The following is a 55,953-nucleotide window of genomic DNA, read 5'->3' as shown; positions in this document are numbered from 1 at the left end:
CGCATTTCTTCAGCGCGGCGCCGGCCTGGGAGCCGATGGCCATGCCGGCGCGTACGCTGCCGGTGAGGGTGACGGCGGCGATGCGCGGGTCGGCGATGGCGGTGGAGACGCCGTCCTGGGTCACGTTGATCACTTCGAACAGGCCTTCGGCGAAACCGGCTTTCTGCAACGCCGCTTTCATCAGGTAGGCGCTGCCCATCACGTTCGGCGCGTGTTTGAGCACGTAGGTATTGCCGGCGAGCAGGGTCGGCACGGCGCCGCGCAGCACTTGCCACACCGGGAAGTTCCACGGCATCACGGCGAGGATCGGGCCCAGCGGGCGGTATTCGATGTGGGCGCTGCCGTTGTCCACCAGGGTGGGTTCCGGGGCCAGCATGGCCGGGCCGTGGGCGGCATACCACTCGCTGAGCTGGGCGCATTTTTCGATTTCGGCGCGGGCCTGGGTGATGGGCTTGCCCATTTCCAGGGTGATCATCTGCGCCATTTCTTCGGCTTGATCGCGCAGGGCGCCGGCCAGGGCCAGCAGCAGTTCGGCACGCTGGCTGACTGGCTGGCGGCGCCAGGTGCGGAAGGCTGCGGTGGCGCGGTCGAGGGCTGCGTCCAGTTGCGCGGCGTTTTCGTAGGGATAGCTGCCGACGGTTTCGCCGGTGGCGGGGTTGATCGACAGGGCGTGGGTCTGGTGGGAAATAGCGTTCATGGCACCGTCCGGCTGAAAGAGTGGAATGGGTTCAGCCTACGGGGATGCATGTTTTCTGGAAACTGAATAATATTAAGCAATACATTCACGATTGGAGAATGACTTGGACCTGGTGCAGCTGGAAATCTTCAAGGCCGTTGCCGAGCAAGGCAGCATCAGCGCCGCCGCACAGTTGATTCATCGGGTGCCGTCGAACCTGACCACGCGCATCAAGCAACTGGAGCAGGATCTGGGCGTGGAATTGTTTATCCGCGAGAAGAGTCGCCTGCGCCTGTCGCCCGCCGGATGGAATTTCCTCGGTTATGCGCGGCGTATTCTCGACCTGGTGCAGGAAGCCCGCGCGACGGTGGCGGGGGAGGAGCCCCAGGGCGCATTTGCCCTGGGCTCCCTGGAAAGCACGGCGGCGGTGCGCATCCCGGCGCTGCTCGCGGCCTACAACCAGAAGCACACCAAGGTCGAGCTGGACCTGAGCACCGGGCCTTCAGGCACGATGATCGAGGGCGTATTGTCGGGACGGCTGGCGGCGGCGTTCGTCGATGGGCCGGTATTGCATGCCACCCTGGAAGGCGTGGCGGTGTTCGAGGAGGAGATGGTGGTGATTGCGCCGCTGCACCACGCGCCGATCACGCGAGGGCAGGATGTGAACGGGGAGAGCATCTACACCTTCCGCTCCAACTGTTCCTACCGGCACCATTTCGAGCGCTGGTTCGCACAGGACGGCGCGGTGCCGGGGAGGATCTTCGAGATGGAGTCCTACCACGGCATGCTCGCCTGTGTCAGCGCCGGGGCCGGCCTGGCGCTGATGCCACGCAGCATGCTGGAAAGCATGCCGGGGTTTACCACGGTGAGCGTGTGGCCGCTGACGGACAGTTTTCGCACCCTGCATACCTGGCTGATCTGGCGCCGGGGCACGGTGTCGCAGAGTTTGAACAGTTTTGTGAAGTTGCTGGAAGAGCAGGGTGTGGCGTCGGCCTAGCCGCCGAACTGGAAGGTGCCCATGGCCAGCTTGGCCATGATTGCCGTCGCGCCCAATTGCACCAGCCACAACGCCAAACCGCCCAGGAACACCCCCAGCGCCACCTGCAACACCAGGCTTTTCTGGCGCTTGGCTTGGGGCGCGCGCGGGGTGTAGTCGTGCAATTCGTCGCGGTCGGCGCGCAGGTCCAGATCGTCGTTTCTCATAGGGCTCTCACAGCAAAGGGGCAATCAGGGTTCAGTCTAGTGGGTTCGCCAATAAAAAGGGGGAAGCCATCGGCTTCCCCCTTCGTATGACGCCGTCAGGCTTATAGAACCTGAACAATCGCCTTTGTTACCGCAGCAATGTTCGACTGGTTCAACGCCGCCACGCAGATACGCCCGGTATCCAGCGCGTAGATACCAAACTCGCTGCGCAGGCGGGTGACTTGCTCAACGGTCAGGCCGGAGTAGGAGAACATCCCGCGCTGGCGACCGACGAAGCTGAAGTCGTGGCCCGGCGCAGCCTTGGCCAGCTCGGCAACCATCTGCTCACGCATGCCACGGATGCGCAGGCGCATCTCGGCCAGTTCGGCTTCCCACTGGGCGCGCAGCTCAGGGTTGTTGAGCACCGCGGCAACAATCGCTGCGCCATGGGTTGGCGGGTTGGAGTAGTTGGTGCGGATCACGCGCTTGACCTGGGACAGGATGCGCGCGCTTTCTTCCTTGGAGTCGCCGACGATGGACAGCGCGCCCACACGCTCGCCGTACAGGGAGAACGACTTGGAGAACGAGCTGGAGACAAAGAAGGTCAGGCCCGACTCGGCGAACAGGCGCACGGCGGCGGCGTCTTCGTGGATGCCGTCGCCAAAGCCCTGGTAGGCCATGTCGAGGAACGGCACCAGGTTCCGGGCCTTGACCACGTCCAGCACGTTCTGCCAGTCGGCCGGGCTCAGGTCGACGCCGGTCGGGTTATGGCAGCAGGCGTGCAGCACCACGATGGACTGGGGCGGCAGGGCGTTGAGGTCTTCGAGCAGGCCGGCACGGTTCACGTCGTGGGTGGCGGCGTCGTAGTAGCGGTAGTTCTGCACCGGGAAGCCGGCGGTTTCGAACAGGGCGCGGTGGTTTTCCCAGCTCGGGTCGCTGATGGCAACGACGGCGCCTGGCAGCAATTGCTTGAGGAAGTCTGCACCCAGCTTCAGGGCGCCGGTGCCGCCTACCGCTTGCACGGTGGTGACGCGGCCAGCGTTCAGCAGTGGCGATTCAGCGCCGAACAGCAGGGTCTGCACGGCCTTGTCGTAGGCGGCGATGCCGTCGATCGGCAAGTAGCCACGGGCGGCGTGTTGCGCCACGCGAATGGCTTCCGCTTCGGCAACGGCACGCAAGAGTGGAATCTTCCCCTCCTCGTTGCAGTAAACGCCCACGCCAAGGTTGACCTTGGTGGTTCGTGTATCGGCGTTGAATGCTTCGTTGAGGCCCAGGATTGGATCGCGTGGTGCCATTTCGACAGCGGAGAACAGGCTCATTTTGCGGCAGCTCTATGGGGGAAGGGAGGGACGTGTCGCGCTCCAGCCGAATGCACTAGAGCGGTGCACAAACGGGGAGCTAGTATAGAGGCCATCACCGCTGAGGGCGACAACCGAAACGGCTTTTCGGCCAAGTTTTTCGGTTTATTTGCCGACCGTTAGTCTTATTGCAACATTGATCAACCACGGCAGACAGGACGACTGCCTTGAAACCCGTCACATTCGCCACCACTTCTACAGCTATCATGGTTTTTTCCTACGACCTGCTCTGAAACTTCGCGGGTTGTGGTCTTTTTCGTCCCCGACGGGTTTACAGTCTGGGGTGACTTCAAGAGGTACGTTATGTCGGATTTCCAACTAGTCACCCGCTTTGAACCTGCCGGCGACCAGCCCGAGGCCATTCGCCAGATGGTCGAAGGCATCGAGGCCGGCCTGGCGCACCAGACGCTGCTCGGGGTGACCGGTTCGGGCAAGACCTTCAGCATCGCCAACGTGATTGCGCAGATCAACCGCCCCACGCTGGTGTTGGCTCCGAACAAGACCTTGGCCGCGCAGTTGTACGGCGAGTTCAAGGCGTTCTTCCCGAACAACGCGGTGGAATACTTCGTTTCCTACTACGACTACTACCAGCCCGAAGCGTATGTACCGTCCTCCGATACCTTTATCGAGAAGGATGCGTCGATCAACGACCATATCGAGCAGATGCGGCTGTCGGCGACCAAGGCGCTGCTGGAGCGCAAGGATGCGATCATCGTCACCACGGTGTCGTGCATCTATGGCCTGGGCAGCCCGGAAACCTATTTGAAGATGGTGCTGCACGTGGACCGCGGCGACAAGCTCGACCAGCGCGAGCTGCTGCGCCGCCTGACCAGCCTGCAGTACACCCGCAACGACATGGATTTTGCCCGCGCCACCTTCCGCGTGCGTGGCGATGTGATCGACATCTACCCGGCCGAATCCGACCTGGAGGCGATTCGCATCGAGCTGTTTGACGATGAGGTCGAGAGCCTGTCTGCCTTCGATCCGTTGACCGGCGAGGTGATCCGCAAGCTGCCGCGCTTCACTTTCTATCCGAAAAGCCACTACGTGACCCCGCGCGAAACCCTGATGGGCGCCATCGAGGGCATCAAGGTCGAGCTGGCCGAGCGCCTGGAGTACCTGCGCGCCAACAACAAGTTGGTGGAAGCCCAGCGTTTGGAGCAGCGCACGCGCTTTGACCTGGAGATGATCCTCGAGCTGGGCTACTGCAACGGCATCGAAAACTACTCGCGCTACCTCTCGGGCCGTGAGTCCGGCGCGCCGCCGCCGACCCTTTACGACTACCTGCCCGACGACGCACTGCTGGTGATCGACGAATCCCACGTTAGCGTGCCGCAAGTGGGCGCCATGTATAAGGGCGACCGTTCGCGCAAGGAAACCCTGGTGGAGTACGGCTTCCGTCTGCCGTCGGCACTGGATAACCGGCCGATGCGCTTTGACGAGTGGGAAGCCATCAGCCCGCAGACCATCTTTGTGTCGGCCACGCCGGGCAACTACGAGGCCGAGCATGCCGGCCGTGTGATCGAGCAACTGGTGCGTCCCACCGGCCTGGTCGACCCGGAGATCGAAATCCGCCCGGCGCTGACCCAGGTCGACGACTTGCTCTCGGAAATCACCAAGCGCGTGGCGCTGGAGGAGCGTGTGCTGGTCACCACGCTGACCAAGCGCATGTCCGAAGACTTGACCGACTACCTCGCCGACCACGGTGTGCGCGTGCGCTACCTGCACTCGGACATCGATACCGTGGAGCGCGTGGAAATCATCCGCGACCTGCGCCTGGGCACCTTTGATGTGCTGGTGGGCATCAACCTGCTGCGCGAAGGCCTGGACATGCCGGAAGTGTCGCTGGTGGCGATCCTCGATGCAGACAAGGAGGGCTTCCTGCGCTCCGAACGCTCGCTGATCCAGACCATCGGTCGCGCGGCGCGTAACCTCAATGGCCGGGCGATTCTCTACGCGGACCGCATCACCGGTTCCATGGAGCGGGCGATTGGCGAGACCCAACGCCGTCGCGACAAGCAAATAGCCTTCAACCTGGAAAACGGCATTACGCCCAAGGGCGTGTTCAAGGACGTTGCCGACATCATGGAAGGCGCCACCGTGCCGGGCTCGCGCAGCAAGAAGCGCAAGGGCATGGCCAAGGCCGCCGAGGAAAGCGCCAAGTACGAAAACGAACTGCGCTCGCCGAGTGAGATCACCAAGCGGATTCGCCAGTTGGAAGAGAAAATGTACCAGTTGGCGCGCGACCTGGAGTTCGAGGCCGCGGCGCAGACCCGCGATGAAATTGGCAAGTTGCGCGAGCGCCTGCTGGCGGTTTGATTGGTGGTGACTTGACCGGCCTCATCGGGGGCTTGCCCCCGATGGCTGCGCCTCGGTTTTCCAGAAATCACCCAGGCTGTTACCATTCGCCCCTTGTTTCAATTTCAGTTATATCGCCCATTCGAGACCTGCCATGACCACCGTCCGCACGCGCATCGCGCCATCGCCTACTGGGGATCCCCACGTCGGCACTGCCTACATCGCCTTGTTCAACTACTGCTTTGCCAAGCAGCACGGCGGTGAATTCATCCTGCGGATCGAAGACACCGACCAACTGCGCTCCACCCGCGAGTCGGAACAGCAGATTTTCGATGCCCTGCGCTGGTTGGGCATTACCTGGGCCGAAGGCCCGGACGTCGGCGGCCCGCACGGTCCGTATCGCCAGAGCGAGCGCAGCGACATCTACAAGCAGTACACCCAGCAATTGGTGGACATGGGTCATGCGTTCCCATGTTTCTGCACCGCTGAAGAACTCGACCAGATGCGCGCCGAGCAACAGGCCCGTGGCGAAACCCCGCGCTACGATGGCCGCGCATTGCTGCTGTCGAAAGAGGAAGTGGCTGCCCGCCTGGCCGCCGGTGAACCTCACGTTATCCGCATGAAGGTGCCGAGCGAAGGCGTGTGCGTGGTGCCGGACATGCTGCGCGGTGACGTCGAGATCCCGTGGGACCGCATGGACATGCAGGTGTTGATGAAGACCGACGGCCTGCCGACGTACTTCCTGGCCAACGTGGTCGACGACCACCTGATGGGCATCACCCACGTACTTCGCGGTGAAGAATGGCTGCCATCGGCGCCGAAGCTGATCCTGCTTTACGAATACTTCGGCTGGGAACAGCCGCAGTTGTGCTACATGCCGCTGCTGCGTAACCCGGACAAGAGCAAGCTGTCCAAGCGCAAGAACCCGACCTCGGTGACGTTCTACGAGCGCATGGGCTTCATGCCCGAAGCGATGCTCAACTACCTGGGGCGCATGGGCTGGTCGATGCCGGACGAGCGCGAGAAGTTCTCCCTGCAGGAAATGGTCGATAACTTCGACCTGTCCCGCGTGTCCCTGGGCGGGCCGATCTTCGATATCGAGAAACTCTCGTGGCTCAATGGCCAGTGGCTGCGTGATCTGCCGGTGGAAGAATTCGCCAGCCGCGTGCAGCAATGGGCGCTGAACCCTGAATACATGATGAAGATCGCGCCGCTGGTGCAGGGCAGGGTGGAGACGTTCAGCCAGGTCGCACCGTTGGCCAGCTTCTTCTTTGCCGGTGGCGTTAACCCGGATGCCAAGTTGTTCGAATCGAAGAAACTCTCTGGTGACCAGGTTCGCCAGTTGATGCAACTGATCCTGTGGAAGCTGGAAAGCCTGCGCCAGTGGGAGAAGGACGCGATCACTGCGACGATCCAGGCGGTGGTGGAATCCCTGGAGTTGAAATTGCGCGATGCCATGCCGCTGATGTTTGCCGCGATCACCGGGCAGGCCAGTTCGGTGTCGGTGCTGGATGCGATGGAAATTCTCGGCCCGGACCTGACCCGTTTCCGCCTGCGCCAAGCCCTTGATTTGCTTGGTGGTGTATCGAAGAAAGAAAACAAAGAGTGGGAAAAGCTGTTGGGCGCTATCGCTTAAGCAGTCCGTTGCAGCGACGAAACCCAGGTTTTCCGGGGTTTCGTCGGTAAGTGATTGTTATCCCGGCAAAAAATTTTGGAAAATGTTGAAAATAAATTTGACACCTTTCCAAACCGCCATTAAGATTCGCCCCGTCCTCACCGATGAGGGGCTATAGCTCAGCTGGGAGAGCGCTTGCATGGCATGCAAGAGGTCAACGGTTCGATCCCGTTTAGCTCCACCAATCTACAGGTTCAAGGTCTGGCCACACCGTCCTTGAATCGATCAGCTCTCAGCGCTGGTCAGCTGTACAGAAGGTTTTGTCCCCTTCGTCTAGTGGCCTAGGACACCGCCCTTTCACGGCGGTAACAGGGGTTCGAGTCCCCTAGGGGACGCCAGTTTCAACAAGCAGTTCGAAAGGTCTGCTGCGCCGCGAGGCGAAAAATCCGGGGCTATAGCTCAGCTGGGAGAGCGCTTGCATGGCATGCAAGAGGTCAACGGTTCGATCCCGTTTAGCTCCACCAATTTACAGGTTCAAGGTTTTGGCCACTCCATCCTTGAATCGACCAGTCTCAGCCTGGTCAGTTGTATAGAAGGTTTGTGTCCCCTTCGTCTAGTGGCCTAGGACACCGCCCTTTCACGGCGGTAACAGGGGTTCGAGTCCCCTAGGGGACGCCACGATTACCCGCTCTGCGGGATTTTTAAGGGTCATTCAATTATTGAATGGCCCTTTTGTTTGTCTGGCGTTTGGCCAATTCTCTCTCCCCATTCCCTTTGCTCTGCTGACCAGTGGTCATGCTTGTCGCTTGCTAAATATTATTATGGTAATAATATTCAACCCATGAAAGTCGGAGGCAACGATGAGCGATAAAAAAGCGCAAACCCGCGAACGTATTCTGCAAGCCGCCAGCGCTGCATTGACCCAGCGTGGTCCGGCCGAGCCTAGCGTGGGCGAAGTCATGGGCGCGGCGGGGCTGACCGTCGGTGGTTTCTACGCGCACTTCGAAAGCAAGGACGCCTTGATGCTGGAGGCGTTCACCCAGTTGTTGGCGCGGCGGCGTGCATCTATCGACGATATGGACGCACAGCTGACGGGAGAAGAGCGCAGGGGCCTGGTGGCGGCGTTTTATCTGTCACGCAAGCACCGCGATTCTACAGTCCAGGCATGCCCGATCCCGGCCACCGTGGGCGAGATGGCGCGGCTGCCGGACGCCTTCCGCGAGGCGCTGAGCGAGCATGTGGAACTGATGGCGGCCCAGCTTGCCGCGAGTCCCGAAGACACTGACAAAGCCTTGGCTGATATGGCGTTGATGATCGGCGGGCTGGCCTTGGCGCGTGCCCTGGGGCCGGGCGAGTTGTCGGACCGAGTGTTACGCGCGGCCAAGTCGGCTGTGCGCTAGAAGAGGGTGCGAGGATGGGCGCGTTAACCTGGATTCGTCGCTTCAACGGCACCGTTGGACACCTGGCACCGCAAACCGTGGCCAACAAGATGCGGCGTGCCTTCATGACGCCACGCGACCTGCCGCCACGTGACTGGGAGCTGCCGCTGCTGGCGCAATCGGAGCGCATCACCTTGCGTTTCGGCCTGTCGGCCCTGCGCTGGGGCCAAGGCCCTGCGGTGTTGTTGATGCACGGCTGGGAAGGCCGGCCAACCCAGTTCGCCAGCTTGATCACCGCGTTGGTAGGCAACGGTTACTCGGTGATTGCCCTGGACGGTCCGGCCCATGGTCGTTCGCCGGGACGGGAAGCTCACGTGCTGCTGTTCGCCCGAGCCATGCTGGAGGCGGCTGCCGAACTGCCGCCGCTGCACGCCGTGATCGGCCATTCCATGGGCGGCGCCAGTGCGATGCTGGCAGTGCAGTTGGGGCTGCGTACCGAGGCGTTGGTGAGCATCGCCGCACCGTCGCGCTTCCTGGATGTGCTGCGCGGCTTTACCACCATGGTCGGTCTGCCGGCGCGGGCACGCTCGGCGTTTATCCAGGAGGTGGAGTTGACGTTCGGCATGCCGCTCAAGCACCTGGATGTGGCCCACTACCAGATGAATATCCCCGGCCTGATCGTGCACGCCGAAGACGATACCTTTGTTCCGGTCAAGGCGTCTCAAGCCATCCACGAAGCCTGGTTCGACAGCCGCCTGCTGCGCCTGGAGCAAGGCGGGCACCAGAAAGTGCTGGCCGATCCCCGGGTGATCGAGGGCGTGCTGGCGCTGTTGGCCGGCTGTCGTCTACAGGACCGGCAAACCGCCTGATACACTGCTCCCGCCGACATCAATCGACTGGAGCAAGGCATGGGCTGGGATTTGGCAACGCCGTTTATCATCGATCTGCAGGTCGCCCCTGAAGACATCGACGGCCTGGGGCACGCCAATAATGCGGTGTACGTGTCCTGGCTGGAGCGCTGCGCCTGGCGCCATTCCCAGCGCCTGGGGCTGGACCTCACCGAGTACCGCCGCCTGGACCGTGCCATGGCCGTGGTGCGCCATGAAATCGATTACCTCGCGGCAGGCTACGAAGGCGATGAGCTGCAGCTGGCCACCTGGATCGTCGATTGGGACCAGCGCCTGAAGATGACCCGTCGTTTCCAGCTGGTACGCCCGCGTGACGGTGCGACCTTGCTGCGGGCGCACACCACCTTTGTCTGCATCGAATTGTCCAGCGGCAGGCCCAAGCGCATGCCGGCCGAATTTCTCGACGGTTATGGTCCCGCCCTGACAGGGGGTTAACGGTTGCCGCGGGAAACCCAGTAAACTGCGCCACGATTTTTGTTGAGTGTTTTCCATGCAAATTGCTTTGGCGCCCATGGAGGGGTTGGTCGACAACATCCTGCGGGACGTGTTGACCCGCGTGGGCGGTATCGACTGGTGCGTGACCGAGTTCATTCGCGTCAACGACCGCCTGCTCACCCCGGCGTATTTCCACAAGCTCGCCCCGGAACTGCTGCACGGTGCCCACACCGCAGCCGGTGTGCCGTTGCGCGTGCAATTGCTCGGTTCCGACCCGGTATGCCTGGCGGAAAACGCCGCCCTGGCCTGCGAGCTGGGTTCCGAGGTGATCGATCTGAACTTCGGCTGCCCGGCCAAGACCGTCAATAAGTCCCGCGGCGGTGCGGTGCTGCTCAAGGAGCCGGAGCTGCTCAACCAGATCGTCGAACACGTGCGCCGTGCCGTGCCGGCCCATATCCCGGTGACCGCCAAGATGCGCCTGGGCTTCGACAGCCCGGATGGCGCGCTGGTGTGTGCCACGGCCCTGGCCGAAGGCGGTGCGGCGCATATCGTGGTGCATGCGCGTACCAAGACCGATGGCTACAAACCGCCCGCCCACTGGGAATGGATTCCGCGTGTGCAGGAGGTGGTCAAGGTGCCGGTGTTCGCCAACGGCGATATCTGGAGCGTCGAAGACTGGCGGCGCTGTCGGGAGATCAGTGGTGTTGAAGACATCATGCTCGGTCGCGGCCTGGTGGCGCGTCCGGACCTGGCCCTGCAAATCGCCGCCGCGCGTGCAGGCGAAGACGTCGTGGAAATGACCTGGGCGCAAATGCAACCCATGCTCCAGGACTTCTGGACCCAGTCGGTCGCACAGTTGACCGAGCGCCAGGCCCCTGGCCGGTTGAAGCAGTGGCTGGCAATGCTGACGCGCAACTACCCCGAAGCTGTCGCGCTGTTTACCGCCTTGCGCCGCGAGACAGAACTGGAGCAGGTCAGCCGGTTGTTGGGGATGGATACTCCGGTCGCCGCCTGACCTTTCACCGCGCTGTGTCGAACGCCTGATATGTTTCACAGAAGGCTCCTTGTCGAAAGACAAGGAGCCTTCTGCGTTTAAAAGTCTTTGGATAAGGACTGAATCATTCTGCACGTTCTGGTGACTGTTCCTGCGACGCTTTGATGATTGCGGGTGAATGTTCTGTGCGTGTGAATTATCACAGTTCAACTATTAGTGGTGTGTTCAGTTATGTCTCTTAATTGCATGTCCAGCACTTTATGAGTGGGTATGTCTGTTAGTACGGCGCCGGTGCGCGATGAATCAAGGTTTTCTTGGAATGACCATGGGGTAAAGTCTGAAAATTCACGTTGGTTTCCTTATGTGAGGCGCGATTTCTGGAACTCGATAGTCTCACGCTCCACGAAGTAGGGACTGTAAGGCAGCGCTGTTGTTTTCCAGTACATATAAATCCTGTCGCCACTCCTGGCGTGTAACCGCCGGGCGGCGCCCACTAAGGAGCGTATTCATGTCCATCTCGATTAATGGTTCACCCTCTGTAAAGGTTGAGACCCCACGTCATCATTTGCTGCCATCGACACCTGTTAAAAACAATGAGCCGCTGAGTTCTTCCAAGGCGGATCCAATATGGATTTCGCCTGCGCTTCGGCCTGATATTGCCCGAGCGCCTCACGGTGAAATGATGATCAACGCCGGAGCATTTTCAAAATTGTTCGACATGCTTGAGCAAGTCTTCAAAACCATGCGTGAGATGGTGTCGGGGAGAAACATGACCCCCGCCCTGGCCACACATTCCGATAAAACACCCAAGCACACGCCGGATATGACGACCCTGCTGAAAGTGAAGGCAGATCCAGCTCAGTTGACGGCGGTCAAGTCGGATACGACGACCCTGCTGAAAGGGAAGGCAGACCCAGCTCAGTTGACGGCGGTCACGTCGGATACGACGACCCAGTTGAAAGCAAAGGCAGATCCAGGCAAGTTGCCGCAGGCCGCGCCGGCCATGATGACTCAGCTGAAAGCAAAGGCAGAGCCCGCTCAGTTGACGGCGGTCACGTCGGATGCGACGACCCAGCTGAAAGCAAAGGCGGAACCAGCCACGTTGCCGGGGACCACCCCGGACCTGGCGACCCAATTGAAAGTGAAGGTGGAACCAGGCACAACGCCCAGGGCTACATCGGATACGACGAACCAGCTGACAGTGAAAGTCGACAAAGGGACGCTTCAGTCGGTCCCTGTGCCCCATGTCAACGTGAGCAACGACTCGAATGCGCAGGTCAAGGTAGAGCTCAATATCGGCAATTGCCACTGTCCTGATACCCATGTGGAGCGCGACGGAGGAGGGGTCAATCCTCTTTCGGTGCCCACCCCCGGGGTGACTCCACAACCCGATGCCAAGGTGCCGCCCATCAGGCCTGAGGTACGGCTTAATGCTCACCCGTTGCACAGGCTCGACGTGACTCCACGGCACGACACCAAGTTGCCGGACACCAAGTTGTCGGACACCAAGTTGTCGGACTCCAAGGCTCCTGACGCCAAGGTGACACCACCCTCCAAAGCCAAGTCTTCAGGCATCCATCCTGGCGCGCTGCACCGGCTTGAATCGACGCCCCTGCCCGGAACTACACCGCGACCTGACACAAAGACCGTGACCTCGACCGATAACAGGCAGAAGGATATTCCAGATCAGTCAAAGCCCGAAGCGGACGTCACCAGTCCTGGCCCTGCTGAAAATGAGACTGACTTCAAGGGGTGGGCCTTTATCAACCGTCGTCGGTTAGGAAACTGATTCCTGCCATTGCGTCGCAACTTCTTGGATAAATAAAACGGTGTTTCTCCGGGCGGCACAGCGCTTGGAGAAATACTCGGAAAGTGGAGTGAACACCATGTCGTATTGTTCGATTCATAATATTGCGCGCGTAGTGAATGTTCGTCAGGCGTATAACAGAAACTTGCCGGCGGCCGTCAACGAACCTGCACCTTCCTATCGGTTTAAATCTATCGAGTTTGGTACAGGCGCTGCATCTGCTACCGCAGGCGGGCCACGCGGTCAGGCGGCGATAGGCGCCGATCCAGATCCGGCTGCCAGCGTTATTGCGTTGTTCACTTCGTTTTTTACGCAGTTATTTAATCTTCTAACGAGTAAAACGGATAAGTTGGTTCCCGATAGTACGCCGCGCCCTCAGGTAAATCCGACCGTCGAGCCCGTCGTGCCGCCGGAGCCGCAACCCAAACAGTATGTGCCTATACCGAACCTGTCGGATAAACGTAATGGCGCAAAACCTGACAATATCTGGAGTGGGTTTCGTCAAGGCCCGGATGGTAACTGTGTCACGGTATCGGCCATCAAGGCAGCCATGTACAAGTTCGGCCAAAGTCCAACGGATATCTATAAAGAGGTGATCAAGACAAGTGATGGTTACCGGGTGACGATGCGCGATGATTTTGTACTTAACTTGACGGATCAAGAGTTAAAAATTGGCGCCGCGGCTTCGCGTTTTATCGGCCGCGATAAAGGCATGCTCAAGGACGCGCAATTCCTGTTCGCCGTCAGTGCCAAGCGTGCGCAGATGGAAAACAACGACGGCTGGGCGAGCCGCAGTTATCCCGCCGGCGTGAGAAGCTTGAACAATGGGGAGGATGAGTTTGGGCCAGGCGAGGGTTTCCTGCGTCTGGGCCTCAGGAAGCACATGAAGAGGGTGAGTGTGCGAGATCTCGCCAGGGGGCAGCTGGGCATGTGCAATCGAGCCTTCCATTCCGTGGCGGTGATCAATGGCCGCGAAGAGATGTATGGGCGCCAGGGTTCCGCGCCGACTCGTGGGGACGCCATCGCATTGGTGTGATGTGCGCGTGCAAGAGGTGCGGCCAGTGCCCTGGCTGTACGTTTTCGTCCAGCCTTGAGTGAGCAGTCCGATGAACACTTTGATTGAGGGGCATCGCACGGTCATTGCAAAACGGCTGCCTGAGCATGGTTCAAGTATGGTCCGCTCCGGGGCCGGGATGAGCCTTGATGGGCCTGTGAATGCATTCGCAGCCGCCGAGCGTCGATTCGGCGAAAATATGGACTGCAGTACTCACGTGGCGGTTATCAAACTGATGATGATGACCCTCGGCCCGCGTCCCTCCGATGTCTTCCACCAGGTAACCCAGGCAGGTGAAGGTTATGCCGTCACCATGAAGGATCAATACAGGGTGCATGTGTCCCAGGCAGAGCTTGAACAGGTCACCCGGGCGTCAAGGTTCACAGGGCAGGACCCTGATGCGCTGAAGCACGCCAACTTCATGTTGGCGGCCTTTGTAAAGCGCAAGCAGCAACTGGGCGGCTACGCGACGTTCGACGCCGCCCTGGCGAAGACCCTTGAGGGCGAGACAAGCAAGCGTTGCCTGGAGGGAATGGGCGTGTATGGGTTGTCGCGATGGGTTGCCGCCCGCGACATGGTCGGCAGGGATTTGGCCTGGGTCCGCCAGACCCATGACTTCGGAGCGGCGCTCGTGGTGGGCGGCGCCAATCACACGCACGGCGAAGGTTACGGTTATGTGCTGTTTGATGATCGTGAGACTCCACCGCAGCGTGACGGGGGCCTGGCTCAGGTATCGGAAAGTATCCGGCACGCCGATATCTGGAGCGGTTTTTATCAAGGTGTGGAGGGCAATTGCGTGACGGTGTCGGCGATCAAGGCGGCTATCACCCGTTTCCCCGAAGGCATCTACACGGCCATCTACAGAACGCCAGCCGGATGCGAAGTGACCATGCGCGATGGCTTCCGGTTGCGCTTGAGCCATGAGGAACTGAGGCAGGCTACCACCGCGTCGAACTTCTATGGCAGCAACCCGGTATTGCTGGATTACGCCAACTTCCTCTATGCCTGCAGCGCCAAGCGGGCGCAGCTGGAGAACAACGATTTCCGTGCGGGGAGAAGCTTTACGGCGGCCCTGGAAACCCTCAACGATGGCGAATACCCCGGTGAGGCTCTCCAGCGCCTGGGCCTGTTCGGTTACATCCGTAACAGCACTGTCGAGGAGTTGGTCAACGGTGCAATCGGTACGATTGCAGACGGTTGGCATTCCGTGGTGGTCGTCAAAGGGATGCTGGACCTGTATGGGCAAAAGTACGCCTTGAACGAGTCGCCCTGGCGGCGCAAAACGCTTACTGCGTTGAAGCTGGTGTAAGGGCTAGACCAACAACCGCCGAAATCCTTCGATCGGCAGTGGCCGACTGTGCAAATACCCCTGGAACAAATGGCAGCCCAGCTTTTGCAGGAACGCCAATTGCTCCGGGGTTTCCACGCCTTCGGCAATCACCGTCAGGTTCAGGCTGCGGGCCATGGCCACGATGGCTCGGATGATTTCGGCGTCGTTGGGGTCATGGGTCGCGTCGCGTACGAAGGACTGGTCGATCTTCAGCGCATCCACCGGCAGGCGCTTGAGGTACGTCAGCGATGAGTAGCCGGTACCGAAGTCATCCATGGCAAAACTGACACCGAGCTTCTTCAGGCGGCGCATCTTCGCCACGGTGTCGTCCAGGTTCTGAATCACGATGCCTTCGGTGATTTCCAGTTTCAGCAGGTTGCAGGGCAGTTGATGCCGCTTGAGGCTGCGCTCCACCCGTTCGACAAAGTCGTTCTGGCGAAACTGCCGGGGGCTGATGTTCACGCACAGGCTGAAATTCAGCGGGTCCACCAAGCCTTCGGCAATCAGCTGTGCAAAGGCGGCGCAGGCCTCGTCGAGGATCCAGGTACCCACTTCGAGGATCAGGCCGCTGTCCTCCAGGACCTTGATGAATTCGGACGGCGACTGCGCGCCCAGCTGCGGATGCTGCCAGCGCACCAGGGCCTCGGCGCCGACGATCCTGTTGCCGCGCGCATCCACCTGGGGTTGGTAATGCACGCTGAACTCGCCGCGTGACAGGGCCAGGCGCAGGTCGGTTTCCATGCGCAGGCGCTCGCTGGCGGCCTTTTGCATGCTGTTATGGAACATCTGCGTGGTGTTGCGCCCCGAATCCTTGGCCCGGTACAGGGCGATGTCGGCGCGCTTGAGCAGGTCCGCCGGGGTCGTGCCATGGTCGGGAATCAACGCCACGCCGATGCTTGGCGTGACCTGCAGGCGATGGCCATCGAGGAACATCGGCTCCGAAAGCAATTCGCGCAGGGTATCGGCCAGTTCCTGCACCTGGGTGCTGACTTGCGTGCGCGTGCCATCCAGGCCGCTGAGCAGTACCACGAACTCATCGCCGCCCAGGCGCGCCACCGTGTCCTCCATGCGCACGCTGGCTTCCAGGCGCGCGGTGACGATTTTCAGCACGGTGTCGCCCACCGGGTGGCCGAGGGAATCGTTGATGTGCTTGAAATGGTCGAGGTCGAGAAACAGCAGGGCGCCGCGCAGGTTATGGCGCTTGAGCAAGGCGATCTGTTGGCTCAGGCGATCCATCAGCAGCGCACGGTTGGGCAGGTTGGTCAGCGGGTCGTGATAGGCCAGGTGACGGATCTGCGCCTGGGCGTTTTTGAGCAGGCTCACGTCCCGCGCGGTCAGCAGCAGGCACGGGGTTTCATTGAGGGTGATCGGCTCGACCGAGACTTCTACCGCCAACACGTCGCCGCGTTTATTGTGCCAGAGCATTTCCAGGTGAGGGATGCGCCCCTTGATCTGCAATTCGGCCAACAAGGCGGAACGCTGGTTTTCATCGGCCCAGATGCCGATCTGGTACAGCGTCAGGCCGATGGCTTCTTCGGCGCGGTAGCCGGTGAGGCGGCAGAAGCCATCGTTGACCTCCACATAACGGCCGGTGTCGCGCTCGGTGATGGAGATGGCGTCGGGGCTGGAATGGAAGGCCTTGGCGAATTTCTCCTCGCTGGCCTTCAGCGCGGCCTCCGAGCGTTGTTGCTGGGTAATGTCGCGCAACGTGGTGACGATGCACGGCTGGTCGCCCACCTTGATCAGCCGGCTGGAAATCATGCAGGTCAGGGTTTGGCCGTTCTTGTGGTGCACCACGATGGCCACATTGCTCAACGCCTGGTCGCGAATCACCTGTTCGATACGCTGCAGGCGTTTGCTTGACTCGTCCCACAGGCCGATCTGCTCGGCGCTCTTGTCGATCACCTCGGCCGCCGTCCAGCCAAACGTCTGGGTGAAGGCGGGGTTGATCTCGATGAACGCGCCACTGTCCAGGCAGGTGACGCAGATGGGATCGGGGCTGGCCTGGAACAGGCTGGCGAACTTTTCTTCGGAGGCGGTCAGGCGTTGTTCGCGCTCCACCTGGTCGGTGATGTCCAGCAGGGTGCCGGCCATGCGCAGCGGCGCCCCTTGCTCGTCGCGGTAGAGGCGGGCGCGGCTTTCCAGGTAGCGCGAGCTGCCGTCTTCCAGTGGCACGCGGTAAGTCAGTTGGTAATTGCCGGCCGGGCCTTCGCGCAGGGTGCGATAAGCGTTGCGCATGTTCTCGCGCTCTTGCCTGGGCATGCCCTCGAAAAACGCTTCGAAGGATTCATGGAAGGGCTCGGGCGGCAGGCCGTGCAGTTGAGCGGCGCGGGCCGAGCCATAGAGCATGCCGGTGGGGATGTGCCAGTCCCACGTGCCCAGTTGCGCCGAGTCCAGGGCCAGGTCCAGGCGCTCCTGGCTGTCCTTGAGGGCATTTTCGGCGTTTTTGCGCTCGGTGGTGTCGAGAAAGGTGCTGATCAAGTAGGCCTCGCCCTCCAGCTCGACCTTTTGCGCGCTGAGGGTGCCATCGTGGATCTGGCCGTTGCTGGCGCAGAACTGCACTTCCATGGTGATGGGTTCACCCTTGCGCTGGGTGGCCTGGACCAGCTGCGCGCGTTGTTCGGGGTGGCGCCACAGGCCCAGGTCCAGGGTGGTGCGGCCGATGGCATCGGCCACCGGCCAGCCGAAGAGCATCTCGAAATACTGGTTGGCTTCGCTGATCAGGCCGTCGGACTGGCGGGTCAACAGCACCATGTTCGGGCACAGGTGAAACAGCGTGGCGAAGCGTTTTTCGGAATGGCTGAGGGCGTGCTCTCGCTCGCGCTGGCGAGTGGTCTCGCGGATCACGCCGATCATGCGGCGCCGACCGGCCTTGTCCGGTGCCAGGCTGCCGTTGATCTCCAACCAGTGATACGTGCCGTCCGGCCATTGGATGTGATGGTGCATGGCCTGCTCGAACGGCTCGCCGGCCAGCACCGCATGAAAGGCGCGCACCACCCGGGAGCGATCCGACGGCGCCAGCAGGTCGAGGTAATCCAGGTCCTTGGGCAGTGGTTGGCGCGGGTCGAAGCCGAACAGCGCCTGGGTGCCCCGTGACCAGCTGATACGGCCCGTGTCGATTTCCCAGCACCACGCGCCCAGCCGGGCCGCATTCAGGGCTGCCAGCAGTTGCGGGGCGCTGTCCCAGCTCTGCTCCGCCTGCTGGGGGTCCAGGGCGTAGATGCGGGGCAGGGGAGGTAGAGGGTCGACAGGGTTGCGCATTATCAAAGGGCCTTGGCTCGATGGGCAAACAGCGCGGTTTTATTCACAACCTGGGGCCGCACGGCGTCATACCGGTATCACTGGCAGATCCACCTGTGCATCCAACAGGCTCATGAACGCCCGCGCAGCGTTCGACAGTGTCCTTTCGGTGTGCACGATATAGCCTAGCTGGCGACTGAGTTGTATGCCCGGCAAAGCGATGCTCGCCACCTGATCATCGAGCATGGTGCGCGGCAAGACGCTCCAGGCCAGGCCGATGGAGACCATCATCTTGATGGTTTCCAGATAGTTGGTACTCATCGCGATGTTCGGCGTAAGGCCCTGGGCCTCGAACAGACGGCTGACAATATGGTGGGTAAAGGTATTACCGCCAGGGAAAACCGCCGGGTGGCCAGCAATATCGGCCAGGCTGACGTCGCGGTTGCCGGTGAGGCTGTGCTCCGGCGCCACCACGAAATCCAGCGGGTCGTCCCACACCGGGGTGGCGCTTACCAGGTGATGGGGGGCGGGCGCCAGGGTGATCACCGCCACTTCGGCGCGGCCGTGGAGGATTTCTTCGTAGGCCACTTCCGAATCGAGAAACTGAATATCCAGGGCCACGTTCGGGTATTCCCGGGTGAAGGTGCGCAGGATCGGTGGCAAACGATGCAGCCCGATATGGTGGCTGGTGGCCAAAGTGAGGCGGCCGCTGACTTCTCCCGTGAGGTTGGTGAGGGCGCGGCGGGTGTCGTCCAGCACGTTGAGAATCTGATAAGCGCGCGGCAGCAAGGCCCGGCCGGCTTCGGTCAAGCCGACTTCACGGCCCAGGCGATCGAACAGTCGCACCTTCAATTGCTGTTCCAGGCCGGCGATGCGCTTGCTGATGGCCGGCTGGGTCAGGTGCAGGCGTTCACCTGCGCCGGAGAAGCTGCCGGTCTCGGCGATGGCAATAAAGGCATTGAGGTTGGCCAGGTCCATGGTTGTATTCCAGTTGGTAATCCAAAGCATAAAAAATATGAATTTGAGTTATTTAATGTAGCGCCATACCATCAGCCTCACAAGCCAAAGGGTTATTGAAAAGCCCGGCGCATAGAAACACCGCTGATGAGGACCGACTGATGGCCGGCAAAACGCTTTACGACAAGCTTTGGGATTCCCATGAAGTGAAACGGCGCGACGATGGCTCGTCGCTGATCTATATCGACCGTCACATCATCCATGAAGTGACCTCGCCCCAAGCGTTCGAAGGCCTGCGGCTGGCCGGGCGCAAGCCTTGGCGCGTCGACTCGATCATCGCCACCCCGGACCACAACGTACCGACCACCCCGGAGCGCAAGGGTGGGATCGACGCCATTGTCGACACCGTGTCGCGCTTGCAGGTGCAGACCCTCGACGACTACTGCGACGAATATGGCATCACCGAATTCAAGATGAATGACGTGCGTCAAGGGATCGTCCACGTGATCGGCCCGGAGCAGGGCGCCACCTTGCCGGGCATGACCGTGGTCTGCGGCGACTCCCACACTTCCACCCACGGTGCGTTTGGCGCCCTGGCCCACGGCATCGGCACCTCGGAGGTGGAGCATGTGTTCGCCACCCAGTGCCTGGTCGCCAAGAAAATGAAGAACATGCTGGTGCGTGTCGAAGGCACCTTGCCGTTCGGCGTGACCGCCAAGGACATCGTGCTCGCCGTGATCGGCAAGATCGGCACCGCCGGCGGTAACGGCCATGCCATCGAGTTCGCCGGCAGCGCCATTCGCGACCTGTCCATCGAAGGCCGCATGACCATCTGCAACATGTCCATCGAAGCCGGTGCCCGCGTGGGCATGGTGGCGGCGGACGAGAAAACCGTTGAATACGTGAAGGGGCGCCCATTTGCACCGCAAGGCGCCGATTGGGACGCCGCGGTCGAAGCCTGGAAAGACCTGGTGTCCGACGCCGATGCGGTGTTCGACACCGTGGTTGAACTCGATGCTGCCCAGATCAAGCCGCAGGTCAGCTGGGGCACTTCGCCGGAAATGGTCCTGGCCGTCGACCAGAACGTGCCGGACCCGGCGCAGGAAGCCGACCTGGTCAAGCGCGGTTCCATCGAGCGCGCCTTGAAGTACATGGGCTTGAAGGCCAACCAGGCGATCACCGACATCCAGTTGGATCGCGTGTTTATCGGCTCCTGCACCAACTCGCGGATCGAAGACCTGCGCGCGGCGGCGGTGATCGCCAAGGGCCGCAAAGTCGCCTCGACCATCAAGCAGGCCATCGTGGTGCCAGGCTCGGGCCTGGTAAAAGCCCAGGCTGAGGCCGAAGGCCTGGACAAGATCTTCCTCGAAGCCGGTTTCGAGTGGCGTGAGCCGGGCTGCTCAATGTGCCTGGCGATGAACCCGGATCGCCTGGAGTCGGGCGAGCATTGCGCGTCCACCTCCAACCGTAACTTCGAAGGGCGTCAGGGCGCGGGTGGCCGTACCCACCTGGTCAGCCCGGCCATGGCCGCCGCCGCTGCCGTCAACGGTCGTTTCATCGACGTTCGCGAATTGATCTGAGGAAAACCCGATGAGAGCTTTTACCCAACACACCGGTTTGGTCGCGCCGTTGGACCGTGCCAACGTCGACACCGACCAGATCATCCCCAAGCAGTTCTTGAAATCGATCAAACGCACCGGTTTCGGCCCCAACCTGTTCGACGAATGGCGCTACCTGGACGTGGGCTACGCCTACCAGGACAACTCCAAGCGCCCGCTGAACAAAGACTTCGTGCTCAACGCCGAGCGCTACCAGGGCGCCAGCGTGTTGCTGGCCCGGGAAAACTTCGGTTGCGGTTCCAGCCGCGAGCACGCGCCGTGGGCCCTGGAAGAATATGGCTTTCGCAGCATCATCGCGCCGAGTTATGCCGACATCTTCTTCAACAACAGCTTCAAGAACGGCCTGTTGCCGATCATCCTGACCGACGAAGAAGTCGACGAGCTGTTCAAGCAAGTGGAAGCCGATGTGGGCTACCAGTTGACCATCGACCTGGCTGCGCAAACCGTGACCCGTCCGGACGGCAAGGTGTACCACTTTGAGGTGGACGCCTTCCGCAAGCACTGCCTGATCAACGGCCTGGACGATATCGGCCTGACCTTGCAGGACGGCGATGCGATTGCCGCGTTCGAAGCCAGGCACCGGGCGAGCCAGCCCTGGTTGTTTCGTGACGCATAAATTGATGTAGGCAGGACCGGCCTCATCGGGGGCAAGCCCCCTCCACAGGGGGAACGCATTCCAAATGTGGGAGGGGGCTTGCCCCCGATAGGGCCGATACCAGCAACACAACCCTTGAAGGATGCCACCATGACCAGCACCGCCCACACCCAAGTCGTGCAAAAACAATTCGGCGAACAGGCGTCTGCCTACCTGAGCAGTGCCGTGCACGCCCAAGGCACCGAATTCGCGCTGCTCCAGGCCGAACTGGCCGGGCAGGGCCATGCACGGCTGCTGGACCTGGGTTGCGGTGCCGGTCATGTGAGTTTCCATGTGGCGCCATTGGTCAAGGAAGTGGTGGCCTACGACCTGTCCCAGCAGATGCTCGATGTGGTGGCCGCCGCTGCGCAAGATCGCGGTCTCACCAATATCGGCACCGTAAACGGCGCCGCCGAGCGCCTGCCGTTCGCCGATGGCGAATTCGACTTCGTGTTCAGCCGTTATTCGGCGCACCATTGGAGCGACCTCGGCGTGGCGCTGCGCGAAGTGCGCCGCGTGCTCAAGCCGGGCGGCGTGGCGGCGTTTGTCGATGTCTTGTCACCGGGCAGCCCGTTGCTGGACACTTACCTGCAAACCGTCGAAGTGCTGCGCGACACCAGCCACGTGCGTGACTACTCCGCCGCCGAATGGATGCGCCAGCTCAGCGAAGCCGGTTTGCATGTACGCAACAGCAGCCGCCAGCGCCTGCGCCTTGAATACACCTCGTGGGTCGAACGTATGCGTACACCGCAGGTGCTGCGCGCCGCGATCCTGGAGCTGCAGCAGGCGATGGGCCAGGAAGTGCGCGATTACTACGAGATTCAGGCCGACGGCACCTTCAGCACCGACGTGCTGGTGGTCTGGGCCGAACGCTGATTAATTTTCCCGACCTGCCCACGGGCAGGTCGCTCGATGAAATGAGGAACCCATGAGCAAGCAGATTCTGATTCTCCCTGGCGACGGTATTGGTCCGGAAATCATGGCCGAAGCGGTCAAGGTCCTGGAGCTTGCCAACAGCAAGTACAGCCTGGGCTTCGAATTGAGCCACGACGTGATCGGCGGCGCTGCCATCGACAAGCACGGCGTGCCCCTGGCCGACGAAACCCTGGACCGCGCCCGCGCCGCCGATGCGGTGCTGCTTGGCGCCGTGGGTGGCCCGAAGTGGGACAAGATCGAGCGTGATATCCGCCCTGAGCGCGGCCTGCTGAAAATCCGCGCGCAACTGGGCCTGTTCGGCAACCTGCGCCCGGCGATCCTCTACCCGCAACTGGCCGACGCATCGAGCCTGAAGCCGGAAGTGGTAGCGGGCCTGGATATCCTGATCGTGCGTGAACTGACCGGCGGTATCTACTTTGGCTCGCCACGGGGCGTGCGCGAGTTGGAGAATGGTGAGCGCCAGGCCTACGACACCCTGCCGTACAGCGAGAGCGAAATCCGCCGTATCGCCCGCGTCGGTTTCGACATGGCCCGTGTGCGTGGCAAGAAGGTCTGCTCGGTGGACAAGGCCAACGTCCTGGCCTCCAGCCAACTGTGGCGCGAAATCGTCGAAGAAGTGGCCAAGGACTACCCGGACGTCGAGCTGAGCCACATGTACGTCGACAACGCCGCCATGCAACTGGTCCGTGCGCCGAAGCAGTTCGACGTGATCGTCACCGACAACCTGTTCGGCGACATCCTGTCCGACCAGGCGTCGATGCTCACCGGTTCCATCGGCATGCTGCCGTCGGCGTCCCTGGACACCAATAACAAGGGCATGTACGAGCCTTGCCACGGCTCGGCGCCGGACATTGCGGGCCAGGGCATTGCCAACCCGCTGGCGACCATCCTGTCGGTCTCGATGATGCTGCGTTACAGCTTCAACCTGAGCGACGCCGCGGATGCGATCGAGAAGGCCGTGAGCCTGGTGCTGGACCAGGGCCTGCGCACCGGCGACATCTGGTCGCAGGGTTGCACCAAGGTGGGTACGCAGGAAATGGGCGACGCAGTAGTCGCCGCGCTGCGGAATCTGTAATCTCTCGGGCCCGCTTGCAGTTGTTGCTGCAAGGCGGCCCACTTTTTAACAAGGTGTAGTTGCGATGAAACGTGTAGGTCTGATCGGTTGGCGCGGTATGGTCGGTTCCGTGCTCATGCAGCGGATGCTGGAAGAGCAGGATTTCGATCTTATTGAGCCGGTGTTTTTCACCACTTCGAACGTAGGTGGCCAAGGGCCGTCCGTGGGCAAGGATATTGCCCCGCTCAAGGACGCCTACAGCATTGAAGAGCTGAAAACCCTCGACGTGATCCTCACCTGCCAGGGTGGCGACTACACCAGCGAAGTCTTCCCCAAGCTGCGTGAAGCCGGCTGGCAGGGTTACTGGATCGACGCCGCCTCGAGCCTGCGCATGCAGGACGACGCCGTGATCATCCTCGACCCGGTCAACCGCAAGGTCATCGACCAGCAGCTGGATGCCGGCACCAAGAATTATGTGGGCGGCAACTGCACCGTCAGCCTGATGCTGATGGGCCTGGGCGGCCTGTTCGAAGCCGGCCTGGTCGAGTGGATGAGCGCCATGACTTATCAGGCAGCTTCCGGTGCCGGCGCGCAGAACATGCGTGAGCTGATCAAGCAGATGGGCGCGACCCACGCCGCTGTCGCCGATCAACTGGCCGACCCGGCCAGCGCGATCCTCGACATCGACCGCCGTGTGGCCGAAGCCATGCGCAGCGATGCCTACCCGACCGAGAACTTCGGTGTGCCATTGGCCGGCAGCCTGATCCCGTGGATCGACAAAGAGCTGCCGAACGGCCAGAGCCGCGAAGAGTGGAAGGCCCAGGCCGAGACCAACAAGATCCTCGGCCGGTTCAAGAGCCCGATCCCGGTGGATGGCATCTGCGTGCGCATCGGCGCCATGCGCTGCCACAGCCAGGCGCTGACCATCAAGCTGAACAAAGACGTGCCGATCGCTGATATCGAAGGGCTGATCAGTCAGCACAACCCCTGGGTCAAGCTGGTGCCGAACAACCGCGACATCAGCATGCAGGAGCTGAGCCCGACCAAGGTCACCGGCACCCTGAATGTACCGGTGGGCCGTCTGCGCAAGCTGAACATGGGCACCCAGTACCTGGGGGCGTTCACCGTCGGCGACCAACTGCTGTGGGGCGCGGCGGAGCCGCTGCGTCGCATGCTGCGGATCTTGCTGGAGCGTTGATCGCTTGAAGCAATAATAGAAACCCGCGTTCTGGTGACAGGCGCGGGTTTTTTATTGTTCTTTCGGGCGCTATCGGGAGCAAGCCCCCTCCCACAGTGAACAGCATTTCAACGTTGGAACTCGGTTGAATGTGGGAGGGGGCTTGCCCCCGATAGCGCCATCAGCCACTCCACCAGCCCCAGGCTAATTGCCTCACTTCCGGCCACCCGGTAAAGTGCCGCTCCCCCCGCAATGCCCGAGGCAGCCCCCATGACCCAGACCTTTGAAATTGCCGTGATCGGTGCCACCGGTACGGTCGGAGAAACCCTGGTGCAGATTCTCGAAGAGCTGGCATTCCCGGTGGGCACCCTGTACCTGCTGGCGGGCAGTAATTCTGCTGGCGCGTCGGTACCGTTTCGCGGCAAGAACGTACGGGTCAAGGAGGTCGACGAATTCGATTTCAGCAAGGCGCAACTGGCCTTCTTCGCCGCAGGCCCGGCAGTCACCCTGAGCTTCGCGCCGCGAGCCACGGCGGCGGGTTGCTCGGTGATCGACTTGTCGGGAGCCTTGCCCGCCGAGCAGGCGCCCCAGGTGGTGCCGGAAGCCAATGCCCATGTCCTCGACGGCCTGGAAAAACCGTTCCAGCTCGGCAGCCCGAGCCCGTCCGCCACCAACCTGGCGGTGGTGCTGGCGCCGTTGCGCGGCTTGCTGGACATCCAGCGTGTCGCCGTCACTGCCAGCCTGGCAGTGTCTGCCCAGGGCCGCGAAGCCGTCAGCGAATTGGCCCGTCAGACCGCCGAGCTACTGAACGTGCGCCCTCTGGAACCTAAGTTCTTTGACCGGCAAATGGCCTTCAACTTGTTGGCACAAGTCGGCACGCCAGACGCCCAAGGGCATACCGCCTTGGAAAAGCGCCTGGTTCACGAGCTGCGCGCAGTCCTGGAGTTACCTTTGCTAAAGATTTCCGCAACTTGCGTTCAAGCCCCGGTGTTTTTTGGCGATAGCCTGACTGTGTCGTTGCAATTGGGCGCGGCAGTCGATCTTGCCGCCGTCAACCGCGCATTGGAGGCCGCGCCGGGTATCGAGCTGGTAGAAGAGGGGGATTACCCTACAGCCGTGGGCGACGCAGTGGGCCAGGATGTGGTCTATGTAGGCCGGGTGCGCGCAGGAGTGGATGACGCGGCTGAACTAAATCTGTGGCTGACGTCAGATAACGTACGCAAGGGCGCCGCCCTTAACGCCGTGCAACTGGCGCAGTTGTTGATAAAACGCCTTGCGTAAAAGATACTTGGCGGCAATTTGTAGATTGATTCTAACCAGGCGCTATGCTTGGCCCCAAGCAGGAACAATTGCGCGTCGGTGACCTATCGGCTCGCCATGCCTTATGGCAAGCGGTTACCAACCTTCTCGCAGGCCGGGGAGTGTTCAAACAAAGGATGAGGCTATGGTTCAAGTTCGCAAACTGGTGTTAGCAATAGCGGCCGCCTCGGCGCTGTCCTCCGGTATGGCGCAGGCGCTGCAGCTGGGGGAAATGACCCTTAAATCGAAGTTGAACCAGCCGTTGTCGGTGGAAATCGAATTGCTCGATGTCGGTGGCCTCACGGCGTCCGAGATCACCCCGAGCCTGGCCTCATCCCAGGCGTTCGTGGACGCGGGCGTCGATCGCCAGGCGTTTCTCGATGACCTGACGTTTACCCCGGTCATCAATCCCAGTGGTCGCAGCGTGGTGCGCGTCACCTCCAGCAAGCCGCTGCCGGATTCCTACGTACGTTTCCTGCTGCAGGTGCAATGGCCCAATGGCCGCCTGATGCGCGACTACAGCGTGTTGCTCGACCCTGCCAAGTTCGACCAGTCGACTTCGACCTCCGCAGCACCTGCACCACGCGTGGGAGCGCCCGCCCGCACTGCGCCCGCTGTGAGCAAGCCGGCCCAGCACACCACCACGTCCCGCGACACCCTGTGGGAAATTGCGCAGAAGCACCGCAATGGCGGCTCGGTGCAGCAGACCATGCTGGCCATTCAGGCCCTCAACCCCGACGCCTTTATCGACGGCAATATCAACCGCCTGAAAACCGGCCAAGTGCTGCGCCTGCCGGACACCGTACAAAGCACGGCGTTGCCGCAACCTCAGGCAATCGCCGAAGTGAGGGTGCAAAATGCCGCGTGGCGCCAGGGGCGGCGCGGGGCTACCAATCAGGCGGCCGGCAAGCAGCAACTGGACGCCACCAAGCGTGCCCAGGCCGGCAACGCGCCGTCGACCACCAATGCCCAGGACAACCTGAGCCTGGTCTCGGCTGAAGCAGCCAGGAAAGGCGGCAAGGGCAAGGCCGGCGACAGCCAGGTCCTGAGCGACAAGCTGGCGATGACCCAGGAGCAACTGGACACCACTCGCCGCGATAACGAAGAGCTCAAGAGCCGTGCCGCAGATCTGCAAAGCCAGTTGGATAAACTGCAAAAGTTGATTCAATTGAAAAACGATCAGCTGGCCCGTTTGCAGGCAGAAAAAGGCGACCCGGCCGTAGCGGCGACGGCAGCGATGCCCGCACAGCTGGCAAGCGACCCGGCCGCCACGCCGGCAGCACCCGCTGCACAGCCCGCCGCGCCAACCCCAACCCCGGCGGCGCCGGCACCTGAGGCGGCTAAACCGGCCGCCGCACCTGACACCACCGAAGGCAAGTTCAATGATCTGCTGACCAATCCGGTTGTCCTCGGTGTGATCGGCGGCGCGGCTGGCCTGGTGGTGTTGCTGCTCCTGCTGCTGTGGGCGCGCCATCGCAACGCCCGTCGTGAAGAGGAGAAGCACTTGCGCATGGCGCGGGCGCTGGCTGAAGAGCCGGAATTTACCTCGAACATCGAACAGGACCTGCCGTCGGACAGTTTCGAAGGCCTCGAAGTGCCGCCGCCGAACGTCAAGCTGGCAGCCGCTCCGGCACCTGCTCCAGTGGTTGCGCCGGCGGTAGCGGTTCCGACGGTTGCCTCCGTGCTCGCGCCGCTGGCCGCTGCCGTGGCCCCGCAAAACGCCAACGATGCCCTGGCGCAAGCCCAGTCCCATATCGACCGTGGTCATCTGAACCAGGCCGCCGATGTGCTGGAGCAAGCGATCAAGCACGAGCCCAAGCGCAGCGACCTGCGGTTGAAGCTGATGGAAGTCTACGGCCTGCAAAGCGACAAGGACGGTTTCGTGACCCAGGAGCGTCAACTGGTGGCCAATGGTGAAAACCATGCCCAGGTCGAGCAGCTCAAGTCGCGCTTTCCTGCGATGGCGGTATTGGCGGCGGGCGTCAGTGCCGCGGTTGCCGCCGCGGCCCTCGACGCGCAGTACGTCAAGGACCTGCTGGAAGACAAACCGGCCGTCCCGGCCACCGAGCCCGATGCACTCGACACCGATTTCGACCTGAGCCTGGATGAGTTGGAGGCGGCTTCGCCAGCCAGCCTGGACGACGAACAGACGTTTGCAGCGCTCCTGGAACAGCAATCGGCGCCCAAGGCCGACGAGGAAAACCTGTCGGACTTCGACCTGGATCTGCAACTGAATGACCCGGCGTCCGAGCAGTCCGACGACGACTTCCTTTCCGGTCTTGAGGACCAGATGAAGGATGTGTCTGCCGTGGAGCCGCCGACGCTGACCCCATCGGCGCTGGATGACTTCGATTTGCCGGAGGATTTCGACCTGTCCCTGGCGGATGAGCCAGAAGCAGCCGCCAAGCCGGATGCCTTCGCTTCGGAGCTGGACGATGTCAACGCCGAGCTGGATCGCCTGTCCCAGAGCCTGGAAAGTCCGCCCATCGAACCTTCCTTTACCGCTGAGGACGCGGCGCTGGGCGATGATGAGCCAGAGTTCGATTTCCTGTCCGGTACGAATGAAGTCGCCACCAAGCTCGATCTCGCCCAGGCCTATATCGACATGGGGGATGCCGACGGCGCGCGGGACATCCTCTCCGAAGTGCTCACCGAAGGTGATGAGGCGCAGCGCGGCGAGGCCAAGGAAATGCTCGGCAAAATCTGAAGGTCGATGCCGGTGCGGTGTGGGAAGGTCAATCCCCAACAAAAGCGCACGCCACGCAGCTGGCGCATTTATAATGGCCGCCTTCGCGCAACTCATCAGGCTCTCAGTTCTTGGCAAATATAGATAACCCGGCCGCCGAAATGGCGGCCGCTGGCTTTTACCGCATCGCCCTCGGCGTGGAATACAAAGGCTCGCGCTATCGCGGCTGGCAGCGCCAGGCGTCAGGCGTGCTGACGGTGCAGGAAACCCTGGAGAAGGCGCTGTCGAAAGTGGCTGACTCCCCGGTGTCGTTGATGTGCGCCGGGCGTACCGATGCCGGTGTGCATGCCTGCGGTCAGGTGGTGCACTTCGATACCCAGGCCGAACGCACGATGAAGGCCTGGGTGATGGGTGCCAATATCAATTTGCCCCATGACGTCAGCGTCAGTTGGGCCAAGGTCATGCCTGCGCACTTTCATGCGCGTTTCAAGGCGATTGCCCGGCGTTATCGCTATGTGATCTACAACGACCAGATCCGTCCCGCGCACCTCAACGAAGAAATCACCTGGAACCACCGTCCGCTGGATGCCGAGCGCATGGCCGAGGCTGCGCAGCATCTGGTAGGGGTGCATGATTTCAGTGCGTTTCGTGCCGGCCAGTGCCAGGCCAAGTCGCCGATCAAGGAAGTCCACCACCTGCGGGTGACTCGCCACGGCAAGATGATTGTGCTGGACATCCGCGCCGGCGCCTTCCTGCACCATATGGTGCGCAACATTGCGGGCGTATTGATGACCATCGGCACCGGCGAGCGCCCGGTGGAATGGGCCAGGGAAGTGCTGGAAAGCCGCATTCGCCGCACGGGCGGCGTCACGGCGCATCCGTTTGGCCTGTACCTGGTGGATGTGGAGTACCGCGACGAGTTCGAACTGCCGCAGCGTTTCATCGGGCCACACTTCCTCACAGGGTTCAGTGAACTTGGCGGCTGACGCCCGGAAAAGCTTTTGTTACCATCCGGGACTTTATCGGTCCAACCCCTGAGGTTTCTACGACATGCCTGCCGTTCGCAGCAAGATTTGCGGGATTACCCGCATAGAAGACGCGCTGGCGGCAGTCGAGGCGGGGGCGGATGCCATTGGCCTGGTGTTTTATGCCAGGAGCCCACGGGCGGTGAATGTGTTGCAGGCGCGGGCGATCATTGCGGCGCTGCCGCCGTTCGTGACCACCGTGGGCTTGTTCGTCAACGCCAGCCGCTGCGAACTCAACGAAACCCTGGATGCCGTGCAGTTGGATATGCTGCAGTTTCACGGTGACGAAACCCCGGATCAATGTGAAAGCTACCAACGCCCGTATATCAAGGCGTTGCGGGTCAAGGCGGGTGACGATATCGCGAGGGCTTGCGCTGCCTATTCCGGCGCGCGTGGCATTCTGCTGGACACGTATGTCGAAGGCGTACCCGGTGGTACCGGCGAAGCGTTCGATTGGTCGCTGATCCCCGAAGGATTGAGCAAGCCGATCATCCTGGCCGGGGGGCTCAACCCTGGCAATGTCGGTGCGGCGATTCAACAGGTCCGGCCGTATGCCGTGGATGTCAGCGGTGGGGTAGAGCAAGGCAAGGGCATCAAGGATCACGACAGGATTCGCGCATTCATGCACGCGGTGCGCAACAGCAGTGACGGGATGTGACGGCTGGCAGTCTGCCGCCGTCCATAACTACCGCTGTGTAAAACAGCGCGGCGTCGCCTGAGGGCGGCCCGGAAATGAAGTGGCAACCTGCACTGGCAGGTTGTCTGGAAGGCTGAGGATGCAGGCTGGAAATGGCAGGTCGAACGTCTGACCCCGTCCAGCCTGCGTCATCGCCACATATGAATTTAGCTCAAGGGCATACGCGGGGCTGTGTTCAAGCCACCGGTACTGGAGAAAGAAAGCATGAGCAACTGGTTAGTAGACAAACTGATCCCTTCGATCATGCGTTCCGAGGTGAAGAAAAGCTCGGTTCCTGAAGGTCTGTGGCACAAGTGCCCATCCTGCGACGCGGTGCTGTACCGCCCCGAGCTGGAAAAGACCCTGGATGTTTGCCCCAAGTGCAACCACCACATGCGTATCGGCGCCCGCGCCCGCATCGACATCTTCCTCGACGCCGACGGCCGTAACGAGCTGGGCGCCGACCTGGAGCCGGTCGACCGTCTCAAGTTCCGCGACGGCAAGAAGTACAAGGACCGCCTGACCGCTGCGCAAAAGCAGACCGGTGAGAAGGACGCGTTGATTTCCGTCAGCGGCAAGCTGCTGGGCATGCCGGTGGTAGTGTCGGCGTTCGAGTTCTCCTTCATGGGCGGCTCCATGGGTGCCATCGTCGGCGAGCGCTTCGTGCGCGCCGCCAACTACGCCCTGGAAAACCGTTGCCCGATGATCTGCTTCGCCGCCTCCGGTGGTGCGCGGATGCAGGAAGCGTTGATCTCCCTGATGCAAATGGCCAAGACCTCTGCGGTGCTGGCGCGTCTGCGCGAAGAAGGCATTCCGTTCATCTCCGTGCTGACCGACCCGGTCTACGGCGGCGTTTCCGCCAGCCTGGCGATGCTCGGCGACGTGATCGTCGGTGAGCCGAAAGCGTTGATCGGCTTTGCCGGCCCGCGCGTGATCGAGCAGACCGTGCGCGAAAAACTGCCGGAAGGCTTCCAGCGCAGCGAGTTCCTGCTGGAGCACGGCGCAATCGACCTGATCATTCCGCGCGGTGAGCTGCGTCCACGCCTGGGTAGCCTGCTGGCGCAGATGATGGGCCTGCCGACACCTGTTTACGTCGCGCCTAAAGTCGAGCCGATCGTTGTGCCGCCGGTGCCTGCGAACCTATGACCCAACGTACCCTGGGCGAATGGCTCGCCTACCTCGAGCAGTTGCATCCGTCCGCCATCGACATGGGCCTGGAGCGCTCGCAACAGGTAGCGGCCCGCCTTGGGTTGGGCCGGCCGGCGCCGCGTGTGATCACGGTGACCGGCACCAACGGCAAGGGCTCTACCTGTGCCTTTGTTGCCGCGCTGCTGCAGGCCCAGGGGCTGAAAGTCGGCGTGTACAGCTCGCCGCACTTGCTGCGTTACAACGAGCGGGTGCAACTCAATGGCGTCGAAGCCAGCGATGAGCAACTCTGCGAAGCCTTCGCCGCACTCGATGCCGGGCGCGGTGAGATTTCCCTGACTTACTTTGAAATGGGCACCCTGGCGGCGTTCTGGCTGTTCGAGCGTGCGCAGCTGGATGTGGTCGTATTGGAAGTGGGCCTGGGCGGGCGCCTGGACACCGTCAACGTGGTGGATGCCGACCTGGCGCTGGTCACCAGTATTGGCGTGGACCATGCCGACTACCTGGGGGATACCCGCGAGTCCGTGGCCTATGAAAAGGCCGGGATTTTCCGCCCGGGCAAGCCTGCGCTGTGCGGTGACCTGGATCCGCCGCAGCCCTTGCTGGACAAGGTGCGTGAGCTGGGCTGCCCATTCTTCCTGCGTGGCCGCGAATTCAATCTTGAAATCGGTGACCGGCATTGGCAGTGGCGCGGCCGGGATGCCCTTGGGCTGGTTGTAGAGCTGCGTGATCTGCCCTTGCTGAACCTGCCGATGGAGAACGCCGCGCTCGCGCTGCAAGCCTATCTGTTGCTGGACCTGCCTTGGCAGGCTGGGCAGATTGCTGCGACTTTGCTGGCGACTCGCGTGGTGGGACGCCTGGATCGTCGTGCGTTCGACTGGCACGGCAAGCGCCTGAACCTGCTGCTGGATGTGGGGCATAACCCCCATGCAGCGCAATACCTGGCCAAGCGCCTGGCACGCACGCCGCCGGCGGGGCGTCGCCTGGCTGTATTCGGTTTGCTCGCCGATAAGGACCTGGAGGGCGTGGTTGCGCCGTTGCTGGACAGTGTCCAGGCTTGGGCGGTAGCGCCGCTGGATACGCCCCGCAGTCGTCCGGCCCATGAGCTTGAGATCGCGTTACAGAACCTTGGTGTGCCGGTGGCGTCGTATGCAAGCGTGACTGCTGCCCTGGAGGCGCAGTGCGCGGTGGCGACGGCCGAGGACGAGATTCTGTTGTTCGGATCATTTTATTGTGTTGCCGAGGCGCTTGAGTGGTTGGCCCGGCGCTCCACGGAGGAAGCTGCACATGGCATTACTGGATAGCGCATACAAGCAGCGAATGGTTGGAGCCCTGGTGCTGGTGGCATTGGCGGTGATTTTCCTGCCGATGCTGTTTTCCCGCCAGGACGAGCAGCGCCAGGTGGTTGTCGAGGCTCCGGCTGCGCCCCAGGCACCGGCAGTGCCCCAAGTGCAGGTGGAGCCGGTGGTGGTGCCTGAGCCGCAGGCGTTGCCGGAAGAAGAGCCGGTGCCGACCGATGATGAGGTGGCCGCGCAGCAGGCGCCGTCGATGCCGGTGCAGCCAAGCGTGCCGGTGGTCAAGCCGACACCTGCTCCGGCGGTCGCCGCCAAGCCGGCGACACCTGCGCCTGCGCCCAAGCCTGTAGCGCCACAGCCTGCTGCGCCGGGCAAGCCGGATGTTGGGCAAAGCCGTATCGACCCGAATGGTCTGCCGATCAGTTGGTCGATCCAGGTGGCCAGCCTGGGCAATCGTGAAGGCGCCGACGCCTTGCAGAAGAAGCTGCGTGCCCAGGGCTACAACGCCTACATCCGTAGCGCCGACGGCAAGAACCGGGTGTTTATCGGGCCGCTGATCGAGCGCGCCGAGGCGGATCGGCTGCGGGATTTGCTGGACCGTCAGCAAAACCTGAAGGGCTTCGTGACCCGCTTCCAGCCTGAGCGCGGCTGAGTCCGTGGAATGCAATCCAATGTGGGAGGGGGCAAGCCCCTCCCACATTGGTTTTGCAGTGGGGTTGAAATCGGGCTGGCTCGCCACAAACTATTGATTTGCAAAGCAGCCGCAATCACAGCTTACCGACAGCCCGACGCTCTGCTAAAATGCGCCGCCTTATCCGTCCGTAGGCTCAAACGTGCCATTTACCTGGGTTGACTGGGCGATCGTTGCAATCGTCGCCATCTCCGCTTTGATCAGTCTAAGCCGCGGCTTCGTAAAAGAAGCATTGTCGTTGCTGACCTGGATCATCGCAGGAGTCGTAGCCTGGATGTTCGGCGGTTCGTTGTCGGTCTACCTGGCCGGATACATCGAGACACCTTCGGCTCGCGTCATCGCGGGCTGCGCCATCATGTTCATCGCCACGCTGCTGGTGGGGGCAATGGTCAATTATCTTATTGGCGAGTTGATACGCGTCACCGGCCTCTCCGGGACCGATCGATTTCTCGGCATGGCCTTCGGTGCCGCGCGTGGTGCGTTGCTGGTGGTCGTGGCGGTCGGGCTGTTGAGCCTGGGGCCGGTACAGCAGGATTCGTGGTGGCAGGAGTCGGTACTCGTGCCAAAATTTCTATTGGTTGCAGATTGGTCCAAGAACCTCATATTGGGGTGGAGCAGTCAGTGGCTGGCCAGCGGAATCAGCGTACCCGCTGATCTTCCGTTCAAGGAACACCTCTTGCCGGCCAAAACGCCGCAGTAAGTTGTGTTCAGTCAAGATTCATTAAGTAGGGGTTGCGTCGCATGTGTGGCATCGTCGGTATCGTCGGTAAGTCGAACGTCAATCAGGCGCTGTATGACGCGCTAACCGTCCTCCAGCACCGCGGCCAGGACGCTGCCGGTATTGTGACCAGCCACGACGGCCGGTTATTCCTGCGCAAGGACAATGGCCTGGTACGTGACGTGTTCCATCAGCGTCACATGCAGCGCCTCGTCGGGCACATGGGCATTGGCCATGTGCGTTACCCGACCGCCGGTAGCTCGACGTCGGCCGAAGCTCAGCCGTTCTACGTCAACTCGCCTTACGGCATTACCCTGGCGCATAACGGTAACCTGACCAACGTTGAGCAACTGGCCAAGGAGATTTACGAATCTGACCTGCGCCACGTCAACACCAGCTCCGACTCGGAAGTGCTGCTCAACGTGTTCGCCCACGAGCTGGCCCAGCGCGGCAAGCTGCAGCCGACCGAAGAAGACGTGTTCGCCGCCGTGATCGACGTGCACAACCGTTGCGTCGGCGGTTATGCCGTTGTGGCGATGATCACCGGCTACGGCATCGTCGGCTTCCGTGACCCCCACGGTATTCGCCCGATCGTGTTCGGCCAGCGTCACACCGACGAAGGCGTCGAGTACATGATCGCGTCCGAAAGCGTGTCCCTGGACGTGCTGGGCTTCACCCTGATCCGCGACCTCGCGCCGGGCGAAGCGGTGTACATCACCGAAGACGGCAAGCTGCACACTCGTCAGTGCGCTGTCGCGCCGAAACTCACCCCGTGCATCTTCGAGCACGTCTACCTGGCGCGTCCGGATTCGATCATCGATGGTGTGTCGGTGTACAAGGCACGCCTGCGCATGGGCGAGAAGCTGGCCGACAAGATCCTGCGCGAGCGTCCCGAGCACGACATCGACGTGGTGATCCCGATCCCGGACACCAGCCGCACTGCTGCGCTGGAGTTGGCCAACCACCTGGGCGTCAAGTTCCGCGAAGGCTTCGTGAAAAACCGTTACATCGGTCGTACCTTCATCATGCCGGGCCAGGCTGCGCGTAAGAAGTCGGTGCGTCAGAAGCTCAACGCCATCGAGCTGGAATTCCGCGGCAAGAACGTGATGCTGGTGGACGACTCCATCGTACGCGGCACCACCTGCAAGCAAATCATCCAGATGGCCCGTGAAGCCGGTGCGAAGAACGTGTACTTCTGTTCCGCAGCGCCTGCCGTGCGTTACCCGAACGTGTACGGTATCGACATGCCGAGCGCCCACGAACTGATCGCACACAACCGCACGACCCAGGACGTGGCCGACCTGATCGGCGCCGATTGGCTGATCTACCAGGACCTGCCGGACCTGATCGAGGCGGTCGGCGGTGGCAAGATCAAGATCGAGCAGTTCGACTGCGCCGTGTTCGACGGCAAGTATGTGACCGGTGACGTCGACGAGGCCTACCTGAACAAGATCGAGCAGGCGCGTAACGACTCGTCGAAGATCAAGACCCAGGCGGTCAGCGCGATCATCGATCTGTACAACAACTGAGTAGACACCGGCCCTGAGGGGCCGGTTTTGTATCTTAAATAAAGAATTGAGTAAGGAGTCGCAGCATGAGTCAGGAATGGGATGCCGGTCGGTTGGACAGCGACCTCGATGGCGTAGCTTTCGATACCCTGGCTGTGCGCGCCGGCCAGCACCGTACCCCGGAAGGTGAGCACGGTGACCCGATGTTCTTTACCTCCAGCTACGTGTTCCGCACGGCGGCCGACGCCGCGGCGCGCTTTGCTGGCGAAGTGCCGGGTAACGTTTATTCCCGCTACACCAACCCGACTGTACGCGCGTTTGAAGAGCGTATTGCGGCGCTGGAAGGTGCAGAGCAGGCGGTGGCGACGGCCACCGGCATGGCGGCGATCCTGGCGGTGGTGATGAGCCTGTGCAGTGCCGGCGACCACGTGCTGGTGTCGCGCAGCGTGTTCGGTTCGACCATCAGCCTGTTCGAGAAGTATTTCAAGCGCTTCGGTATCGAAGTGGACTACGTGCCCCTGGCGGATCTGTCCGGCTGGGATGCGGCGATCAAGTCCAACACCAAGCTGCTGTTCGTCGAGTCGCCGTCCAATCCGTTGGCCGAGTTGGTGGATATCGCCGCGTTGTCAGAAGTGGCTCACGCCAAAGGCGCAATGCTGGTGGTCGACAACTGTTTCTGCACGCCTGCCTTGCAGCAGCCGCTGAAGCTGGGCGCGGACATTGTGGTGCACTCGGCCACCAAGTTTATCGATGGCCAGGGCCGTTGCATGGGCGGCGTGGTTGCCGGTCGCAGCGAGCAGATGAAGGAAGTGGTGGGCTTCCTGCGCACCGCCGGCCCGACCCTGAGCCCGTTCAATGCCTGGATCTTCCTCAAGGGCCTGGAAACCCTCAGCCTGCGGATGAAGGCCCATTGCGCCAACGCCCAGGCCCTGGCCGAGTGGCTGGAGCAGCAGGACGGTATCGAAAAAGTGCATTACGCCGGCCTCAAGAGCCACCCGCAGCACGCATTGGCCCAGCGCCAGCAACGTGGTTTCGGCGCCGTGGTGAGTTTTGAAGTGAAGGGCGGCAAAGAGGGCGCCTGGCGCTTTATCGATGCGACGCGCCTGATCTCCATCACGGCCAACCTGGGCGACAGCAAGACCACCATTACCCATCCGAGCACCACGTCCCACGGACGCCTGGCGCCGCAGGAGCGTGAGGCGGCCGGTATCCGGGACAGCCTGATCCGCATCGCGGTCGGCCTGGAAGATGTCGCGGATCTGCAGGCTGACCTGGCTCGCGGGCTGGCTGCCTTGTGATCGAGTGGTCCCTGGAGGCCGCGGCGGCCAGTAATGGGCGCGTCGCCCTGGTGACGGGCGCGGCGCGGGGTATTGGCCTCGGGATTGCGGCGTGGCTGATCAGCGAAGGCTGGCAGGTGGTCTTGACCGACCTCGACCGCGAGCGCGGTTCCAAGGTGTCCAAGGTGCTGGGCGAAAACGCCTGGTTTATCACCATGGACGTGGCTGACGAGAAACAGGTGGCCCAGGGGGGCGCCGAAGTCCTGGGGCAGTTCGGTCGCCTGGACGCGTTGGTCTGTAACGCTGCGGTGGCCGACCCGCACAATATCACCCTGGAGAGCCTCGACCTGGCCTACTGGAACCGCGTGCTGGCCGTTAACCTCAGTGGGCCGATGTTGCTGGCCAAGCATTGTGCGCCCTACCTGCGTGCCCACGGCGGGGCCATCGTCAACCTGGCGTCGACCCGGGCTCGTCAGTCGGAGCCGGATACCGAAGCCTACGCGGCGAGTAAAGGGGGGCTGTTGGCCCTTACTCACGCCTTGGCGATCAGTCTCGGGCCGGAAGTGCGGGTGAATGCGGTCAGCCCTGGCTGGATCGATGCCCGTGATCCAGCTGCGCGGCGTGCCGAGCCTTTGACCGATGCCGATCATGCCCAGCATCCGGCGGGCAGGGTGGGTACGGTAGAGGACGTGGCAGCGATGGTGGCGTGGTTGCTGTCGCGCCAGGCCGGGTTTGTCACCGGGCAAGAGTTTGTGGTGGACGGTGGCATGAGCAAGAAGATGATTTACAGCGAGTAGGGCAGGTCGCCGTCTTGAAGCTATTTTGTCTTTTTCAGAAAAACTTCAAGCAGGCTATTGACTTAGGTCCGCTACCTGCGTAAATTTCGCGGCCTCAACGAAGCAAAGGGTGATTAGCTCAGCTGGGAGAGCATCTGCCTTACAAGCAGAGGGTCGGCGGTTCGATCCCGTCATCACCCACCACTTCTTGAGAGTTTTGCCTTCGGGCAGGACGCAACGTTAAAGGTTGCACCGACGCGCAGCGGTAGTTCAGTCGGTTAGAATACCGGCCTGTCACGCCGGGGGTCGCGGGTTCGAGTCCCGTCCGCTGCGCCATATTTTCCAGGTTCGATTCATCGGGCTTGAGATTGAACAGCCAAGCTGATCGATCAGATGTTCAAAGACGGTTGAGGCGGTTTGCTCGGCCGGTCAAGCGATACGCAGCGGTAGTTCAGTCGGTTAGAATACCGGCCTGTCACGCCGGGGGTCGCGGGTTCGAGTCCCGTCCGCTGCGCCATATCTGCCTCAAGGCCCACTGAACGCCTTGAAGCACAAAGAAAGCCACTGGCTACTTTGATCCGATAGCAAAGACCCTGGTCGAAAGACCAGGGTTTTTTGTGTCCGCAATTTGGCAATTTTTTGCGGGAGCCGGCGAACCGGCTCCCATTGATTTGTCAGAAGCCCAGCTTATCCCGCAGCCCGTAGTACCAGGCCCCCAGTGCCGCAAACGGTGTGCGCAACAGTTGCCCGCCCGGGAATGGGTAGTGCGGCAGGTCGGCAAACGCATCAAAGCGCTCTGCCTGGCCTCTCAGCGCTTCCGCCAGCACCTTGCCCGCCAGGTGGGTGTACGTCACCCCATGGCCGCTGCAGCCCTGTGAGTAGTAGATGTTGTCGCCCAGGCGACCGACCTGCGGCAAGCGCGACAGGGTCAGCAGGAAGTTGCCGGTCCAGGCGTAGTCGATCTTCACATCCTTGAGTTGCGGGAAGGCCTTGAGCATCTTCGGGCGGATGATTGCTTCGATGTTCGCCGGGTCGCGCGCGCCATACACCACGCCGCCGCCGAAGATCAGGCGCTTGTCACTGGTGAGGCGATAGTAGTCGAGCAGGTAGTTGCAGTCCTCTACGCAGTAATCCTGCGGCAGGAGTGTCCTGGCCAGCTCATCCCCGAGTGGCGCCGTCGTGATCACCTGGGTGCCACAGGGCATCGACTTGGCCGCCAGCTCCGGCACCAGGTTGCCCAGGTAGGCATTGCCCGCGACGATGATGAACTTGGCCCTGACCTTGCCTTCTGCCGTATGGACCACCGGGTTGGCGCCACGCTCGATGCGCACCGCCGCCGATTGTTCGTAGATCGTCCCGCCCAGGGACTCCACGGCGGCGGCTTCACCGAGTGCCAGGTTGAGTGGGTGGATATGGCCGCCACTCATGTCCAGCAGCCCGCCGACATAGTTGTCACAGGCCACGACCTCGCGAATGCGACGCTCGTCCAGCAACTCCAGCTGTGTATGGCCGTAGCGCTCCCACAAGCGTTTCTGCGACTCCAGATGGTCCATGTGCTTGCTGTTGAGTGCCGCGAACACGCCGCCGTCCTTCAGGTCGCACTGGATCTGGTACTTGGCGACCCGCTCGCGAATGATCCTGCCGCCCTCGAACGCCATCTGCCCCAGCAACTGCGCCTGTTGCGGGCCGACGCTGCGCTCGATCACATCAATGTCACGGCTGTAGCTGTTGACGATCTGCCCGCCATTGCGGCCTGACGCGCCAAAACCCACCTTGGCGGCTTCCAGCACCGTTACGCGAAAACCGTTCTCCAGCAGGAACAGCGCGCTGGACAGGCCGGTATAGCCGGCACCGATCACGCACACATCGGTTTCGACGTCGCCTTGCAACATTGGGCGCGGCGGAACGGCATTGGCGGAAGCGGCGTAATACGACTGGGGGTAGGGGGTGTTCGCCATCCTGGAACCTCTGTTTTATATTTTTTACGAGTGCCCTGATCCTACCTGAGTTGAAAATTGCCTGCCAGCCACCCCAAAAAGTACGGTGCGCCGGCTGCAAATAAATAATTCGCATATTCATAGGGTTAGCTGCAAAAAAGATGTTGACACCCCTCCGGAATTCCGTAGAATGCCGCCTCACAGCAGGCACGTAGCTCAGTTGGTTAGAGCACCACCTTGACATGGTGGGGGTCGTTGGTTCGAGTCCAATCGCGCCTACCAAACAAAATCCGCTCTGCTGGGCGGTCTGGAAGGGCTCACCGAAAGGTGGGCCCTTTTTTGTTCGTGCGATTTATTACTACCCGAAAATCTTCCTACCCCCGCCTAAAGTAATCGACCCCCAGGCCGATAGAGATCGCAAATCTCTTACTCTCGGACACTTGGCATGCTTATCAACATCAGCACTACCGCCTCCGTAGCAAGCACCCCAAGCACTGTCAGCTCGACGGCTGCCGCGACCAAGGAAAGTACAAGCAGCGCAGGCGGCACGACCGTCAACATGCACGCTGATTCCAATGGTGCGGCAGGTGTAAGTGGCGGTGGCGGTGGCCAAGCCTCCTCGCTCTCGAAGGAGTCCGATACCGTCAAAGAATTGAAGAAGCAGATCGAGCAGTTGCAAAAGCAGCTTCAAGCGCAGCAGCAAGCCTTGCAGAAAGCTCAGTCCAGCAACCAGAGTGCAGAAGCCAAAGCGGCGGCAGTAGCGGCGGCGCAGATGCAGATCGCCGGCACTGCGGCAGCGTTGCAGACAGTGACTTCCGCACTGTTGCAGGCAGTCACCGATGAGGGCAACAGCACGTCGGGTTCGATGGTCAGTACCACCGCCTGATACTGGCAACAGTGTGTTGAGTCGCAGCCTTCACTGTCGATTCAACACACTTTCTCCCGCTCCCACCGTCAAGCGATATACATCCACCAGCGCCCACGCTCCCAGCAGCGCCACGCCGACGAACGCCACGCGAAAATCCCCGACCTGTGCCTGCATCTCATGCCCCTGCAGGGTCATGGATGCCCGTAGCAGCAGCGCCGCCACCGTTACGCCCATCCCCATGGCCAGCTGGAATGACATGCTGAACAGCGCCGAGGCCTCACTCATGCGCGGTTTGGGCACATCCGCGAAGCCGATCGAGTTGTAGCAGGTGAACTGCATCGAGCGGGATAACCCTCCCGCAAACAACACGGCCGCGATCAGCACAAATGGGGTCTGCACCGTGAAAAGCGCGCAAGCGGCTATCGACACCACGCCGATTATTCCGTTCACCAGCAAGACCCGGCGAAACCCATAGCGGCGCATGATGGCCGTGGTGAACGGCTTCATCGCCAGATTGCCAGCGAATACCGCCAGCACCAGCAAGCCTGCGTCCACCGGGGACAAGCCAAAGGCGACTTGAAACAGCAGCGGCAGCAGGAACGGCAGGGCGCTGATGGCCAGGCGAAACAGCGAGCCGCCATAGATGCTCACACGAAATGTATCGATGGACAGGGTCTCGAGCGGCAATAACGGGTCGCTGGCATGGCGGCAATGGTGCACGGCCCACACTGCCAGCGCGATGCCTGCCGCGACCAGCACGGCGCCTGGAATAAGGCGTTCACCGGTCTGGTTACCCAGCCATTCCAGCCCGCCCAGCAGGGCCACACAGGCGCCTGCCAGCAGTACAAACCCCTTGGCATCGAACTGGCGCACGCTGGCTTCACGGTCTTCCGGTACCAGCCACAGTGCGGCGGCCAATGCCAGCGCACCCAGCGGCAGATTCACGTAGAAGATCCATGGCCACGATGCATGCGTCACGATCAAGCCGCCGACCAGCGGCCCCAGAATCGGCGCGACCAGGCCGGGCCAGGTAATGATCGCGATCATGTTCACCAAGTCTTTCTTATCCGTATTACGCAGCACGGCCAGGCGCCCCACGGGCACCATCAATGCGCCGCCGATGCCCTGCAGGACGCGGGCGAACACGAACATCTCGATACTTTGGCTGAGCCCGCAGAGCAGCGAGGCGAGGGTGAACAGGATGATTGCGCCAGCGAATACCCGGCGCGCACCAAAGCGGTCGGCGACCCAGCTGGACAGCGGTATGAAGATCGCCACGGCGAGGATATAGGCGGTGATGCCGATGTTCATGTCGACCGGTGTCACGCCAAAGGCCGAGGCCATGGTTGGCAGCGCGGTGGCGATAACCGTGGCGTCGAGGTTCTCCATGAAGAAGGTTACGGCGACCACCAGGGCGATCAGGTGAGTTCGCGTGCTGAGGGCGGTGCCTCGAGTGGATGATGTCACCGTTGCTCCCCTGGGTGGATGATGGTCGCTCGGGTTAACGATACCGGCTCTGGCTTGAGCGCACACGTGACGATAGTTAGGTTTTCCCAAAGTGGTCGACAGATGTCTAAGTGCCATCATGAATGTACAATCGCTTTTGATCGATTTGCGATCAAGCCAATGACGGCGAGAGGGAGTGGTAGGTATGAGTGTTCGTTTAGCTGTGGGAATGGCGGCGTTGATGGTGCTGGCGGGATGCGCCACTAGTCGGTCCGAGATTGATGTCAATGTTGCGCCGTTGAGTAACGTGCAAGCCTCTGCCAGCAATGGCAAAAAAGTGCTGATCAGTACGGTGGACGAGCGCATCTTTCAAATCGACCCTCGTAGTCCGGATATTCCTTCGTTGAAGAATAACGAAGTTACGGACAGAGCCATCACTGAGCGCGCCATCGCCCGTAAGCGTAACGGGTATGGCATGGCGCTTGGCGATGTGCTGCTCCCGTCAGGCCGTACACTTTCTCAATTGATCAATGAATCGGTAGCCTCGGCCTATAAGCAGGCCGGTTATGACGTCGTAAGCGAGCCAGGCACTGCTGATGCGGCGACGGTGAAGGTTCATATCGTAGAGTTCTGGTCCTGGTTCACTCCCGGCTTTTTCTCCGTTGACGTCACTAGCAAGTCCCTTCTGCGCATTGAAACTCCAGGCGCAAAGGTAATGAATATAGTCACCCGTCAAAGCGAGAGCATGCAGGCCGTGACGGAGAGCGATTGGAAGAAAATTACCGAGGCAGGTCTGCTGGAGGTGTCACGGGAGACATTCAAGCAGCTTTGACGCTAACCGATCTGGCGTGAGTGAATACTTGGGGGCAACCAATGGGCTGCCCCTTTTTTATCAACCAATAGTGAGCGGTTTTTCAATCCAGCACAGAGCGCTGCAAGGGAGATTGCAATGGAAGTTTCTTACAACGTGTCTGAGCAGGATCGCCAGGCAATTCTCAAACCATTGAGGAGCTACAACCTGAGACATACCGGTGAAATGGCCTTCGAAACGATCGGAATCTTGCTGCGCGACCCCGTGACTCAAGAAGTGGTCGGCGGTCTCTACGGTAAAGTTTCCTATGGATGGATGTTCATAGAACTCTTGAGTATCCCGGATTCGATGCGCGCCCAAGGCATGGGCACCCGCTTGATGCTGGCTGCTGAAGAGGCGGCCCTGCTTAAGGGGTGCGTGGGTATGTGGCTGGACACGTTCAGCTTCCAGGCGCCTGGGTTTTATCGCAAGTTAGGCTTCAGTGAGTTTGGCCATATGGCCGATTACCCGCCAGGTCATCAGCGCTGCTTTTTCCAGAAGCGCCTTGGATGACATGTTGGGCGTCATCCAAGGCGGGGCGCCTTACTTGGCCTTGGCGCTCTTGATGTCACTGATCAACTGCTTGGCAATCGCCTGAACCTGCTTCTGCGTCATGGCTGAGGCGATCCCTTCCCAGGCCGACGAGGAGGTGTCATAGGTGCGCGAGCCGATCGGCGCGCCGGATTTCAGGTCGGAGAAGTCGGCGCGGGAGAACACCCAGGCGTTACCCACCAGCGCGCCGGCGACATAGCGTGAACCTGGCTCGATGTAGCGGAACTTGCTCACGCTGATGGCGATGCCGACACCGTCCTGGTCACTCTTGGTCACCGAGGGCGTTTCCGTGACATTGAAGCCGGCCTGGCGGGCTTCCACTTGGAGTGCATTATTCCAGTCGCGCTTGAGCAGGTTCCAGTCGGGGTTCTGTTCAAGCTGGCCTTCGCCTTTGATGCTGACCACCAGGTTTTGCTTGGCGGATTCCGGGATCGCCAGTTCACCGCTGCCGCCACTTTTTACCTTGGCGGCACAACCGCCCAGCATGGACAAGGCGACGGCGCAGGAGAGGGCGATCAGGATTTTTTGGGTTTTCATTGAATGTCCATATCCACAACAGTGATGAGGGCGCCTTGTAAATAGGCGGTGCCAAGATGCGCGAATCCCTTGCAGCCTGTCTACAACTTGTTACCTGCACCCCCCTCAATTACCCACAAAATTTATTGGTTTGCAGCAACAATTTTTCTTGTTGGACACCTCCCGCTCCCAGGCAGCACAGTTGCCGCCACTGACGCTCGCCCTGACGGGCCAACAATAAAAAACCGAGCCGACTGCACGCCACTTCCTGCTGTGAACCCTTTGTTCACATCCTGCTGTAATGGCGCCGCAGCGCGCACTTAAGGACCTCTCCGCCATGCAAACTGTTGTGAACTTATGGCCGTTGATCGGCGTACTTGTGATCGTGGTTGGCTTTGTTTTGCGTTTCAACCCGCTGTTGGTGGTCACCGCCGCAGCTATCGCCACCGGGCTCGCTGCCCACTTCCCGCTGGAGAAAATCCTCGCCACTATGGGGGATGGTTTCCTACAGACTCGCGCCCTGCAATTGATCCTGTTGTTGCCCCTCGCCGTCATCGGTCTGCTGGAGCGCCACGGCTTGCGCCTGCACGCGCAGAACTGGATTGCGCGGTTTGAGCGCGCCACGGTCGGACGCCTGCTGATCATCTATCTGTTTGTGCGCGAATCCACCGCAGCCATGGGCTTGACCAGCCTCGGCGGGCACCCGCAGATGGTGCGCCCACTGCTGGCACCGATGGCCGAAGGCGCGGCGGAAAAGCGCTACGGCAAACTGCCGGACAAACTGCGTCACAAGGTGTTGGCCATGTGTGCGGCCACCGATAACGTCGGCCTGTTTTTTGGTGAGGACATCTTCGTCGCCTTTGGTGCGATTGCCTTGATGCATACCTTCCTGCTCGGTTCGGGGATTGATGTGGAGCCGCTGCACATTGCGGTGTGGGGCATTCCTACGGCGATTTGCGCCTTTATCATTCACGCGCTCCGACTTCATCGGTTTGACCGAAGACTGACCCGCGAGATGACGACCGCCGCGAACCCTGTGGAGGCCGCGCAATGATCATCTCTATCCAATACCTGTACTGGCTCGCCGGGATCCTGCTGCTGATCACCGCCGGCATGATCCTGTTGGATCGAAGCCATCCCAAGCGCTGGTCCAGCGCACTGTTCTGGCTGCTGTTTGCCATCCCGTTCCTGGTGGGGGAGTTCCTGCCCTCGGTGGTGGTCGGTGCGGGAGTGGTGGTGATGGCGCTGATCGCCGGCCTGGGCGGCGTCGGCCGTGGCACCCATGCTGAGTTGCATGACAAGGCTTCGCGCGCCAGTGCCGGCCGCCTCGGGCACAAGCTGTTTATCCCGGCGCTGGCGATCCCCCTGACCACCGTGATCGGTTCGGTCTTGCTCAAGCACACCGAGATTGGCGGGGTACCGCTGCTGGATCCGAAAAACACCACCTTCGTGTCCCTCGGCATCGGCTGCCTGATCGCCCTCGGCCTGGCGTGCTGGCTGACCCGTGATACCCCGGTGCAAGCCTTGCGCGAATCCCGGCGACTCACCGAGGCCCTGGGCTGGGCCATGGTGCTGCCGCAGATGCTGGCGATGCTTGGTCTGCTGTTCAATGAAGCCGGTGTCGGCACGGCTGTCGCCCATGTCACCACCACCTACATCAACCTGGATTTCAAGTTGGTGGCGGTCATGGTGTACGTGTTGGGCATGGCGCTGTTTACGGTGATCATGGGCAATGGCTTCGCGGCGTTCCCGGTGATGACCGGGGGCGTCGGCGTGCCGGTGCTGGTGGGTATCTACGGCGGTAACCCGGCGGTGATGGCCGCCATCGGTATGTTCTCCGGCTACTGCGGTACGCTGATGACGCCGATGGCGGCCAACTTCAATATCGTGCCGGCGGCGTTGCTGGAGTTGCCGGACAAGAACGCGGTGATCAAGGCGCAACTGCCGACCGCGTTGATGATGCTGGTGGTCAATATTGTCCTGCTTTATGTGTTGATGTGAGGCGACGATGCGAACTGTATTGCTGACGGGGTTCGAGCCCTTTGATCAAGACCTGGTGAATCCTTCCTGGGAAGCGGTGCGCCAGTTGGATGGCGTGCAACTCGACGATGATGTGCGGATTGTTGCGCGCCGATTGCCCTGTGCGTTTGCCACGGCGGGTGAGTGCCTGCTCCAACTGATCAGTGAACTGCGTCCGGCGATGGTCATCGCCACTGGGTTGGCCCCCGGGCGCAGCGAAATATCCATCGAGCGGGTGGCGATCAACGTCAACGATGCACGCATCCCCGATAATCTGGGGGAGCAACCCATCGACACGGCGGTGGTGGTCGGCGGCCCGGCGGCGTACTTTTCGACGCTGCCGATCAAGGCCATGGCCAGGGCGGTGCGCGAAGCAGGGATTGCGGTGTCGGTATCGCAGACGGCGGGTACATTCGTGTGCAACCAGGTGTTCTACCGCTTGCAGCACGAACTCGCGGGCACCGGTGTACGCAGTGGTTTTATCCACGTGTCGAGGGATCTTGGCGCGGGCCTTGTCGATGGGCTGCGCATCGCGGTGTCGGCGGCGTGGAATACCCCGGTGGATGTGCTGGAAGTGGGTGGTCAGGTGAGTTGACGTCCCCCGGGGTGCGATAACCTCGACTACAGTTCAGCTACATTCCTGTGTTGGATTATCGCCATGATCAAGTGCCCGAAATTCGTATCTGTTGCGCTTTCGCTTGTGTTGTTTGCCGCTGGCGGTATGGCCCTGGCTGACCCAGGCAATGGCAAGGGGCAAGGCAACGATAAAGGCAATGGTCACGGCGGGCAGGGGCATGACAAGCCCAAGGGCAAAGGTGCAGCAGGCAGTCATGACCCCAGTGTAGACCGTGGCAGCGTGCTGAATGTGTTGGGCGGTTATCGCGACTACTGGAGCCCTGGGCCCGCCTTGCCGCCAGGCATCCAGAAGAACCTGGCCCGCGGCAAGCCGCTGCCGCCGGGCATTGCCAAGAAGCTGGACGGGCGTTTGTTGGGCCGCTTGCCCCATTACGAGGGATACGAGTGGCAGCAGGCGGGCACCGACTTGATACTGGTGGCCATCGCGACGGGCATCATCTACGAAGTCCTCAATGGCGCCCTCGATTGAGCTGGCGGTGTCGACCGCATGGCGCTCGACCTGCCGTGTTATTGCCGGCGTCGTTGGCGTTTACAAGCCGCCGGGTGATCCGTAGATTGCATTGCGTCGATTATTCGTTTCAGCTCACGAGGAAACCCCGCAGTGTCCATCCGAGGTTCAGCCGTATTTGCCCGCCCTTACCGCGCCTTTCTGTTCGATATGGATGGGACTCTGCTCAATTCGATTGCCGCCGCCGAGCGGGTATGGAGTATCTGGGCTGAACGCCATGGGCTGGAGGTGGCGACGTTCCTGGCCACCATCCATGGCGCCCGGGCGATCGACACCATCACGCGCCAGGCCTTGCCCGGCGTCGACCCGGAGGTTGAAGCGCAGTGGATTACCGAGGCTGAAATCAATGATGTGCAAGGTGTCGTTGCGATTGCCGGGGCCGTCGAGTTTCTGAACCGCTTGCCCGGCGATCAGTGGGCGCTGGTCACCTCTGCACCCAGGGAACTCGCGTTGCGTCGACTGCAAGCGGCGGGTATTACGCCGCCAGCGGTGCTGGTCACGGCTGAAGACGTGGCTATCGGCAAGCCGAACCCTGCGTGTTATGTGCTCGGTGCGCAGCGCCTGGGGGTGTCGACGCAGGATTGCCTGGTGTTTGAGGATGCGGCGGTGGGCATCCGTGCAGGGGAGGCGGCTGGAGCGGATGTGATGGTCGTGACCTCGACGCACCTCAAGCCCATGGCGACGGAGCATCCTTCGATCGATGGGTATGAACAGCTGCAGGTGCAACGCAGCGCTGATGGCTTGCTGTACTTGGCGCGCGCGACGGGCTGACGCAGCAAGGCCGAGCCGGCTACCGGACTCGGCCTGTTTCGCGGGTGGCTGGATCAGGCGACGCCTGCATTCGATCACTGCGCATGCCTTGGCGTGACAGCACCATCTCCCTGAGAATCTCGTTGGCGAGCCGGGCAATCGCTTCGGCACCGCGATAATGCGCGCGCACGATTCCGGTGATTGCAAAGTGATCGGTTTCCGGACCGCTGAGCACGGCCGAGAGGGTGCCGTCGGCGTGCAGCGTACAGGTGACCGTGTAGCTGGGCAGGCGGGCTGCCAATTCAGATTCGATTTGGGTTTTAGTGAGCGTGTCCATCTGTACCGGCACCTTCTACTGACTGTGCAAACACACCCAAGGATAGGTCCTGCTGCGAGGCTGTAAATACCAGCGATCTGAAAGCGAATCGGGGGTGGGCGTCAGCGTACGGTTTTGCGCACGATGCGTTGGCACAACTTGCGCTGCACGGCCATCTGGATGGGCTTGAGGCAGAACATGAACAGGTAGCCACACAGCAGGAGTACCAGGTCCAGCCGCGAACGGGGCGCTTCGGCGCCCTCTATTTCAAGCTTCAGTCCATATTCCAAGCCGACAAAGACCAGCCCCGTCAGCAGGGCGATCATCCAGGATCTGGAGAAAAATGGCTGGGCATTGCCTGGCAGCATCGACGTGCTCCTAAGTGCACACGGATGGCGGGGTATCAGTCAGAGGATTCGGTTGCAAAGGGTGTAATAAGTTCCAGGCGTGAAGATAGTTTCATCTTGATGCATGGATGGGCATGCGGCAAAAAGCGCTTCGCGCGACACAGACAAAAGCAGACCGATGAGGTTTTCGCCAGCCGTTACAGTGAACGAAAGGGCTGGCTACTGAGGGCGCTTCAAGGCGTCTGGTTTTTGTCCGGAGCGGACAGGCCGGCCTGGATGCGCTGGTAAATCTCCTCGCGATGCACGGCAACATCCTTGGGTGCGTTGATGCCGATTCGTACTTGCTGGCCGCTGACGCCCAGGATGGTGATCGTAATGTCATCACCGATGTTTATGCTTTCACCGACTTTGCGGGTGAGTATAAGCATGGACTTCTCCTTGATTACTTTTAAGGACACATGTTTCAGACAGGGCAGGTGTCGTATGTGTGTAGCTTACTGCTAAGCGCGTCCCTGTGACTGCCTCTTTTAGGACGCATAGAGGCGACATTAATTCCCATGGCGGCATCATACAGGTCTGGGATACATCATTCGCATTGTTTAAGCCAATGTTTATGACGGCCAGAATAGACAGTGAATGATAAAGTCGCCTCTTTATCCGTTGAAGGAGCAGGGCAGTGCGTAAAGTAGCGATGGCAATTGCGGTGTTGGCATTGGCCGGTTGCGGTGAAGGCAAAAGCGTCGATGCCGCCAAGGCCAAGCCTGCCGTAACCGAAAGCCAGCCACAAACCGGCGCGATTGCTGCCCAGGAATGGGACCTGCGAGTAGGCCCGCCGGACCATAAGCTGCAGGCAATCACCGACCTGACCGCCTGGTTGCTCGAACACGGGTTCAGTTTTTACATCGTGAAGGTCGACGGCAAGGACGAAGTGCTGCTGGGGCCATTTGCAACCAGGGCCGAGGCCGAAGCCAAGCAGACGCTGCTCAACGAGAAGATGGCGCGGGCCAAGAAAACCGACACGGTGTCCGAGATCATCGAGCACAAGACCGCGCAGTAACCGCTGATTGGGCGGCAGTGCCGCCCCTGTTCAACCGCAGGCTTTCAGGTTAACCGGGCCGACAAACTCATTGCCGCGCCCCATCACGCACGCCACCGTCTGGTTCCGCTGGCGCTCCCAGGCTTGTACCGGATAGGTCTTGTTCCAGGCTTCGTACAACTGGCGATCCTGTTTCGACAGGCGCAAGCCGTACTGCTTGCTCATGTAGAAATACGTGCGTGCGATCATCCCGCGAATGGACGGGCGCGGCATGACCTTCTTGGCCTTGAAATCCACCTGGGTCAGGCACGAACCGTATTGCCCGCTTTGCACCGGCAGCCAGCCAAAACTGAAGTTACTTCGATCTCCATTGACCTCGCCGATGCTCGGCACCAGGTTGTGCAGATCCGCTTCGGCACGCTTGAATACGTCGTCATGGCGGGTGCAGTTCTTGCGTCCACCGTCTTGCCAGCACTGGCGCTGATGGCCGATCTGCCAGGCTGGAACAATGTGCTCCCACTCGATGCGCGCGGCACGGTTGGCGTTTTTGCGTGGGATGTAGCCGCAGGCTTTCAGGTCAACGCGGTTGCCGGTGTATTTGCAGCCGCAATAGAACTCGGTGGATTGTGGCGCGTACAACTTCCAGGCAACCTTTTTGGCTTCGCTGAAGGTTCGGGGCGCCTGGGCATGGGCAGTGACAGCAAAAAGCAGGCAGCACACAGCAATAAAACGGGCACTCATTGAATCAATCTTCCTTCGGCACAACCCAGAAAATCTGCACGCCGCCGTCATCCCGATAGGCGAGGGTGACGTTGTCGTTCTCCGCGATTTCCTCCAGCAAGCGCTGCCACTCGTCTTCTGGCTCGTCCGGCAAGCGGAAGATCAAGGCTGCCTTGGCTTTTTGAGCGTTGGTGGAGTTGATGATCTTTTGCACACGAATGGCCAGGCGTTCGTAGGCATCAGGTGGGGTTAGGGCTACGGAAGAGGACTTTGCCACGGAGTGTTCCTTAATAAGCTGTACGTGCATACAGTATTTAACTGTAGGCAATTTCGCAACTGCTTAAAATTCAATAAGTTCGTCTGACGGCGGTTTAGGCGAGTTGGTGTAAGGCGGGGAGGTGTTGGTTGCGGGATTTACACATGAAGTAGAGGCGGGTAAACCCGCCTCTACAGAGATGCCAGCAGGAATCAATATTCCCAGAACATCCGTTGCAGTTCTTTGCTGTCCTGGGTCTTGGTCAGGGCGACCATCGCCAGAATCCGCGCTTTCTGCGGGTTCAGGTCGAGGGCGGCGACCCAGTCGTACTTGTCGTCCGGCTGTTCGGCATTACGCAGCACCATGCCCCCGGCATTCACGTGGGAAGAACGGATGATCTGCACACCTTGCTTGCGCAATTCCACCAGCGCAGGAACCACTTTGGACGACACCGAACCATTGCCGGTGCCGGCGTGGATGATGGCTTTGGCGCCAGCCTGGGCCAGTGCCTTGTAGGCGGTGTCGCTCACGTTACCGTAGCCGTAGGCGATTTCAACATCGGGCAGGCTCTTGATGTTCTTGATGTCGAATTCCGAGTCCATGGTGTGACGCTTGGCCGGCAGGCGGAACCAGTAGGACTTGCCTTCAACGACCATGCCCAGCGGGCCCCATGGGCTCTTGAAGGCTTCGGTCTTGATATTGATCATCTTGCTGACGTCGCGACCCGATTGGATCTCGTCGTTCATGGTCACCAGTACGCCTTTTCCGCGTGCATCCTTGCTGCCGGCCACGGCGACGGCGTTGTACAGGTTGAGCATGCCGTCGGCCGACATGGCGGTGCCTGGGCGCATGGAGCCGACCACCACGATAGGCTTGTCGGTTTTTTCCACCAGGTTCAGGAAGTAGGCGGTCTCTTCCAGGGTGTCGGTACCGTGGGTGATCACGATGCCGTCCACGTCCTTGCTGTCGGCCAGTTCGGCGACGCGGCGACCCAGTTGCAGCAGGTTCTCGTTGTTGATGCTTTCGGACGCAATTTGCATCACTTGCTCGCCACGCACATTGGCGATCTGGCTAAGCTCAGGAACTCCGGCGATCAATTGCTCGATACCGACTTTGGCAGCCTGGTACGTCGCACTGTTGGCGGCGCTGGCGCCCGCGCCGGCAATGGTGCCGCCGGTGGCGAGGATCACCACGTTGGACAGTTTGGTCTTGGATTCAACCTCCTTTGCCTGGGCGGCAACGGGGAACAGCAGCAGAAGGGCCAACGCCCCCGGAACAAAGTTCTTCAATGCAGATTTCATTATTTTTCTCTCTGGTTTTTGATGAGTGCTGTAGCAGGTTCATCTAGAACACCTGGGCATTGCTGAATGCCTCCAGGCGCTGTGTAGGAGCAGGATCTGTACCATGCCGAATATGTTCGAGCATATAAATTAAATTGTTGATATATATAAATTTTTACTGATTGAGCGATGAGGTTTTGCTTGCTGGGTGTCCGGCTTTCCGAACAACCTGGGGTGTGGCGTTCGGTTGTCCGAAAGTTATGACGAAAGAATCCTGAGTGCCGCGCCAAACCTGTCGTTTCAGAGAACGACCGAACGTGGCAGATGTTTAGGAGCGGCCTTCGCAGGACGGGAGAGCCGGGGCTGTAGGTCTTGCATGAAAGGCCATGTTCTACCGTTGACAAATCTCGACAAGGTTCTCATAGTTTGGCTAACGCAAACGTTTGCGAGATGTTTCACGAGACCCTCATTAGAGTCTCCTGTCAGCTCGTATCAGCCACCCGGGTGGGAGGGCCGCCGAAGCACACTTCGGTGCACGCGTTGCTCACAATAATCATAAGATCGGAGTGAACCCATGAAGCTGCCATTCGCCGGACGTCTTCTTGCTGTCGCTGTGCTTGCTGCCGCATCCGCCGCCTTACCTTTCTCCTCTGCATTCGCTGATGACGCTGCCGCCAAACCCAAGGTCGGCCTGGTGATGAAGTCCCTCGCCAACGAATTTTTCGTGACCATGCAGGACGGTGCCAAGGCGTATCAGAAAGACCACGCCGCCGATTTCGACATGATCACCAACGGCATCAAGGACGAAACCGATACCAGCGCGCAAATCGGTATCGTCAAGCAGATGATCCTGGCCAAGGTCAATGCCATCGTTATCGCGCCTGCTGATTCCAAGGCCCTGGTAAAAGTGCTGGAGGATGCCTCTAAAGCCGGGATCAAGATCGTCAACATCGATAACCGCCTGGACCCGGACGTGCTGAAAAGCAAAAACCTCGATATTCCCTTCGTCGGCCCCGACAACCGCAAAGGCGCCAAACTGGTGGGCGACTACCTGGCCAAGCAACTGGCTGCCGGCGACAAGGTCGGCATTATCGAAGGCGTACCGACCACCACCAACGCCCAGCAGCGCACCGCGGGCTTCAAGGATGCGATGGACGCTGCCGGTATGAAGATCGTTTCCACCCAGTCCGGCAACTGGGAAATTGACCAGGGCCAGAAAGTGGCCTCGGCCATGCTCAGCGAACACCCGGACCTCAAGGCGCTGCTGGCCGGTAACGACAACATGGCCCTGGGCGCCGTCTCCGCCGTACGTGCGGCAGGCAAGGCCGGTAAGGTGCTGGTGGTGGGTTATGACAACATCGACGCCATCAAGCCGATGCTGCAGGACGGTCGTGTGCTGGCGACCGCCGACCAGGCGGCTGCGCAGCAAGCGGTGTTCGGTATCCAGAACGCCCTCAAGCTGGTCAAGGGTGAGAAAGTCGATGCCAAGGACGGCATGATCGAAACCCCGGTCGAACTCGTCCTCAAGAAGTAATCCTGGCAGCACCCAACAGCGTCCGCCCGTCCTGGGCGGACGCCTGGAGATTTTCCTATGTCATCTTCCGCCCCGAACGCTGTCCTCTCGGTCAGCGGTATCGGTAAGACCTATGCCCAACCGGTTCTGGCCGACATTACCCTCACGCTTAACCGGGGTGAAGTACTGGCGCTGACCGGTGAAAACGGCGCGGGCAAGAGTACCTTGTCGAAGATCGTCGGTGGGCTGGTCACCCCGACCACCGGGCACATGCAATTCCAGGGGCAGGATTACCGTCCGGCCAGCCGTACCCAGGCTGAAGCGTTGGGCGTGCGCATGGTCATGCAGGAACTCAATCTGCTGCCGACGCTGACCGTCGCTGAAAACCTGTTTCTGGATAACCTGCCCAGCCACTGTGGCTGGATCAGCCGCAAGCAATTGCGCAAGGCTGCGATCGAGGCCATGGCTCAAGTCGGCCTGGACGCCATCGACCCGGACACTCTGGTCGGTAGCCTCGGCATCGGCCATCAACAGATGGTCGAGATCGCCCGCAACCTGATCGGCGACTGCCATGTACTGATCCTCGACGAGCCCACCGCGATGCTCACGGCCCGCGAAGTAGAGATGCTGTTTGAGCAAATCACCCGCCTGCAGGCCCGGGGCGTGGCGATCATTTATATTTCGCACCGGCTCGAAGAACTGGCCCGTGTCGCCCAGCGCATTGCGGTACTGCGCGACGGCAAGCTGGTCTGCGTCGAGCCGATGGCCAATTACAACAGCGAACAACTGGTCACCTTGATGGTGGGCCGGGAGTTGGGTGAACACATCGACCTGGGGCCGCGCAGCCTCGGCGGCCCGGCCCTGACCGTGAAGGGCCTGACCCGCTCGGACAAGGTCCGCGACGTATCCTTTGAAGTGCGTGCCGGTGAGATCTATGGCATCTCCGGCCTGATCGGCGCCGGTCGTACAGAACTACTGCGGCTTATCTTCGGTGCCGACCTGGCCGACAGCGGCACTGTGGCTTTGGGTTCGCCGGCCCGGGTGGTGAGTATTCGCTCGCCAGTGGATGCCGTGGGTCATGGCATTGCCCTGATCACCGAAGACCGCAAGGGCGAAGGGCTGCTGCTGACCCAGTCGATCAGTGCGAATATCGCATTGGGCAACATGCCGGAAATTTCCGCTGGCGGCCTGGTTAATAGCCGCGATGAAACTGCCTTGGCCAAGCGCCAGATCGATGCCATGCGGATCCGCAGTTCCAGCCCGGCGCAATTGGTGTCCGAACTGTCCGGTGGCAACCAGCAGAAAGTCGTGATCGGCCGCTGGCTGGAGCGCGACTGCTCGGTGATGCTGTTCGACGAGCCCACCCGCGGCATCGATGTCGGTGCCAAGTTCGACATTTATGCCTTGCTGGGTGAATTGACTCGCCAGGGCAAGGCGCTGGTGGTGGTGTCCAGCGACCTGCGTGAACTCATGCTGATCTGCGACCGCATCGGCGTGCTGTCCGCCGGGCGCTTGATCGAAACCTTCGAGCGCGACAGCTGGACCCAGGACGAATTGCTCGCCGCCGCCTTTGCCGGCTATCAGAAACGTGATGCGCTGCTCAACGACGCAGTGCTTAGGGATACCCCATGAAACTAACAACTTCCCCCGGTAAAACCGGCGGCAACTTCTACGGCCTGGGCACCTACCTGGGGCTGGCCGGTGCATTGCTGGCGATGATCGCGCTGTTTTCGGTGCTCAGTGATCACTTCCTGTCCTATGACACGTTCAGCACCCTGGCCAACCAGATTCCTGACCTGATGGTGCTGGCGGTGGGCATGACCTTCATCCTGATCATCGGCGGTATCGACCTATCGGTGGGCTCGGTACTGGCGTTGGCGGCATCGGCGGTCAGCGTGGCGATTCTCGGGTGGGGCTGGAGTGTCTTGCCGGCGGCCTTGCTCGGCATGGGCTGCGCCGCGTTGGCCGGCACTATCACCGGCTCGATCACGGTGGCCTGGCGCATTCCCTCGTTTATCGTGTCCCTGGGCGTGTTGGAAATGGCCCGGGGCGTCGCGTACCAGATGACCGGCTCGCGCACGGCCTATATCGGCGATTCGTTTGCCTGGCTGTCCAACCCGATCGCCTTCGGCATTTCGCCGTCGTTTATCATCGCTTTGCTGGTGATCATTGCCGCCCAACTGGTATTGACCCGCACCGTATTCGGTCGTTACCTGATCGGTATCGGCACCAACGAAGAAGCCGTGCGCCTGGCCGGGATCAATCCCAAGCCGTACAAGATCCTGGTGTTCAGTCTCATGGGCCTGCTGGCCGGTGTGGCGGCGTTGTTCCAGATTTCGCGCCTGGAAGCGGCAGACCCGAATGCCGGTGCCGGCCTCGAGCTGCAAGTGATCGCCGCAGTGGTGATCGGCGGCACCAGCCTGATGGGCGGGCGTCGTTCGGTGATCAGTACCTTCTTCGGTGTGTTGATTATTTCGGTATTGGCCGCCGGCCTGGCGCAGATCGGTGCCACGGAGCCCACCAAGCGCATCATCACCGGTGCCGTGATCGTGATTGCCGTGGTTCTGGATACTTATCGCAGCCGTCGTGCCAGTCGGCGAGGCTGAACCATGGCAACGATCAAGGATGTGGCCGCGATTGCAGGTATTTCCTA

General features: G+C 61.0%; 53 protein-coding genes and 8 tRNA genes (2 of these 61 only partly in view). 47 read left to right on the top strand and 14 right to left on the bottom strand.

All coding sequences use genetic code 11. The annotated features are described in order from the left end of the window. A protein-coding gene (locus tag J1N02_RS03830) for an aldehyde dehydrogenase family protein (protein WP_421147160.1) crosses the window boundary here: on the bottom strand, nt 1–697 show its 5' portion. 695 nt of this gene lie to the left of the window's left edge; 697 of the gene's 1,392 nt are visible here — the first part of the coding sequence; it begins with the start codon at nt 695–697; its stop codon lies off the left edge, out of view. A 103-nt stretch (nt 698–800) separates the two neighbouring features. Between J1N02_RS03830 and ptrR the strand changes: the two genes are divergently transcribed. Continuing rightward, a complete protein-coding gene (ptrR, locus tag J1N02_RS03825) occupies nt 801–1,673 on the top strand; it encodes a putrescine utilization regulator PtrR (protein WP_098479026.1) in 873 nt (290 codons plus the stop codon). On the opposite strand, the gene J1N02_RS03820 is transcribed toward ptrR, so the two are convergent. Next, complete coding sequence (locus J1N02_RS03820; protein ID WP_016970937.1) at nt 1,670–1,879, bottom strand: hypothetical protein; 210 nt, start codon at nt 1,877–1,879, stop codon at nt 1,670–1,672. The two genes, ptrR and J1N02_RS03820, sit on opposite strands and share 4 nt — an antisense overlap. Before the next feature lie 101 nt (nt 1,880–1,980). Continuing rightward, entirely contained in the window at nt 1,981–3,177 is a 1,197-nt protein-coding gene (locus tag J1N02_RS03815) for an amino acid aminotransferase (RefSeq protein ID WP_027604058.1), read from the bottom strand. Between the two features lie 342 nt (nt 3,178–3,519). On the opposite strand from J1N02_RS03815, the gene uvrB reads away from it, so the two are divergent. The 13 genes from uvrB to J1N02_RS03750 all read left to right on the top strand — a co-directional run bounded on the left by uvrB (nt 3,520) and on the right by J1N02_RS03750 (nt 15,015). Beyond that, nucleotides 3,520–5,535: an excinuclease ABC subunit UvrB gene (gene uvrB, locus J1N02_RS03810; protein ID WP_027604059.1), complete on the top strand. Its 2,016-nt coding sequence runs from the start codon at nt 3,520–3,522 to the stop codon at nt 5,533–5,535. Between the two features lie 133 nt (nt 5,536–5,668). Then, entirely contained in the window at nt 5,669–7,150 is a 1,482-nt protein-coding gene (gltX, locus tag J1N02_RS03805; protein WP_005789780.1) for a glutamate--tRNA ligase, read from the top strand. A gap of 147 nt (nt 7,151–7,297) precedes the next feature. Continuing rightward, a tRNA-Ala gene (locus J1N02_RS03800) sits at nt 7,298–7,373 on the top strand. Between the two features lie 78 nt (nt 7,374–7,451). Continuing rightward, nucleotides 7,452–7,527: transfer RNA gene (locus tag J1N02_RS03795), tRNA-Glu, on the top strand. 50 nt (nt 7,528–7,577) lie between these two features. Further along, nucleotides 7,578–7,653, top strand: a tRNA-Ala gene (locus J1N02_RS03790). 78 nt (nt 7,654–7,731) lie between these two features. After that, nucleotides 7,732–7,807, top strand: a tRNA-Glu gene (locus J1N02_RS03785). Between the two features lie 182 nt (nt 7,808–7,989). Continuing rightward, complete coding sequence (locus J1N02_RS03780; RefSeq protein WP_027604060.1) at nt 7,990–8,529, top strand: TetR/AcrR family transcriptional regulator; 540 nt, start codon at nt 7,990–7,992, stop codon at nt 8,527–8,529. A gap of 14 nt (nt 8,530–8,543) precedes the next feature. Further along, entirely contained in the window at nt 8,544–9,377 is an 834-nt protein-coding gene (locus J1N02_RS03775) for an alpha/beta hydrolase (RefSeq protein WP_027604061.1), read from the top strand. Nucleotides 9,378–9,416: 39 nt separating this feature from the next. Next, nucleotides 9,417–9,851, top strand: coding sequence for an acyl-CoA thioesterase (locus J1N02_RS03770; RefSeq protein WP_027604062.1), 435 nt, complete (start codon nt 9,417–9,419; stop codon nt 9,849–9,851). 55 nt (nt 9,852–9,906) lie between these two features. Further along, complete coding sequence (locus J1N02_RS03765) at nt 9,907–10,866, top strand: tRNA dihydrouridine synthase (protein WP_027604063.1); 960 nt, start codon at nt 9,907–9,909, stop codon at nt 10,864–10,866. A gap of 487 nt (nt 10,867–11,353) precedes the next feature. Further along, complete coding sequence (locus J1N02_RS03760) at nt 11,354–12,634, top strand: hypothetical protein (RefSeq protein ID WP_421147159.1); 1,281 nt, start codon at nt 11,354–11,356, stop codon at nt 12,632–12,634. Between the two features lie 97 nt (nt 12,635–12,731). Continuing rightward, on the top strand, nt 12,732–13,688 hold the full coding sequence (locus J1N02_RS03755) for a hypothetical protein (protein WP_043293333.1): 957 nt from the start codon (nt 12,732–12,734) through the stop codon (nt 13,686–13,688). A 70-nt stretch (nt 13,689–13,758) separates the two neighbouring features. Further along, complete coding sequence (locus J1N02_RS03750) at nt 13,759–15,015, top strand: hypothetical protein (protein ID WP_421147158.1); 1,257 nt, start codon at nt 13,759–13,761, stop codon at nt 15,013–15,015. A gap of 3 nt (nt 15,016–15,018) precedes the next feature. Here J1N02_RS03750 and J1N02_RS03745 read toward each other — a convergent pair whose 3' ends face one another. Beyond that, nucleotides 15,019–18,297 carry an EAL domain-containing protein gene (locus tag J1N02_RS03745; RefSeq protein ID WP_027604066.1) on the bottom strand — a complete coding sequence of 1,093 codons (3,279 nt, stop codon included), beginning with the start codon at nt 18,295–18,297 and terminating at the stop codon, nt 15,019–15,021. 66 nt (nt 18,298–18,363) lie between these two features. Beyond that, a complete protein-coding gene (locus J1N02_RS03740) occupies nt 18,364–19,254 on the bottom strand; it encodes a LysR family transcriptional regulator (RefSeq protein ID WP_027604067.1) in 891 nt (296 codons plus the stop codon). Nucleotides 19,255–19,394: 140 nt separating this feature from the next. Here J1N02_RS03740 and leuC point away from each other — a divergent pair, with 140 nt between their 5' ends. From leuC to J1N02_RS03645, 19 genes are all read left to right on the top strand, one after another. Beyond that, a complete protein-coding gene (gene leuC / locus J1N02_RS03735; protein WP_027604068.1) occupies nt 19,395–20,813 on the top strand; it encodes a 3-isopropylmalate dehydratase large subunit in 1,419 nt (472 codons plus the stop codon). Nucleotides 20,814–20,823: 10 nt separating this feature from the next. Beyond that, nucleotides 20,824–21,468: a 3-isopropylmalate dehydratase small subunit gene (leuD, locus tag J1N02_RS03730; RefSeq protein ID WP_027604069.1), complete on the top strand. Its 645-nt coding sequence runs from the start codon at nt 20,824–20,826 to the stop codon at nt 21,466–21,468. 129 nt (nt 21,469–21,597) lie between these two features. Next, nucleotides 21,598–22,362 (top strand): class I SAM-dependent methyltransferase, encoded by a 765-nt coding sequence (locus J1N02_RS03725; RefSeq protein WP_092354911.1) that lies wholly within the window; start codon nt 21,598–21,600, stop codon nt 22,360–22,362. A 52-nt stretch (nt 22,363–22,414) separates the two neighbouring features. Further along, entirely contained in the window at nt 22,415–23,497 is a 1,083-nt protein-coding gene (leuB, locus tag J1N02_RS03720; protein ID WP_017530190.1) for a 3-isopropylmalate dehydrogenase, read from the top strand. A 64-nt stretch (nt 23,498–23,561) separates the two neighbouring features. Next, nucleotides 23,562–24,674 carry an aspartate-semialdehyde dehydrogenase gene (asd, locus tag J1N02_RS03715; protein ID WP_027604071.1) on the top strand — a complete coding sequence of 371 codons (1,113 nt, stop codon included), beginning with the start codon at nt 23,562–23,564 and terminating at the stop codon, nt 24,672–24,674. Nucleotides 24,675–24,923: 249 nt separating this feature from the next. Then, nucleotides 24,924–25,934, top strand: coding sequence for an aspartate-semialdehyde dehydrogenase (locus J1N02_RS03710; RefSeq protein ID WP_027604072.1), 1,011 nt, complete (start codon nt 24,924–24,926; stop codon nt 25,932–25,934). Between the two features lie 163 nt (nt 25,935–26,097). After that, nucleotides 26,098–28,659, top strand: a complete 2,562-nt coding sequence (locus J1N02_RS03705; RefSeq protein ID WP_421147157.1) for a FimV/HubP family polar landmark protein — start codon at nt 26,098–26,100, stop codon at nt 28,657–28,659. Nucleotides 28,660–28,799: 140 nt separating this feature from the next. Further along, the gene (truA, locus tag J1N02_RS03700) at nt 28,800–29,624 is read left to right on the top strand and encodes a tRNA pseudouridine(38-40) synthase TruA (RefSeq protein WP_027604074.1); all 825 of its coding nucleotides are present in this window, start codon (nt 28,800–28,802) and stop codon (nt 29,622–29,624) included. A 64-nt stretch (nt 29,625–29,688) separates the two neighbouring features. Next, entirely contained in the window at nt 29,689–30,321 is a 633-nt protein-coding gene (locus J1N02_RS03695; RefSeq protein WP_027604075.1) for a phosphoribosylanthranilate isomerase, read from the top strand. A gap of 243 nt (nt 30,322–30,564) precedes the next feature. Then, entirely contained in the window at nt 30,565–31,485 is a 921-nt protein-coding gene (gene accD, locus J1N02_RS03690; RefSeq protein WP_027604076.1) for an acetyl-CoA carboxylase, carboxyltransferase subunit beta, read from the top strand. Next, the gene (gene folC / locus J1N02_RS03685) at nt 31,482–32,789 is read left to right on the top strand and encodes a bifunctional tetrahydrofolate synthase/dihydrofolate synthase (protein WP_368964121.1); all 1,308 of its coding nucleotides are present in this window, start codon (nt 31,482–31,484) and stop codon (nt 32,787–32,789) included. The genes accD and folC overlap by 4 nt, the downstream gene beginning before the upstream one ends. Further along, nucleotides 32,773–33,432 (top strand): SPOR domain-containing protein, encoded by a 660-nt coding sequence (locus tag J1N02_RS03680; RefSeq protein ID WP_027604078.1) that lies wholly within the window; start codon nt 32,773–32,775, stop codon nt 33,430–33,432. Before folC ends, J1N02_RS03680 begins: the two co-directional genes overlap by 17 nt. 181 nt (nt 33,433–33,613) lie before the next feature. Next, the gene (locus J1N02_RS03675) at nt 33,614–34,171 is read left to right on the top strand and encodes a CvpA family protein (protein WP_003192538.1); all 558 of its coding nucleotides are present in this window, start codon (nt 33,614–33,616) and stop codon (nt 34,169–34,171) included. A 41-nt stretch (nt 34,172–34,212) separates the two neighbouring features. Beyond that, complete coding sequence (gene purF, locus J1N02_RS03670) at nt 34,213–35,718, top strand: amidophosphoribosyltransferase (RefSeq protein WP_027604079.1); 1,506 nt, start codon at nt 34,213–34,215, stop codon at nt 35,716–35,718. Between the two features lie 65 nt (nt 35,719–35,783). Further along, nucleotides 35,784–36,995, top strand: a complete 1,212-nt coding sequence (locus tag J1N02_RS03665) for an O-succinylhomoserine sulfhydrylase (RefSeq protein ID WP_027604080.1) — start codon at nt 35,784–35,786, stop codon at nt 36,993–36,995. A gap of 11 nt (nt 36,996–37,006) precedes the next feature. Next, nucleotides 37,007–37,771 (top strand): SDR family oxidoreductase, encoded by a 765-nt coding sequence (locus J1N02_RS03660; RefSeq protein WP_421147167.1) that lies wholly within the window; start codon nt 37,007–37,009, stop codon nt 37,769–37,771. Nucleotides 37,772–37,878: 107 nt separating this feature from the next. After that, nucleotides 37,879–37,954: transfer RNA gene (locus J1N02_RS03655), tRNA-Val, on the top strand. 55 nt (nt 37,955–38,009) lie between these two features. Next, nucleotides 38,010–38,086: transfer RNA gene (locus J1N02_RS03650), tRNA-Asp, on the top strand. A gap of 104 nt (nt 38,087–38,190) precedes the next feature. Then, a tRNA-Asp gene (locus J1N02_RS03645) sits at nt 38,191–38,267 on the top strand. A gap of 157 nt (nt 38,268–38,424) precedes the next feature. Here the strand turns inward: J1N02_RS03645 and J1N02_RS03640 are convergent. Next, entirely contained in the window at nt 38,425–39,708 is a 1,284-nt protein-coding gene (locus J1N02_RS03640) for an NAD(P)/FAD-dependent oxidoreductase (protein WP_027604082.1), read from the bottom strand. 184 nt (nt 39,709–39,892) lie between these two features. Between J1N02_RS03640 and J1N02_RS03635 the strand changes: the two genes are divergently transcribed. Then, nucleotides 39,893–39,969 (top strand) — tRNA-Val (locus tag J1N02_RS03635). A gap of 163 nt (nt 39,970–40,132) precedes the next feature. Further along, entirely contained in the window at nt 40,133–40,573 is a 441-nt protein-coding gene (locus tag J1N02_RS03630; protein WP_065948011.1) for a hypothetical protein, read from the top strand. Nucleotides 40,574–40,603: 30 nt separating this feature from the next. On the opposite strand, the gene J1N02_RS03625 is transcribed toward J1N02_RS03630, so the two are convergent. Then, entirely contained in the window at nt 40,604–42,022 is a 1,419-nt protein-coding gene (locus tag J1N02_RS03625; protein ID WP_421147156.1) for a DHA2 family efflux MFS transporter permease subunit, read from the bottom strand. Nucleotides 42,023–42,206: 184 nt separating this feature from the next. Between J1N02_RS03625 and J1N02_RS03620 the strand changes: the two genes are divergently transcribed. Both J1N02_RS03620 and J1N02_RS03615 read left to right on the top strand, forming a co-directional pair. Beyond that, a complete protein-coding gene (locus J1N02_RS03620; protein ID WP_421147155.1) occupies nt 42,207–42,833 on the top strand; it encodes a flagellar biosynthesis protein in 627 nt (208 codons plus the stop codon). A 117-nt stretch (nt 42,834–42,950) separates the two neighbouring features. After that, the gene (locus J1N02_RS03615) at nt 42,951–43,364 is read left to right on the top strand and encodes a GNAT family N-acetyltransferase (protein WP_027604086.1); all 414 of its coding nucleotides are present in this window, start codon (nt 42,951–42,953) and stop codon (nt 43,362–43,364) included. A 30-nt stretch (nt 43,365–43,394) separates the two neighbouring features. Here J1N02_RS03615 and J1N02_RS03610 read toward each other — a convergent pair whose 3' ends face one another. Next, nucleotides 43,395–43,940, bottom strand: coding sequence for a DUF4410 domain-containing protein (locus J1N02_RS03610; RefSeq protein ID WP_027604087.1), 546 nt, complete (start codon nt 43,938–43,940; stop codon nt 43,395–43,397). Nucleotides 43,941–44,256: 316 nt separating this feature from the next. On the opposite strand from J1N02_RS03610, the gene J1N02_RS03605 reads away from it, so the two are divergent. The 5 genes from J1N02_RS03605 (at nt 44,257) to J1N02_RS03585 (ending at nt 47,853) form a co-directional block, all read left to right on the top strand. After that, complete coding sequence (locus J1N02_RS03605; protein WP_027604088.1) at nt 44,257–44,973, top strand: DUF969 domain-containing protein; 717 nt, start codon at nt 44,257–44,259, stop codon at nt 44,971–44,973. After that, nucleotides 44,970–45,920: a DUF979 domain-containing protein gene (locus J1N02_RS03600; RefSeq protein WP_421147154.1), complete on the top strand. Its 951-nt coding sequence runs from the start codon at nt 44,970–44,972 to the stop codon at nt 45,918–45,920. Before J1N02_RS03605 ends, J1N02_RS03600 begins: the two co-directional genes overlap by 4 nt. Before the next feature lie 7 nt (nt 45,921–45,927). Next, complete coding sequence (pcp, locus tag J1N02_RS03595; RefSeq protein WP_027604090.1) at nt 45,928–46,533, top strand: pyroglutamyl-peptidase I; 606 nt, start codon at nt 45,928–45,930, stop codon at nt 46,531–46,533. A gap of 63 nt (nt 46,534–46,596) precedes the next feature. Beyond that, nucleotides 46,597–47,043, top strand: coding sequence for an anti-virulence regulator CigR family protein (locus J1N02_RS03590; protein WP_421147153.1), 447 nt, complete (start codon nt 46,597–46,599; stop codon nt 47,041–47,043). 132 nt (nt 47,044–47,175) lie between these two features. Beyond that, the gene (locus J1N02_RS03585) at nt 47,176–47,853 is read left to right on the top strand and encodes an HAD-IA family hydrolase (protein WP_027604092.1); all 678 of its coding nucleotides are present in this window, start codon (nt 47,176–47,178) and stop codon (nt 47,851–47,853) included. A 19-nt stretch (nt 47,854–47,872) separates the two neighbouring features. Here J1N02_RS03585 and J1N02_RS03580 read toward each other — a convergent pair whose 3' ends face one another. From J1N02_RS03580 to csrA, 3 genes are all read right to left on the bottom strand, one after another. Next, nucleotides 47,873–48,169, bottom strand: a complete 297-nt coding sequence (locus J1N02_RS03580; protein WP_027604093.1) for a hypothetical protein — start codon at nt 48,167–48,169, stop codon at nt 47,873–47,875. A gap of 101 nt (nt 48,170–48,270) precedes the next feature. Continuing rightward, entirely contained in the window at nt 48,271–48,516 is a 246-nt protein-coding gene (locus J1N02_RS03575; RefSeq protein ID WP_027604094.1) for a hypothetical protein, read from the bottom strand. Between the two features lie 212 nt (nt 48,517–48,728). After that, nucleotides 48,729–48,923, bottom strand: coding sequence for a carbon storage regulator CsrA (csrA, locus tag J1N02_RS03570; RefSeq protein ID WP_027604095.1), 195 nt, complete (start codon nt 48,921–48,923; stop codon nt 48,729–48,731). 263 nt (nt 48,924–49,186) lie between these two features. On the opposite strand from csrA, the gene J1N02_RS03565 reads away from it, so the two are divergent. Next, a complete protein-coding gene (locus tag J1N02_RS03565; RefSeq protein WP_043293337.1) occupies nt 49,187–49,552 on the top strand; it encodes a hypothetical protein in 366 nt (121 codons plus the stop codon). A 30-nt stretch (nt 49,553–49,582) separates the two neighbouring features. On the opposite strand, the gene J1N02_RS03560 is transcribed toward J1N02_RS03565, so the two are convergent. The 3 genes from J1N02_RS03560 to J1N02_RS03550 all read right to left on the bottom strand — a co-directional run bounded on the left by J1N02_RS03560 (nt 49,583) and on the right by J1N02_RS03550 (nt 51,808). Then, complete coding sequence (locus J1N02_RS03560) at nt 49,583–50,272, bottom strand: endonuclease (RefSeq protein WP_027604097.1); 690 nt, start codon at nt 50,270–50,272, stop codon at nt 49,583–49,585. Between the two features lie 4 nt (nt 50,273–50,276). Further along, complete coding sequence (locus tag J1N02_RS03555; RefSeq protein ID WP_027604098.1) at nt 50,277–50,528, bottom strand: DUF1654 domain-containing protein; 252 nt, start codon at nt 50,526–50,528, stop codon at nt 50,277–50,279. A gap of 191 nt (nt 50,529–50,719) precedes the next feature. Beyond that, complete coding sequence (locus J1N02_RS03550; protein ID WP_010209102.1) at nt 50,720–51,808, bottom strand: asparaginase; 1,089 nt, start codon at nt 51,806–51,808, stop codon at nt 50,720–50,722. 553 nt (nt 51,809–52,361) lie between these two features. On the opposite strand from J1N02_RS03550, the gene J1N02_RS03545 reads away from it, so the two are divergent. The 4 genes in view from J1N02_RS03545 to J1N02_RS03530 are tightly spaced (at most 57 nt apart) and all read left to right on the top strand, a layout consistent with a single transcriptional unit that may run on beyond the window. Continuing rightward, complete coding sequence (locus tag J1N02_RS03545) at nt 52,362–53,321, top strand: sugar ABC transporter substrate-binding protein (RefSeq protein WP_092486003.1); 960 nt, start codon at nt 52,362–52,364, stop codon at nt 53,319–53,321. A 57-nt stretch (nt 53,322–53,378) separates the two neighbouring features. After that, the gene (locus J1N02_RS03540) at nt 53,379–54,932 is read left to right on the top strand and encodes a sugar ABC transporter ATP-binding protein (protein ID WP_027604100.1); all 1,554 of its coding nucleotides are present in this window, start codon (nt 53,379–53,381) and stop codon (nt 54,930–54,932) included. Further along, complete coding sequence (locus J1N02_RS03535) at nt 54,929–55,906, top strand: ABC transporter permease (protein WP_421147152.1); 978 nt, start codon at nt 54,929–54,931, stop codon at nt 55,904–55,906. The genes J1N02_RS03540 and J1N02_RS03535 overlap by 4 nt, the downstream gene beginning before the upstream one ends. A 3-nt stretch (nt 55,907–55,909) precedes the next feature. Next, nucleotides 55,910–55,953: the start of a LacI family DNA-binding transcriptional regulator gene (locus J1N02_RS03530; protein WP_027604102.1), read on the top strand. 979 nt of this gene lie beyond the right edge of the window; 44 of the gene's 1,023 nt are visible here — the first part of the coding sequence; the start codon lies at nt 55,910–55,912; its stop codon lies off the right edge, out of view.

It is taken from the genome of Pseudomonas sp. NFX5 (assembly GCF_049132125.1).
Taxonomy (GTDB): Bacteria; Pseudomonadota; Gammaproteobacteria; order Pseudomonadales; family Pseudomonadaceae; genus Aquipseudomonas; species Aquipseudomonas marginalis.
Note: the sequence above shows the minus strand (reverse complement) of the source record. Positions and strands in the feature narration are given on the sequence as shown.

Bases quoted from the DNA above. Each gene is read 5' to 3' on its own strand.
- J1N02_RS03820 (WP_016970937.1), bottom strand. From the start codon at position 1,879: ATGAGAAACGACGATCTGGACCTGCGCGCCGACCGCGACGAATTGCAC.
- J1N02_RS03815 (WP_027604058.1), bottom strand. From the start codon at position 3,177: ATGAGCCTGTTCTCCGCTGTCGAAATGGCACCACGCGATCCAATCCTG.
- uvrB (WP_027604059.1), top strand. From the start codon at position 3,520: ATGTCGGATTTCCAACTAGTCACCCGCTTTGAACCTGCCGGCGACCAG.
- gltX (WP_005789780.1), top strand. From the start codon at position 5,669: ATGACCACCGTCCGCACGCGCATCGCGCCATCGCCTACTGGGGATCCC.
- J1N02_RS03780 (WP_027604060.1), top strand. From the start codon at position 7,990: ATGAGCGATAAAAAAGCGCAAACCCGCGAACGTATTCTGCAAGCCGCC.
- J1N02_RS03775 (WP_027604061.1), top strand. From the start codon at position 8,544: ATGGGCGCGTTAACCTGGATTCGTCGCTTCAACGGCACCGTTGGACAC.
- J1N02_RS03770 (WP_027604062.1), top strand. From the start codon at position 9,417: ATGGGCTGGGATTTGGCAACGCCGTTTATCATCGATCTGCAGGTCGCC.
- J1N02_RS03765 (WP_027604063.1), top strand. From the start codon at position 9,907: ATGCAAATTGCTTTGGCGCCCATGGAGGGGTTGGTCGACAACATCCTG.
- J1N02_RS03760 (WP_421147159.1), top strand. From the start codon at position 11,354: ATGTCCATCTCGATTAATGGTTCACCCTCTGTAAAGGTTGAGACCCCA.
- J1N02_RS03755 (WP_043293333.1), top strand. From the start codon at position 12,732: ATGTCGTATTGTTCGATTCATAATATTGCGCGCGTAGTGAATGTTCGT.
- J1N02_RS03750 (WP_421147158.1), top strand. From the start codon at position 13,759: ATGAACACTTTGATTGAGGGGCATCGCACGGTCATTGCAAAACGGCTG.
- J1N02_RS03745 (WP_027604066.1), bottom strand. From the start codon at position 18,297: ATGCGCAACCCTGTCGACCCTCTACCTCCCCTGCCCCGCATCTACGCC.
- J1N02_RS03740 (WP_027604067.1), bottom strand. From the start codon at position 19,254: ATGGACCTGGCCAACCTCAATGCCTTTATTGCCATCGCCGAGACCGGC.
- leuC (WP_027604068.1), top strand. From the start codon at position 19,395: ATGGCCGGCAAAACGCTTTACGACAAGCTTTGGGATTCCCATGAAGTG.
- leuD (WP_027604069.1), top strand. From the start codon at position 20,824: ATGAGAGCTTTTACCCAACACACCGGTTTGGTCGCGCCGTTGGACCGT.
- J1N02_RS03725 (WP_092354911.1), top strand. From the start codon at position 21,598: ATGACCAGCACCGCCCACACCCAAGTCGTGCAAAAACAATTCGGCGAA.
- leuB (WP_017530190.1), top strand. From the start codon at position 22,415: ATGAGCAAGCAGATTCTGATTCTCCCTGGCGACGGTATTGGTCCGGAA.
- asd (WP_027604071.1), top strand. From the start codon at position 23,562: ATGAAACGTGTAGGTCTGATCGGTTGGCGCGGTATGGTCGGTTCCGTG.
- J1N02_RS03710 (WP_027604072.1), top strand. From the start codon at position 24,924: ATGACCCAGACCTTTGAAATTGCCGTGATCGGTGCCACCGGTACGGTC.
- J1N02_RS03705 (WP_421147157.1), top strand. From the start codon at position 26,098: ATGGTTCAAGTTCGCAAACTGGTGTTAGCAATAGCGGCCGCCTCGGCG.
- truA (WP_027604074.1), top strand. From the start codon at position 28,800: ATGGCGGCCGCTGGCTTTTACCGCATCGCCCTCGGCGTGGAATACAAA.
- J1N02_RS03695 (WP_027604075.1), top strand. From the start codon at position 29,689: ATGCCTGCCGTTCGCAGCAAGATTTGCGGGATTACCCGCATAGAAGAC.
- accD (WP_027604076.1), top strand. From the start codon at position 30,565: ATGAGCAACTGGTTAGTAGACAAACTGATCCCTTCGATCATGCGTTCC.
- folC (WP_368964121.1), top strand. From the start codon at position 31,482: ATGACCCAACGTACCCTGGGCGAATGGCTCGCCTACCTCGAGCAGTTG.
- J1N02_RS03680 (WP_027604078.1), top strand. From the start codon at position 32,773: ATGGCATTACTGGATAGCGCATACAAGCAGCGAATGGTTGGAGCCCTG.
- purF (WP_027604079.1), top strand. From the start codon at position 34,213: ATGTGTGGCATCGTCGGTATCGTCGGTAAGTCGAACGTCAATCAGGCG.
- J1N02_RS03665 (WP_027604080.1), top strand. From the start codon at position 35,784: ATGAGTCAGGAATGGGATGCCGGTCGGTTGGACAGCGACCTCGATGGC.
- J1N02_RS03640 (WP_027604082.1), bottom strand. From the start codon at position 39,708: ATGGCGAACACCCCCTACCCCCAGTCGTATTACGCCGCTTCCGCCAAT.
- J1N02_RS03630 (WP_065948011.1), top strand. From the start codon at position 40,133: ATGCTTATCAACATCAGCACTACCGCCTCCGTAGCAAGCACCCCAAGC.
- J1N02_RS03620 (WP_421147155.1), top strand. From the start codon at position 42,207: ATGAGTGTTCGTTTAGCTGTGGGAATGGCGGCGTTGATGGTGCTGGCG.
- J1N02_RS03615 (WP_027604086.1), top strand. From the start codon at position 42,951: ATGGAAGTTTCTTACAACGTGTCTGAGCAGGATCGCCAGGCAATTCTC.
- J1N02_RS03610 (WP_027604087.1), bottom strand. From the start codon at position 43,940: ATGAAAACCCAAAAAATCCTGATCGCCCTCTCCTGCGCCGTCGCCTTG.
- J1N02_RS03605 (WP_027604088.1), top strand. From the start codon at position 44,257: ATGCAAACTGTTGTGAACTTATGGCCGTTGATCGGCGTACTTGTGATC.
- J1N02_RS03600 (WP_421147154.1), top strand. From the start codon at position 44,970: ATGATCATCTCTATCCAATACCTGTACTGGCTCGCCGGGATCCTGCTG.
- pcp (WP_027604090.1), top strand. From the start codon at position 45,928: ATGCGAACTGTATTGCTGACGGGGTTCGAGCCCTTTGATCAAGACCTG.
- J1N02_RS03590 (WP_421147153.1), top strand. From the start codon at position 46,597: ATGATCAAGTGCCCGAAATTCGTATCTGTTGCGCTTTCGCTTGTGTTG.
- J1N02_RS03580 (WP_027604093.1), bottom strand. From the start codon at position 48,169: ATGGACACGCTCACTAAAACCCAAATCGAATCTGAATTGGCAGCCCGC.
- J1N02_RS03575 (WP_027604094.1), bottom strand. From the start codon at position 48,516: ATGCTGCCAGGCAATGCCCAGCCATTTTTCTCCAGATCCTGGATGATC.
- csrA (WP_027604095.1), bottom strand. From the start codon at position 48,923: ATGCTTATACTCACCCGCAAAGTCGGTGAAAGCATAAACATCGGTGAT.
- J1N02_RS03565 (WP_043293337.1), top strand. From the start codon at position 49,187: ATGGCAATTGCGGTGTTGGCATTGGCCGGTTGCGGTGAAGGCAAAAGC.
- J1N02_RS03560 (WP_027604097.1), bottom strand. From the start codon at position 50,272: ATGAGTGCCCGTTTTATTGCTGTGTGCTGCCTGCTTTTTGCTGTCACT.
- J1N02_RS03550 (WP_010209102.1), bottom strand. From the start codon at position 51,808: ATGAAATCTGCATTGAAGAACTTTGTTCCGGGGGCGTTGGCCCTTCTG.
- J1N02_RS03545 (WP_092486003.1), top strand. From the start codon at position 52,362: ATGAAGCTGCCATTCGCCGGACGTCTTCTTGCTGTCGCTGTGCTTGCT.
- J1N02_RS03540 (WP_027604100.1), top strand. From the start codon at position 53,379: ATGTCATCTTCCGCCCCGAACGCTGTCCTCTCGGTCAGCGGTATCGGT.
- J1N02_RS03535 (WP_421147152.1), top strand. From the start codon at position 54,929: ATGAAACTAACAACTTCCCCCGGTAAAACCGGCGGCAACTTCTACGGC.